Genomic DNA, 55844 nt, shown 5'->3' on the forward strand with positions numbered 1-55844 from the left:
GTGGCTTCCGGCTCCGGCTCGGGCGCTACCTCCAGCGCGGGGGGTGCGCTCGCTGCCGCTGCCGGCTTGGGCTCCGGGTGCGCGTCGCGTTGTACGGGCAGCTCCGCGGCCGGGCCACCGTCGCGCGGCGCGGGTACGAGGACGGGGGCAGGGCTGGCGACCGGGGGCTCGGCGAGCTGCTCCGGGATGGGGGCGGCGTCCGGCTCGGGCTGCGGCTCGTTGGCTGCGGCGGCCGGTTCCGCCACGGGCGCCTCCGGTGCCGCTGCCGCGGCGAGCTCGGGTTCCGGCACCGGAGTCCCGGCGGGCTCGGGCTCGGCTTCCGGCGCGGCAACGGGCTCGGGTGCTTCGGCGGAGGCCGGTTCCGGTACTGGTTCGGCGGCCGGTTCTTCGGCCGGCGCCGGAGCCAGGCGGGGCGTCGTCGGGAGGGAGCCTTCTACCGGTACGAACTCGTTGGCGGGCTGCGGCTGCTGCGGTTCCGGGGCGACGGGCTCCGGCTCGGCGGCGGCGGCGGCGACAGGCTCCGCCGGTACGCTCACCTGCTCGTCCGCGTGCACCGCCTCGGCCTGCGGTTCCGGAGCCACAGCCTCCGGGACGACCGTTTCTGCAGGGACCTCCTGGGGCGCCTGAGACTCCTGAGGCTGAGGCCACGGCATTGCGGCCTGCGACGGAATCACGCCGAGCTGCGGACCGGGCAGCGCGGCCGCCTCGTCGCTCGGGATGTCCAGATATTCGGGACCAGTGGTCGCCGGCGCCGGCTGTCGTACGGGCGCGGGGTTCTGCGGCGCTGCGCCGGCCGCCGGCCCGCGGTCGGCCAGTGAGCGTACGACACCGCCGGTCGCCTCGGGCATCGGCGGGCCGAGGTGCAGCGGACGGCGTGCGGGGGGCGGCGTCCGGTCCGCGACGGGCGCCGGCTGCGGAGCGCGTACGACGCTGAGGTCGACGGAACCGGAGTCACGGCCACCGGTCTCGTGCGCGCCCGGCTCGTCCGTCTGGAGTTGCGGCTGCACGGCCTGAGCCGGCTCGGAGGCCTGCGGCACGCTCTGCGTGTCCGGGACGAACGCGGGCTGCGGCCCGGAAGCCTCTGCCGCCTGCTGCGCCGGCTGCGTCTGCGGCAGCGGCTGTGCCTGCGGCATCTGCTGTATCGGCGGCGCCACCTGCTGCGCGTGCGCCTGGGGCTGCGGCGCCGGAACGACCTGAGGGTCGCTCCACGCGCCCTGCGCGCCCGGCATCAGCAGCAGGTCGTCGTCCTCGGCTGCGCTCTCGGAGGGTTCGTGGAAGGTGTACGCGTCCGGAGCGGGGATGCCCGGCTGCGCCACCATGCCTGCGTCCTCCGGCAGTCCCTCGCCCGGGACCCGGCCGGTGTCAGTCATGCGTACCCCTCGCCCATCGCTTGTGCTCCTTCGGCCCTTCGCCCGGGACGCCCGCTCGCGGCATGTTCGGCACCCGCTCAACAACAACGAGCGTCCCTGTCACGCGGCACGAAAGCCCCGTGGACACCATGCATTCTCGCGGCCGTTCGCCGCCAGGGCAGGAAGTCCCGCCACGGCCCGTTGTGGGCTGCGCCACGCTGCGCGCCCCCCGGCTGCGCCGTACCACATAGAGCTCCAAAACGGGCTCCGTTTCCGGACATTGACGAACGAAGTGCCGAACGCCCGGCTGCGGTACAACGATCGGCCAGCCTACCCCGCGCCGCGCAGCGGCATCATCATGGGGCGCAATCCAAGGTGCACATCCCGTTCCGCCGGTGCGCCAAGCCTCATCGAGAGGCTTCGCGCCGCTCCTGGACACCGGAGAGCAGGAAGACGACCGCGCGGTCGCGTTCCGACCAGGCCCCGGTGTCGAGTTCGACGGACTGGAGCAGCGCGCATTCGACCGCGTATCCGCCCTCGGCGAGCGCCCGGCCGATCGCCTCGGCCTCGTCGCGCGTGGACGCGTGCGTCACGATGCGCTCGGGCCTGCGGTCCGCGCAGGCGGAGACGACGGGCACTCCCCCGCCTCCGACGCGGACGACGTCGGGCTCGGGCAGGTCCTCCAGGACGTACGGTGCCCGCCCGTTCACGACGTGGAGCTGTACGCCGAAACGGCGGGCGGCGGCCGTCGTACGGTCGCACGCGGCTGGGTCGGCATCGACGGCGATGACCGCCGCCCCGAACCTGGCCGCCTCGACGGCGAGCGCCCCACTGCCCGAGCCGATGTCCCAGACCAGGTCGCCGGTGCGCGGCCCGAGGCGGGCCAGCTGGGCGGCCCGCAGCCCGGCGGACTCGCCCTCTCCGAGCGTCTGCCCGGGGCGCGCGCCCTGCCCGTCGACGTACTCCTCGGCGGGCAGCGCCCAGCCCCGTACGGCGGGCGGATAGCCGGGGTCGCGGCCGCCGATCCAGCCGCCGCCCGGGCCGGACGAGGGGGTGGGGCCTGCGCTGCCTCCGATGACTATGACGACGTTCGGGTCACGCCAGGCGTGGTCGGCGGCCTTGTCGGACGTCAGGACGGTGACCTGCTCGCGGGCCGTGCCCAGTTCCTCACAGATGACGAAAGTGCGGTGGACTCCTTCAAGGAGAAGGGCCAGCTCGGCGGGGCCGGCGCCCGGGGAGGTGAGCACGGCGACCTTGGTGTGCGCCCGGCACACATTGACGGCGCGGCGCAGCGTGCGGCGCTGGGCGACGACGATCTGGGCGTCGTCCCAGGGCATCCCGGCGCGGGCGAACGCGGTGGCCACCGAGGAGACGGCGGGCACCACTTCGACTTCCAGGCCGTGCTGGGGGGCCCGCAGGGTCCGTACGACTCCGAAGAAGCCGGGGTCTCCGTCGGCGAGGACGACGGCGGTGCCCCGGTGTCCCGCGATGCGGCGGGCGGCGAGGTCGACGCTGCCGAGGCGGATGCGCTCGGCGCCCGGCGGAACCTCGGGGAGCGCCAGGTGGTGCGCGGCGCCCGCGACGAGGGTGGCGGCCGCGAGGGCGGACCTGGCCGCGGCGGTGAGCGGCGATCCGTCCCAGCCGATCACCGTGACCCGGTCGGCCATCCTTGTCAGTCTCCTGGAGTTGTACTGGTGGCAGTGGTTACAGGGGCGCGAGCAGGGTGAGCGTATCTGGTACAGACCACGACGCCCCCCGCCGGGCGGTCAGTTCCAGTCGTTGTACGACCCGTAGCCGCCCGCGTCGGCCATCCGGTCCGCCACGCCTTCGAGATCCTCGGGCAGCAGGCTCCATACGATCAAATCGGTACGGATGTCGGTCCAGCCGCCGTCCGTGCCGTTCTCGGTCCGGGTACGCGCTATCCACGCGTTGCGCAGGACGCCCTCGCTGATGCAGCCGATCTTCTGCGCGACCTGCTGGGCAGCGGTGTTGTCGGCGGCGGTGCGCAGTTCCAGGCGCTCGAACCGCTGGTCGCGGAAGATCCACTGGGCGACGGCGAGCACCGCCTCGGTGGCGTAGCCCTCGCCGCGCGCCCACGGGGCCGTCACATAGGCGACTTCGGTGGCCCGGGTGCGCCAGTCGGTGTGCTGGAGGTGCACGGTCCCGACGAGCCGCTGGGTGAGGAATTCGGTGACGGCGAGCGCGATTCCACGCCCTTGAGTGCGCTCAGCAGGAGCGATCCTGCGGACCCAGCGCTCGGCGTCGAGCGTGGTGTACGGGTACGGCGCGGACGTCCAGGCGGTGACCATCTCGTCGCTCATCATCTCGGTGAGCGCCGGGATGTCCGATTCGTCGAAGGGGCGCAGCACCAGCCGGTCCGTGCTGATGGAGATGTCCGGGAAGGTGGTAGTCATGCGCAGCTCCATGCCGTGGACCGTCGTGAAGGACGTAAAGGCACAGCATGCAGCATCATCCCTGCCGTGTGCATGGCCGGGTGGCGGCGCTCCCGGCACGCGAAGGCCCCGCGCGGCCGGTGCGGGCCGGCGGGGCCTTCACTCACAAGGGCCGTACGGGCGTCAGGACTTGACGGCGCCGAAGGCCGGCACGATCGAGCCGGCGTACTTGTCCTCGATGAACTTCTTGACCTCGTCGGAGTTGAGGAGCTCGGCGAGCTTCTCCACCCGTGCGTCCTTCTCGTTGCCCTTCTTGACCGCGAGGAAGTTGGCGTACGGGTTGCCTTCGGCCTTCTCGATCGCCAGCGAGTCCTTCGCGGGCTTGAGGTCGGCCTCGATGGCGTAGTTGCCGTTGATGACGGCGGCGTCGACGTCGTTCAGGGCGCGGGGCAGCGTGGCGGCCTCCAGCTCCTTGAACTCAAGGCCCTTCTTGTCCTTGATGTCGCTGAGCTTGGCGTCCTGGCCCGCGCCGTCCTTCAGCGTGATGAGGCCGTTGTCCGCGAGCAGCTTGAGCGCGCGGCCCTCGTTGGTGGTGTCGTTGGGCACCGCGACCGTCTGGCCGGGCTTGATGTCCTTGATGTCCTTGGCCGTCTTGGAGTAGAGGGCCAGCGGCTCGAGGTGGACATCGGCGACGGGCACGATGGTCGTGCCCTTCTTCTTGTTGAAGTCGTCGAGGTACGGCTTGTGCTGGAAGAAGTTGGCGTCGACCTCGCCGCTCTGGGTGGCGGTGTTCGGCAGGACGTAGTCCGTGAACTCCTTCACCTCCAGCTTCAGGCCGGCCTTCGCCGCCAGGTTGTCCTTGACGTAGTTGAGTATGTCGGCGTGCGGCGTCGGGGACGCGGCGACGACGAGCGCCTTCGACGGGTCGGCCTTGCCGCCCGACTCGGTCTTGGCGCCCGGGTCGGAGGCGGTGCCGCAGGCGGTGAGGCCGAGGGCGAGGGCGGCGGAGGCGGCGGCAGCCGCGGTGATCTTGATGTTCTTACGCACGAAAAGTGCCTCTTTCTGGGTGTTGCGGTGGTGTCGCCCGGACAAGGAGTGCGGGCTTGCTTGGGACAGGAAGTTCAGGAGGCGGTACGTCCGCGACGCGACAGGAGCCGGATCGCGCCGTCGCCGATCAGCTGCACGATGGTCACGAGCGCGATCAGGATGACCACGGTGACCAGCATGAACTCGGTCTCGAAGCGCTGGTATCCGTACGTGACGGCCTTGCTGCCGAGCCCTTCGCCGCCGACCGCGCCCGCCATCGCCGAGTAGCCGACGAGCACGATCACGGTGGTGGTGATGCCCGAGATCAGGGACGGCAGGGACTGCGGCAGCAGCGCCTTGAAGACGACGGTCGGTACGCCGCCGCCCATCGCCTGGACCGCCTCGACGAGGCCGTGGTCGACCTCGCGGATCGCGGTCTCCACGAGCCGGGCGAAGAAGGGGATGGCACCGATGGCGAGCGGCACGATCATCGCGCTGGGGCCGATGAAGGTGCCGACGACCAAGGTGGTGAAGGGGATCAGGGCGATCAGCAGGATGATGAACGGCAGCGAGCGGCCGATGTTCACGATCACGCCGATGACCTTGTTGACCGCCACGTTCTGGAGCAGTCCGCCCTTGTCCGTGAGGACGAGCAGGATGCCGAGCGGCAGGCCGCCGATCACCGAGACGACGGTGGACCACAGCACCATGTAGAGGGTGTCGATGGTGCCCTGCGTCAGCAGCGGCTGCATCTCCGACCAGTTCACTTGGCACCTTCCTTCACCAGGGCGGGAGCGGCGGTCTGCACCGGTACGTCTGCGGGCTCGTCGGGTTCTTCCACGGCCTCGACCTGGAGCCCCTGCTCGCGCAGGAAGCCGATGGGGACGACGTTCTCCTCGTACCGGCCGGGCAGCTCGATGCGCATCCGGCCGATCTGCCTGCCACCGACGGTGTCCATCGCGGCGCCCAGGATCGAGATGTCGATGTTGTACGTACGGGAGAGCTGGGAAATCACCGGCTGCGTCGCGGCCTCACCGTGGAAGGTGACGTCGATGACCGTGCGGCCGGGCCCGGACGCCTGCCCGCCCACCGGGAACAGCTCGTGAGCCAGCTCGGACCCCGGCGTCGCCAGGAGCTCGCTCACGGTGCCGGACTCGATGATCCGGCCCTTCTTCATCAGCGCGGCCGAGTCGCAGACCGTCTTGACGACGTCCATCTCGTGCGTGATGAGCAGGACGGTCAGGCCGAGCTGCTGGTTGAGGTCGCGAAGGAGCTGGAGGATCGAGCGGGTCGTCTCCGGATCGAGAGCCGAGGTGGCCTCGTCCGAGAGCAGCACCTTGGGGTCGCCGGCCAGGGCGCGGGCGATGCCGACGCGCTGCTTCTGGCCGCCGGAGAGCTGGGCGGGGTAGGCCTTCGCCTTGTCGGCGAGGCCGACGAGGTCGAGCAGTTCGAGCGCCTTGCGGGAGCGTTCCTGGCCGGATACGCCGAGGATTTCCAGCGGCAGCTCGACGTTGTCCTTCACGGTGCGTGAGGAGAGGAGGTTGAAGTGCTGGAAGACCATGCCGATGCGGCTGCGCGCCTGGCGCAGCTCCTTGCCGGCGCGGCGGCCTCGGCCGGCGAGTGCGGTGAGGTCCTGTCCGTCGACGGTGACCGTGCCGGCGGTGGGGCGCTCCAGCAGGTTGACGCAGCGGATGAGGGAGGACTTCCCGGCGCCGCTCTGGCCGATGACTCCGTACACCTCGCCCTCGCGGACGTGCAGGTCGACGCCGTCCAGGGCGGTGACTTCGCGGCCACGCGATGGGTAGACCTTGGTGAGGCCCGTAGTGGTGATCACAGGGTTTCCGTCACTGTCGAGTGCGCGGCGAAGGTGTCCGCCGGGCACGGGGCATTCGTCTTGTGGACGTGGCACGGCTGGGTCGGTGGGTACCGGAGGCAACGCGTGCGCGGGGCAGGCGGGCCCGGTCCTCGGAGTACGTACGCACTCGGGTGGACGCGGGGCGCGGCTGTCGGGTCTCGCTTCGGGGCGCGAGGCTCAGGCAGGGGCCCTCAGAAGGCGCACATTCGACACATACAACGAGCACCGGGCGTCATCGTCGCCTCGGTCGCAAGGGTGCGGCTGCTCGTCGTGGTCATGGGACGAGTAAACCAGACGTGCGTACGCGTCGATCGACGCAGTCCGAATAGCGGACACTTCTGTCTCGCCAGCGGACCCCGGTCGGTCGCGGGTCAGGCGGTGACGACGATCTCCACGCCGCTGTCCGTGGCCTGCGCCGACACTGCCGAGAGGTCGTTCACGACGATGTCCGCGACCAGCTCGGACCGGTCGTGGGTTGTGGCCAACGCCACGGTCTTCATGCCTGCCGCGCGCCCGGCCTGGAGCCCGGCGGGAGCGTCCTCGAAGACCACGCAGCGGGCCGGGTCCACCCCGAGCCTGCGGGCCGCGAGCAAGTAGGGCTCCGGGTCGGGCTTGCCGCGCGTGATGTCGTCGGCCGCGATCATCGCCTTGGGACGGATGCCGGCCTCGGCCAGGCGCGCCTCGGCGAGCCTGCGGGTGGCGGAGGTGACGACGGCCCATCGGTCGGAGGGCAGACTCGCGAGCAGTTCGGCGGTTCCGGGCAGCAGTACGACTCCCCCGGGCCCGGTCACGTCCTCGACCTCGAGCTGTTCGATACGGGCCACCGCGCCCGGCACCACATCGGCCGGCAGCAGGTCCGCGGCGATCTTGGCGGCGGGGCGTCCGTGCAGCTCGACGGCCGCGAATTCCTCCGCCGATATGCCGTACTCCGCAGCCCAGCGGGTCCAGCAGCGGATCACCGACTCCATGGAGGAGACGAGTGTTCCGTCGTTGTCGAACAGGAGGGCTTCGGCGTCGATCTTCATGGTGACCGACCCTACGCCCACCCGTTGTCGCGGACGTAAACGGCCGTAATACGCTCGTCGTCATGCTTGACGCCCTGACGGTCACGGTCTCCGTGGCCGCGCTCGTACTCGCCGCGTGGTGCGGTTACGCCGCCTTCCGCGATCAGCCCACCAAGGACTGGCACTTCATCGGCATGGCCGTGGTGTCCCTGCTCGCGCTCGCCCAGCTGGTGGTCGGCATCGTGCAGCTGGCTCGCGGCGAGAAGCCGGACGAGGGCGCGGTGATCTTCGTTTCGTATCTCGTCGGCGCGCTCGCGGCGGTGCCCGCGGCCGGCTTCCTCTCGCTGGCTGAACGGACCCGCTGGGGCTCGGTGACGGTCGCGGCGGGTGCGGTCGTGCTGGCCGTGCTCGAAGTCCGGCTGCACGACATCTGGGGAGGCTGAGGATGAGTGAGTCCGTCACTCCCACTCCCACTCGCACTCGGCTGGTGAAGGGGCCGGGGCTGCTGCTGGTGTGGCTGTACGGCGTCATGTCGGTGGGCGCGGTTTCACGTTCGATCTACCAGATCGCGATGGAGTACGACCGGGCGCCGCTCGCGTACACGCTCTCCGCTGCGGCCGCTGCGGTCTACGCGTTCATTACGTACACCCTTGTGCGGGGCGGGGAAACGGCTCGGCGGGCGGCGCTGGTGTGCTGCGCGGCGGAGCTTGCGGGGGTGCTGGTGGTGGGGACGTGGACGGTGATCGAGCCGTCGGCGTTCCCGGACGCGACGGTGTGGTCGGCGTTCGGGATGGGCTACCTCTTCATCCCCGTGCTGCTGCCGGTCACGGGGATCGTGTGGCTGCGGAAGGCGCGGCGGGGCTAGGGCGGCGCCGGCGGGCCTTTTCCCCACCCCGCCCCTGCCCGCTGTGACAGCGCAGCGGACACATCCCACGCGGCGGACACATCTCCGCTGGGGCAGCGCCCCAGTTACGGGAAGGGGCGGGCAGGGGAAAAGCCCCGCAGGGCCCGGCGCACCCCCTACGCGCTCGCGGCGTACGCCTCCGCCGGCGTCTCCTTCTGGAGGGTCACCAGGGCGAAGCCGGGGGCGACCTGCTCCGTGGCGACCGGGGCGTATCCATGGCTGCGGTACAGCCGCAGATTGCGCTCGCTCCGGTGACCCGTGAACAGCTGGAAGCGCTTCGCCGCCGGCTCCCCCGCGAAGTACTCCTCGATCGCGTCGAGCAGCCGCCCCCCGAGCCCGTGCCGCTGCATCCGGGGGTGCACGATGAGCTTGGCGATCCTCGCGGTCCCCGCCTCGTCGACCGCCGCGCGCACCGACGCGACCACCTCGTCGCCCAGCCGTGCCACCAGCGTGTGGCTGCGCCCGAGTTCGGCCCGCAGATCGTCCAGGGTCTGGGTGAGCGGCTCGATGCTGTAGTCGCCGTACAGCTCGGCCTCGCTCTGATAGCACAGGTACTGCAACTTCAGGATCTGCTCGGCATCCTGCGCCGCTGCCGCTGAGATGGTCACGCTCATGCCCATGTGTGCATGCCTCCCGCTCGCCTGATACGACGGTTGCTTACCGCTCCTTTCCCCTTTGCCCAGGAGCTGCAACCTCCGCCGCCAGCATTCTGCGCAGGCATCCCAGGCAACGGGAACGCATGGGCCCCAAACTGCCTTGTGACATTCCCAACTCCCCTGCGATTTCCCGGTACGTCGGGTCCGTCGGCGACAGCATCGCGTCCAGCAGCCGTGGACACCTGCCCGGCAGCCTGCCCACCGCCGCGCGCAGCACCCGGCGACGCTCGGCTCTCAGCGCGGCGCGCTCCGGGCAGGCGGTGTCCGTCGTCGCGGCCGGCGGGACGGGGTACGGCAGCTCGCGGCGCGTCGCGCGCCGGGCCAGGCTCGCCTCGGTCCGTACGGCGTGCAGCAGCCAGCCCGCCGGATCGGGCGGCGGGCCCGACCCGTCGAGGAGCTCAAGGAGGCGCAGCCATACGGCCTGTTCGAGGTCACCGGCCTCGACTCCCCCGCCCGCCGCCTCCGCCACGGCTTCGGCGGCGAGCAGCGGGCGCAGCGTGCTGAACAGGGCGGAGGACGCGGTCGTGGGCGGGGCGGCAGGCACGGGGAGGGTCATGCCAGGCGGGACGTGACGTCGGTGGCCGGCGGTTGCCGCGCGGGCCGACAGTCACCCGTCCGTGGACAAAAGGGCCTCCCCGTACACCCCGCGCACCGTCAGCGGTCGCGCGCGAAGTCCGCCGCCGCCAGCAGGGCCGTGTCCGGGTTGTCGGAGAAGATGCCGTCGATCCCCTGCTCGAAGTACACCTTGAAGGCCCCGAAGGCGTCCCCGTACGCCGCCGGGTCGGTGCCGCGCCTGAAGTCCGCGGGCAGGAAGCTGTTCTCGTTGCGCATCGTGTACGGGTGGAGGATCAGGCCCTGCGCGTGCGCGTCCCGTACCAGCGTCGTCGGCTTGCCCAGCTTGCCCGCCGCGTCCTTGGGGATGATCAGGTCGACCCAGGGGCCGAGCCCCTGGGCGAAGCCCGCGATCCACTTCAGGCCCTCGGGCTTGACCAGGTCGGCGACGGTCCGCCGGTCACCCGCCTGGATGAAGTCCCAGGGCCGCGTGTCGGCGGCGTCCAGCAGAACGACGCGCGGCGCCGCGACGAGCTTGGCCATGCGCTGCATGCTGCTGGGCTCGAAGGACTGGAGGAAGTTCGGCGAGTTCTTCTTGTGACGGCCGTACTTGCGCAGCAGCTTGGCGAGGGGCTCTTCGAGGCCGAGGCCGAGGCCGCGGAAGTACGTGGGGTGCTTCGTCTCGATGTGGAGCCAGACGCGCCGGCCTCGGGCGCGGCCCTCCTGCTCGGCCCAGCGCAGTACCTCTTCGAAGGTGGGGATCGTCCAGCGGCCGTCGTACAGCGTGTTCTCCTGCCGCGTGCCCGGTATCCGCTCCTTGGCGCGCAGCGTCTTGAGCTCGGCGAGTGTGAAGTCCTCCGTGAACCAGCCGGTCAGCGACACTCCGTCGACGGACTTGGTCGTCTTGCGGGACGCGAACTCGGGGTGCGCCGCGACGTCCGTGGTCCCGGTGATGTCGTTCTCGTGGCGGCAGACGAGGTGCCCGTCCTTGGTGGGGACGAGGTCCTGCTCGATGACGTGTGCGCCCATGTCCAGGGCGAGTTGGTACGAGCCGATGGTGTGCTCGGGGCGGTAGCCGCTGGCCCCGCGGTGCGCCACGACGGTCGGTACGGGAAGGTCGCGGTACGAGCCGTGGCCCTTGCCGGCGGCCGCACTCGCCGTACCAGGCAGCCCGAGCGTAACGCCGCCCGCGCCGAGCACGGCCGCGCCGATAACGGTGCGCCGCCCCGGGTTTCTCTGTCCGCCCTGTGTCATGAACGCTCCTCTGTATGTCCCGCGTCTGTCCTGCTTCTGCCCCGCACCTGCCAAGAGGAGAGGGGCCCCGATCGTAGGCGTCTACGTCTTACGTGGACGAGGCCCTGGACGGAACGCAGTGGAAACACACGTCAACACTGCGTATCGAAGTGATGAACCCGATGTGCGATCAGGCGGACGCCGCGAGTATCGTCCTCACCTGCACAGACTTCATCCAGAACAGGCCGCCCAGCCCCACCCGGCCATGACACCGGAGGAACCGTTGTCCCGTCTCGCGCTCATCAAGGCAGTGCTCGGACCGATCCTGCGCCTGATGTTCCGCCCACAGGTGGAGGGCGCCCAGAACATTCCCGGGACCGGTCCGGTCATCCTGGCGGGCAACCATCTGACGTTCATCGACTCGATGATCATGCCGATCTGCTGTGACCGGCAGGTCTACTACATCGGCAAGGACGAGTACGTCACCGGCAAGGGGCTCAAGGGCCGGCTGATGGCCTGGTTCTTCACCAGCTGCGGCATGATCCCGGTGGACCGGGACGGCGGCCGCGGCGGTGTCGCGGCGCTGATGACGGGCCGCCGGGTGCTTGAGGAGGGCAAGATCTTCTCGATCTACCCGGAGGGCACCCGCTCCCCCGACGGCCGCCTGTACCGCGGCCGTACGGGCATCGCCCGCCTCACGCTGATGACGGGCGCGCCGGTGGTGCCGTTCGCGATGATCGGTACGGACAAGCTCCAGCCGGGCGGCGCGGGCCTGCCGCGCCCCGGCAAGGTGACGGTGCGCTTCGGTGAGCCGATGGAGTTCTCGCGCTACGAGGGCATGGACCGCGACCGCTACGTGCTGCGCGCGGTGACGGACTCGGTGATGGCCGAGGTCATGCGGCTGTCCGGCCAGGAGTACGTCGACATGTATGCGACCAAGGCGAAGGCTGCCTGAGGCGCCGCGGGCGGCCGGAGGCCGACACAGCCGTCCGAAGCTTGCGAGGCGCCCCCGGCGCCGAGCCCGCGAGAACGGCAGACAACACGCCGCGACCAAGGCGAAGGCTGCCTGAGGCGCCGAGCCCGCGTCCGACGCTTGCTCAGCACGACGAAGGGGCCGTGCCACCGATGGGTGGCGCGGCCCCTTTGTCGTACGTCGTCGCTCAGTCCACGTCCTCGACGATGCCCACCGCCAGCTTCTGGCCCTTCAGCATGAACCACGCCGCGACCGCCGTCGCGAACAGCACCACCGAGCCCACCCACGCCGCCGCCTGGAAGCCGTCGGTGAAAGCTTCCTGCGCCGCCAAGATCAGCGCGGCGGCCGGTTCGGGCGGGAGCGCCGCCGCCGACTCCACGGCTCCGCCGAGCGAGTCGTGCGCCGCGTCCGCCACATCGGCGGGGATGCCGGGCGGCACCGCGAAGCCGCGGTAGATGCCGGTCACGATCGAGCCGAGCAGTGCGATGCCGAGCGCCGCGCCCAGTTCGTACGCCGTCTCGGAGACGGCGGAAGCGGCTCCCGCCTGCTGCTTGGGGACGCTGGACAGGATGACGTCCGCCGTCACGGTGAAGGCCAGGCCCGCCCCGATGCCGCCGACGATCATGGCCGCGATCAGCAGGGGTACGCCGGTGTCCGCCGTGACGATGGTGCAGGTCAGGAGACCGAGCCCCAGCGCCACCAGGCCGCCGGTCACCGCGCTGCGGACCGAGACCCGGCGCGCCACGTAGCCGGCCGACAGACCGGCCGCCACCGCGCCGGCCGCCGCTGGCAGCTCGATGAGCCCCGATTCCAGGGGCGAACGTTCCTGGACGAGCTGGAGGAACTGCGAGAGGAAGAAGACCAGACCGGACAGGCCCAGGATGGTCAGCAGGTCGGCGAGGACCGCGCCGGAAAACCCTCGGTGGTGGAACAGCCGCATGTCCAGCAGCGGCGCGGGAAGCGTGAGCTGGCGCCGTACGAACCAGACGAGCGCGGCCACACCGGCCACCGCCGTGAGTCCGATGTCCCAGCGGAAGCCGTGCGCCGCCGCCTCCTTGACGGCGTACACGACACTCACGATGCCGACGAGCGAGAGCGCGACGCTGAGCAGGTCCCACGGGCCGGGCGCGGGGTCCTTCGACTCGGGCAGCAGCTTGATGCCGACGAGGACCAGGATCAGCATCACGGGCACGTTGATGAGGAAGACCGAGCCCCACCAGAAGTTCTCGAGGAGGAACCCGCCGACGACCGGGCCGACGGCCGCGCCGGCCGAGGCGGCGGCGCCCCAGACGCCGATGGCGAAGCTGCGTTCCTCGGCGTCGTGGAAGATGTTGCGGATCAGCGCGAGCGTGGACGGCATGAGCGTCGCGCCGGCGACGCCGAGCAGTGCGCGGGCGAGGATCATCATCTCGGGACTCGTGGCGTACGCGTTGAGTACGGATACCGCGCCGAACGCGACCGCGCCGGTCAACAACAGCTTTTTCCGGCCGATCCGGTCGCCGAGGCTGCCCATCGAGACGAGCAGACCGGCGATGACGAACGAGTAGACGTCGCCGATCCACAGCAGCTGGGTGCCGGAGGGCTGGAGGTCCTCGCTCAGGAAGGGTGTCGCCAGGCCGAGTACGGTCGCGTCGACGGCGACCAGCAGCACGGCGAGGACGAGGACGCCGAGAGCCAGCCAGCGGCCGGGATGGTGGACGGCGTTCCGCGCCATCTGGTGCCGGCCGCTGCTCGTCATTGCTCCACGTTCCGACGTGCTCCGCCGAGCAGCAACTCGACGATCATGTACTGGAAGTCCTTGGCCGCGACCCGGCCGTCCTGGACGGCCCACGCCCCGGTGCCGATGAGCCCGTACAGGGCCTCGGTCAGCCAGGCCGGGGTGAGGTCGATCCGGAATTCGCCCTGCTGCTGTCCGCGCCGGAAGTGCGCGGAGACGCGCGCGTCCAGACGGCCCCATCCCTCGTTGACGTGGGCGCCCTCGAACAGCTGGTTCTCGGTGACGAGGAAGGCGAGCAGACCGGCGGCGGGCTCGATCTCCGCGATCAGGCGCCGCAGCCCTTCCTCGGCAGGTCCTTCGTCGAGCCGGGCGGCGTCGAGCGCCGCCTCGAACTCGCGGATTCCGAGTACTTCGAGCGCCTTCACGAGGGCTTCCCGCCCGGCGAAGTGGCGGTGCAGAGTGGCCCGGCCGATGCCGGCCGACTTGGCGACCTCGTCCATGGTCGCGGTCGCCTTGCGGGAGAGGAGGGCGGCCGCGGTGCGGAGCACCTGCTCGCGATCGACAGTCATGAGACAACACTAACCCGAATGAGACATTCACGTCTCGAAAACGAGGACGGGCTCGGCTTGCACCCCTGTCGGAGTCCGTGAGCGTCGCAAGGCTCTCACGCGGTCAGCTCCAGGGCAGCTCCGAGCGGTGCTTCCAGTACGTCGCGGGCTCCTCCGGCAGCTCCGCGAGGCGGGCCAGCTGCCCGTCGTCGAGGTCCACCACCGCGGCGTGCAGGTTCGACGCCAGCTGAACCGCGGTGGCGGCGCCCGACAGGGCGACGCCCGCCCACGGCAGCCGCAGGATCACCGCCAGTGCGACGGCGTCGCAGGCGAAGCCGGTCTCCTCGGCCACGGCTCGCAGCGCGGGCGGGGCGGCCCGACCGGCCAGCCTGCCGTTGGCCAGCGCCTCCTTCACGATCACGGTGAGGCCCGCGTCGTGGGCCTCGGCCAGCGCCGGCGCCGCCGAGGTCTCCAGCAGGTTGTACGTGGCCTGCACCGTACGGAACAGCGGCTCACCGTCCACAGTGACGGCGAGCGCCGCCCGGACGGCCTCGGCCTGCGCGGGGCCGCTCGTGGAGATGCCGACGGTGACGCCTTCGGCGGCCAGTTCCGCCAGGCGGGCGTGGAGCGCCGGGTCGGTGAGCGCCGGGCTGTCCGGCGTGACGGAGTGGATCTGGTAGAGGTCGAGGCGCTCGCCCAGCAGGGTGGCCGTCTCCGCGCGCTGCCGCTCGAAGACCTCCACGCCGTGGTCCTTGACCTCGTGGACCTCGGCGTCGGTGCGCCAGTCGGCGGTGTACGTGTAGCCCCACTTGCTGCCGATCACCACGTCCTGGACGTCGGGCCTGGCGCGCAGCCACTGGGCGAGGAACTCCTCGGCGCGGCCGTAGGACCGCGCGACGTCGAAATACCGGACGCCCTGCGCGTAGGCGGCGTCCAGCAGTTCGTGGGCGCGCTCGCGCAGGGCGTCGGGGGTGCGGCCGCCGGGCAGATCACGGTCCCGGCCGGGCGTGATGTACCCCGGACGGCCGACGGCCGCGAGGCCGAGTCCGAAGTGGGCGGTGGCAGTGGTCGCCGTCGCCAGACGGGCAAAGGGCATCGTGGCCTCCCCGCGAGTTCGGTCGAGTACGGTCCCTCACTACCGTACTCAGCCGGACCGCGCGGTTCAGTGCTTGGCGGTGGCCCAGGCGTGCTGGGTCGCCAGGTCGGCCTTCACCTCGGCGAGCTGGACCGCGACCGCGGAGGGCGCGGTTCCGCCGCGCCCGTCGCGGGAGGCGAGGGCGCCGGCGACGTTCAGCACCGTACGCACCTCGGGGGTGAGGTGCGGGGAGATCTTGGCGAACTGCTCGTCGGTGAGCTGGTCGAGCTCGATGCCCTGCTGCTCGCACTCCTTGACGCACTCACCGGCGACCTCGTGCGCGACCCGGAACGGCACACCCTGCCGTACCAGCCACTCCGCGATGTCGGTGGCGAGCGAGAACCCGGCCGGGGCCAGCTCCTCCATGCGCTCGCGGTTGACGGTGAGCGTGGCCATCATGCCGGTGAAGGCGGGCAGCAGGACTTCGAGCGTGTCGCAGGAGTCGAAGACCGGCTCCTTGTCCTCCTGGAGGTCGCGGTTGTACGCGAGCGGGAGCGCCTTCAGGGTCGCCATCAGGCCGGTGAGGTTGCCGATGAGGCGGCCGGACTTGCCGCGCGCGAGCTCCGCGATGTCCGGGTTCTTCTTCTGCGGCATGATCGAGGAGCCGGTGGAGAAGGCGTCGTGGAGGGTGACGAAGGAGAACTCCTTCGTGTTCCAGATGATGATCTCTTCCGCGATCCGGGACAGGTTGACGCCGATCATCGCGGTGATGAAGGCGAACTCCGCGACGAAGTCGCGCGACGCCGTGCCGTCGATGGAGTTGCCCGAGGAGCCTCGCTCGAAGCCGAGGTCGGCTGCGACCGCCTCCGGGTCGAGGCCGAGGGACGACCCCGCCAGGGCTCCCGATCCGTACGGCGACACGGCCGTACGCTCGTCCCACTGGCGCAGCCGCTCCGCGTCCCGGGACAGGGACTGGACGTGGGCCAGGACGTGGTGGGCGAAGAGGACCGGCTGGGCGTGCTGGAGGTGTGTACGGCCCGGCATGGCGACGTCCGGGTGCGCCTCGGCGAGGCCGACGAGCGCGTCCTGGAGCTCGGCGACGAGGCCGCCGATGACGCGGGCGTGGTCGCGCAGATACATCCGGAAGAGCGTGGCGACCTGGTCGTTGCGGGACCGGCCGGCGCGCAGCTTGCCGCCGAGGTCGGCGCCGAGGCGCTCCAGGAGACCGCGCTCCAGGGCGGTGTGGACGTCCTCGTCGGCGATGGTGCCGACGAACGAGCCGTCCGCGACATCGGCCTCCAGCTGGTCGAGACCGGCCTGCATGCGCCGCAGCTCGTCCTCGGTGAGCAGCCCCGCCTTGTGCAGCACGCGCGCGTGGGCGCGCGATCCGGCGATGTCGTACGGCGCCAGCCGCCAGTCGAAGTGGACGGACGCGGACAGCTTGGCCAGGGCCTCGGCCGGCCCGTCGGCGAAACGGCCGCCCCAGAGCCGGACGTCACCGTTGTTGCTGCTCACAGCTACTGCTCCTCAGAGGGTGGGGATGTGCGACCGCCTCCCCGCCACGGAGGACGGGAAGGCGGTGTCAAGGCTACTGACTAGGCAAGGTCACGTCGGGCTACGCCCGCAGATCACGCCGTGCTGCGATCTTCGACGACAGGCCGAAGATCTCGATGAAGCCCTGCGCCTTGGACTGGTCGAACGTGTCGCCCGAGTCGTACGTCGCCAGGTTGAAGTCGTACAGCGACTCGTCGGACTTCCGGCCCGTGACGACGGCGCGGCCGCCGTGCAGGGTCATCCGGATGTCGCCGGTGACGTGCTGGTTGGCCTCGTTGATGAAACCGTCCAGGGCGCGCTTGAGCGGGGAGAACCACAGGCCGTCGTAGACCATCTCGCCCCAGCGCTGCTCGACCTGCCGCTTGTAGCGGGCCAGCTCGCGCTCGACGGTGACGTTCTCCAGCTCCTGGTGGGCGGTGATCAGCGCGATCGCGCCCGGGGCCTCGTACACCTCACGGGACTTGATGCCCACGAGCCGGTCCTCGACCATGTCGATCCGGCCGATGCCCTGGGCTCCGGCGCGCTCGTTGAGCTGCTGGATGGCCTGCAGGACGGTGACGGGCTTGCCGTCGACGGCGACCGGGACGCCCTCCTTGAAGGAGATGACGACCTCGTCGGCCTCGCGCGGGAGCGCCGGGTTCGCGGTGTACTCGTAGATGTCCTCGATCGGGGCGTTCCAGATGTCCTCCAGGAAGCCCGTCTCGACGGCGCGCCCGAAGACGTTCTGGTCGATGGAGTACGGGGACTTCTTGGTGGTCGCGATCGGGAGGTTCTTCTCCTCGCAGAAGGCGATCGCCTTGTCCCGGGTCATCGCGTAGTCGCGGACCGGTGCGATGCACTTCAGGTGGGGGCCGAGCGCGGAGATGCCGGCCTCGAAGCGGACCTGGTCGTTGCCCTTGCCGGTGCAGCCGTGGGCGACGATCGAGGCGCCGTGCTTGTTGGCGGCGGCGACGAGGTGCTTGACGATGGTCGGCCGCGAGAGGGCGGAGACCAGCGGGTAGCGGTCCATGTAGAGCGCGTTGGCCTTGATCGCCGGGAGGCAGTACTCCTCGGCGAACTCGTCCTTGGCGTCCGCGACCTCGGCTTCGACCGCACCGCAGGCGAGCGCGCGCTTGCGGATGACGTCCAGGTCCTCGCCGCCCTGGCCGACGTCCACGGCAACGGCGATGACCTCGGCGCCCGTCTCCTCGGCGATCCAGCCGATGGCGACGGAGGTGTCCAAGCCGCCCGAGTAGGCGAGTACGACGCGCTCGGTCACGGGTTTCTCCTTACGATGCATGCGGTGATGGGTATAAGTATGCACTCCACCGTATGTTTCGTCAATGCGCCTCCCCCGCATGCGGAAGCCGCCGGTCACAGGGACCGGCGGCTCCGTCACGAGGGTCGCGGATCAGCCGTGGTGGCCGCCCCCGTGGCCCGCTCCGTGGTCGAACTTCAGCGCCTCGGGCGGCATCACGACGAACGGCCGCATCATGCCCATGTCCTCGTGTTCCAGCAGGTGGCAGTGGTACATGAAGCGCCCGTAGCTGCCGTCGAAACGGCCGATCACGCGCAGCATCTCCCCCGGCGGCACCCGGAAGACGTCCTTCCAGCCGCGCTCGTTCGGGGCGAGCGGCACCGGCCGCTCAGGGTCGTACTCCACTGGGCTCCGCGTCCCGCCGAGCAGCAGGTCGAAGCCGTCGACCCGGTACGCGTCGCGCCCCGCCAGCTGGAAATCGGCGAGGTGGATGTGCATCGGATGCACCGGTCCGCCCAGGTTGAGGAAGCTCCACTGCTCGTACGCGCCCTCGCCGATGGTGATGCCCAGACCGTCGTTGAAGGTGCGCGAGGTCCGCCGGTACGTGCGCAGTTTGCCGTCGGGGCCGCGCAGCTGGATCACACCGTCCGTCGGCACCTGTACGTCGACGTCCTTGACCTCCGCCATCTCCCAGATCTCCGGATGACCGCCGCCGCCGACGGTGGCCGGGTGCGTCAGGACGATGAGCCGGTGCCCGTGGTCGACCCGGTCGTGGGCGATCTGCCGGAACGATCCCGACAGCACCTCGGGGAGTACGAACCCGTCCGGCTCCGCCGTCTCCCGTACCCGGAACTCCATCACTTGCGGCCGGCGCACGTTGTTCAGCGGGTCCGGCACTCCGGGCGCCTGCCCGCGCCCCTTGTTGACCAGCCGGACCCGCCTGCCCGCCAGCGCCCGGAAGTCGACGAGCAGGTCCATCCGCTCGGCGGGCGCGATCGTCAGCTGCGGCAGCGCGGCGTCGAAGTCGACCGGCACCGGGCGGGGCAGCAGACCGCCGTCGCTGCCGATCTGCTGGATGGCGCCGGTCACCGGGTTGTTGTCCTCGTCGATCAGCATCAGGTCGTAGATGCGCGCGTTGGAGGCGTTGACCAGGCGGAAGCGGTACCAGGCGTCGTCGACGTCGAGGTGCGGCCAGATGGTGCCGTTGACCGTGGTGTACGGGCCCGTGAAGGGCAGTGTGACCGACTTGCCCGTCTCCGGGTGGCTGGGGTCGAGGACGACGGTCTTGTGCAGCAGCCGGCCGTTGAGCCGCCCGTCCTCGTCGGTGTCGATGTTGCGGTCGGCGACGATCAGCGGGATCTCCCGCGCGCCGCACGGCAGGTGCAGCGCGTCCTCCTCGTCGTCCCGGACCAGGTACGTGCCGACGAGCCCGGCGTAGACGTTCCACCGGGTGATGTTCATGGCGTGGTCGTGGTACCACCACTGGACGGCCGGGTGGTCGTTCGGATACTCCGACAGCTGTGCGTCGCCGTATCCGACGGCGTTGTCCGCCCAGCCGTCGTTGCCGCCGCCGGTCTGCGCGCCGTGCAGATGCGTGACCGACCAGGCGGGCAGCGCGGCCACGTCCTTGTTCGGCTCGACACCGCCGCGCCCCGGTTCGGTGGAGGCGGGCGGCTGGTCGGCGGGGCGGCGCGGCACCTCGACGACGGACACCGGGTACTCGCTGCCGCGCGGGATGCGGTTGGTCCAGGCGATACGGATGCGCTGCCCCCGGCGCACCTCGATGGTCGGCCCCGGCACCGTTCCGTCGTAGCCCCACATCAGGGTCGGCGGCAGCTGGCTGTGCATGCGGACCCAGGTGGGCTTCAGCGCGATCTCGATCTCCTGGCGGACGTCGGGCGCGTCCGGCCGCAGGACCGGCGGAACGGTCAGCGGGTCCACGTACGGTACGAGCTCGGTTTCACCGGTCGGACCGGTCGCGCCGGTCGCGCCCGTCCGTACCGCGTCGATGATCGCGTCGGTGATCCCCTCGATGATTTCGGTCAAGACGTCTACCCCCGTGATGTCCGGCCAAGGGGCCGGTGTGCGTGGTGTGTTGTGCCTTGCGCATACGAAGACACGGGAGCGGGCCGCGTGGTTCAGCGGTTCGCCCGGACTGTCCGGTTCCGGGTGGTGCGACGGTGAGCGGGCCCCCGAATGCCCCTCGCCGACGGGCGTCCGCTCGTTCGTACGCCGAAGGTGGAAGAGGAAGCAGCCGCCGGGAGCCGTAAGGAGCCGTGGACACCTATGACGCGACCGAAGATCCTCGTGGTCGGCGCGGGTTTCGCCGGGGTCGAATGCCTTCAGCGGCTGGAACGGAAGCTGACTCCCGGTGAAGCCGAGCTGGTGCTCGTGTCACCGTCCGACTACCAGCTCTACCTGCCGCTGCTGCCGCACGTGGCCGCCGGAGTCCTCACCCCGCAGTCCGTCGCGGTGTCACTGCGCCGCCGGCTGCGCCGCACCCGGATCTGCCCCGGCGGCGCGATCGGCATCGACGGCAAGGCCAAGGTGTGTGTCATCAGGAAGATCACGGGCGAGGTGATCGCCGAGCCGTACGACCAGCTCGTCCTGGCGGCCGGAAGTACCACCCGTACGTTCGACATCCCCGGCCTGCGGGAGCACGGACGCGGTATGAAGTCCCTCGCCGAGGCGGCCCGGCTGCGCGACCACGTCATCGCCCAGCTCGACATCGCCGCCGCCACGACGGACGACGCCGAGCGCGCGGCAAGGCTGCAGTTCGTGGTCGTCGGCGGAGGCTACGCCGGTACCGAGACCGCCGCCTGCCTCCAGCGCCTCACCTCCGCCGCGGTCGGGCGCTACCCGCATCTGGACCGCGCGCAGATCAAGTGGCATCTGCTGGACGTGGCCCCGCGGCTGCTGCCCGAACTCGGCGAGAAGCTGGGCGAGAAGGCCATGGCGACCCTGCGCTACCGGGGGATCGAGTTCTCCCTGGGCACCTCGGTCGCCTCGGCCGACGCGACCTCGGTCAAGCTCACCGACGGCCGTACGCTGCCGTCGCACACCCTGATCTGGACCGCCGGAGTCGCCGCGAGCCCCCTGGTCGCCACGCTGGGAGCGGAGACGGTACGCGGTCGTCTCGCGGCCACGCCGCAGCTGACGGTCCCCGGCTTCGACGGCCTGTTCGCGGCGGGCGACGCGGCGGCGGTCCCCGACCTCGCGAAGGGCGGTGGCGACACGCTGTGCCCGCCGACCGCGCAGCACGCCCAGCGCCAGGGCAAGGCGCTCGCCGACAACATCGTCGCCCGGCTGCGCGGCATGCCGCTGAAGCCGTACCTCCACAAGGACCTCGGTCTGGTCGTGGATCTCGGCGGCCGGGACGCGGTTTCCAAGCCCCTGGGCGTGGAGCTGCACGGCCTCAGCGCCCAGGCCGTGGCCCGCGGCTACCACCTGCTCGCCCTGCCCACCATGACCGCCAGGACCCGGGTCATGACCAACTGGGCGCTCAACGCGGTCGCGGGCGACGACTTCGTCCGTACGGACTTCCAGGCGCGGCGGCCGGGCACCCTCCAGGACTTCGAGAACACCTCCGTGTACCTGACCCCGGATCAAGTCCGTGAGCACAGCAGGCCGCTGGCGACCAAGCCGTAGGGCCCGGCCCCCGGTCTGGAGGCGCCGCGCATAATCGTCGGCATGGGAAAACTTTATGAACGAATAGACGGCAGGATCCGTACCTTCATCGAGGATCAGCCCGTCTTCTTCACCGCCACGGCGCCACTGGCCCCCGGCGGACACGTCAATGTGTCCCCCAAGGGCCGGGCCGGGACCCTCGTCGTCCTGGACGAGATGAGCCTGGCGTACCTGGACTTCGGCGGCAGCACCGCCGAGACCGTCGCGCACATCCGGGAGAACGGACGCGTCACCCTGATGTGGTGCGCCTTCACCGGGCCGCCCAAGGTGCTGCGGGTGCACGGGCAGGGCGAGGCAGTGTTCCGCGACGATCCGCGCTGGGCGGATCTCATCACGCGGTTCAAGGACGTCGACGGCCCGAGCGCCCGCGCCATCGTCCTGGTCCAGGCGCAGCGGATCAGCGACAGTTGCGGTTTCGCCGTCCCGTACATGGAGTACCAGGAGGAACGGACGCAGCACGCCGAGTACTTCGCCCGCAAGACGGACGAGGAGTTCGCGGCGTACTGCGAGAAGAAGGACTACATCGGCGTGAGCCTGGACGGCCTGCCCGCACTCCCACTGCCACTGCCGCTGCGCACCGATTGAGCCGGACGCGCGACTGATGGGCCGTCAGCGACGTTCGGCCCGCGCCTGACGCGCGACGCCGTGCGCGGCTAGCGGTCGTTCTGAGCCAGGCGCAGGAGGTGGTCGGCCAGCGCCTGGCCGCCCGCCGGGTCGCGGCTGATCAGGAGCAGCGTGTCGTCGCCCGCGATCGTGCCGAGGATGGCGTTCAGCTCGGCCTGGTCGATGGCCGAGGCCAGGAACTGGGCGGCCCCCGGCGGCGTACGCAGAACGACGAGGTTGGCCGAGGCCTCGGCGGAGATCAGCAGTTCGCCGGAGAGGCGCCGCATGCGCTCCTCCTTGGCGGACTCGCCGAGCGGCGCGTGCGGGGTGCGGAAGCCGCCCTCGCTCGGTACGGCGTAGATCAGCTCGCCACCCGTGTTGCGGATCTTCACCGCGCCCAGCTCGTCGAGGTCGCGGGAGAGCGTCGCCTGGGTGACGCTCAGCCCGTCGTCGGCGAGGAGCTTGGCGAGCTGGCTCTGCGAACGCACCGGCTGCCGGTTCAGGATGTCCACGATCCGGCGGTGCCTGGCAGTGCGGGTCTGCGGCACCGCCTGGCCGCCGTGCTCGTTGTCCTGCGCCTGCGCCTCGGTCATCGGTGTCATTCTCCGGATCGTCGGTCCCCGTGTGCGGTGTCGAGAACGCCGGGCAGGGCCCGGAGGAACGCTTCCACCTCTTCGTCTCCGACAACGAACGCCGGCATGAGCCGTACGACATCGGGAGCGGGCGCGTTCACCAGGAGACCGGCGTCCTGAGCCGCCTGCTGCACCTGGGGAGCAAGGGACTCGGTGAGCACGATACCCAGGAGCAGACCCGCACCACGGACGTGGGAGACCAGCGGGTGCCCGAGTGACTCGATTCCGTCGCGCAGCTTCTCCCCGATCCGCTTGACGTGGTCGAGCAGCCCGTCGGCCGCGATGGTGTCCAGTACGGCCAGTCCGGCGGCGCACGCGACGGGGTTCCCGCCGAACGTCGTGCCGTGCTGCCCGGGCTTGAGGAGGTCGGCGGCGTCGCCGAACACGACGGTCGCGCCCAGCGGCAGTCCGCCGCCGAGGCCCTTGGCCAGCGTGACGATGTCGGGCTCGACGGCGTCGTGTCCCTGGTACTCGAACCAGCGGCCGGTGCGCCCGATGCCGGTCTGGACCTCGTCGAGGACGAGCAGGGTGCCGGTGGCCCGGGTGATCTCGCGGGCCGCCCGCAGGTAGTCCTCGGGCGGGACGACGACGCCGAGTTCGCCCTGGATCGGCTCGATGATCAGCAGCGCGGTGTCGGTGGTCACGGCGGCGCGCAGCGCGTCGACGTCGCCGAACGGGACGTGCGTGACATCGCCCGGCAGCGGAAGGAAGGGGGTTCGCTTGCTCTCCTGGCCGGTGAGGGCCAGGGCACCCATGGTGCGGCCGTGGAAGCCGCCCTCGGTGGCGACCATGTGCGTACGGCCCGTCAGGCGCCCGATCTTGAAGGCGGCTTCGTTGGCCTCGGCGCCGGAGTTGGAGAAGAAGACGCGGCCGGGGCGGCCGGAGATCTGGATCAGCCGCTCGGCGAGTGCGACGGGCGGCTCGGCGATGAAGAGGTTCGAGACATGGCCGAGGGAGCCGATCTGGCGGGTCACGGCTTCGACGATCGCCGGGTGGGCGTGACCGAGGGCGTTCACGGCGATGCCTCCGACGAAATCGGCGTATTCCTTGCCGTCGGCGTCCCAGACCTTCGCGCCCCGGCCGCGTACGAGCGACAGCCCGGGCGTGCCGTAGTTGTCCGTCATGGCGCCCTGCCAGCGCTGCGTCAGCTCCTGGTTCGCGGTCACTTCGCTGCTCCCCCCTCGTGCTCGTCGGGCACGACCATCGTGCCGATGCCCTCGTCGGTGAAGATCTCCAGCAGGATCGAGTGCTGCACGCGGCCGTCGATCACGCGGGCGGTGTTGACCCCGTTGCGTACGGCGTGCAGGCAGCCCTCCATCTTGGGGACCATGCCGCTGGAGAGCTCGGGCAGCAGCTTCTCCAGCTCCTTGGCAGTGAGCCGGCTGATCACTTCGTCGCTGTTCGGCCAGTCCTCGTAAAGACCCTCGACGTCGGTCAGCACCATCAGCGTCTCCGCGCCGAGCGCGGCGGCGAGCGCGGCTGCGGCCGTATCGGCGTTGACGTTGAACACGTGGTGGTCGTCGGCGCTGCGGGCGATGGACGAGACGACCGGGATACGGCCGTCGTCGAGCAGGGCCTGGATGGCGCCGGTGTCGATGGCGGTGATCTCGCCGACCCGCCCGATGTCGACGGACTCGCCGTCGATCTGCGGGTAGTGCTGGGTGGCGGTGATGGTGTGGGCGTCCTCGCCGGTCATGCCGACGGCGAACGGCCCGTGCTGGTTGAGCAGCCCGACGAGCTCGCGCTGCACCTGGCCGGCCAGGACCATGCGTACGACGTCCATGGCCTCCGGGGTGGTGACCCGCAGCCCCGCCTTGAACTCGCTCACCAGCCCGTGCCGGTCGAGCTGCGCGCTGATCTGCGGGCCGCCGCCGTGCACGACGACCGGCTTGAGACCGGCGTGCCGCAGGAAGACGACGTCCTGCGCGAAAGCGGCTTTCAGGTCGTCGTCGATCATGGCGTTGCCGCCGAATTTGATGACGACGGTCCGGCCGTGGTGGCGGGTGAGCCAGGGCAGCGCCTCGACGAGGATCTGCGCCTTGGGCAGTGCGGTGTGCTTGCGAGTGCTCATGAGCTGTACGCGCTGTTCTCGTGGACGTAGTCGGCGGTGAGGTCGTTGGCCCAGATGACGGCCGACTCGCTGCCGGCGGCGAGATCGGCTGTGATCTTGACCTCCCGGTAGCGCATGTCGACCAGGTCGCGGTCGTCGCCGACGCTGCCGTTCTTGCAGACCCAGACGCCGTTGATGGCGACGTTGAGCTCGTCGGGCTCGAAGGTGGCCCGCGTCGTGCCGATCGCGGACAGCACCCGTCCCCAGTTCGGGTCCTCGCCGTGGATGGCGCACTTGAGGAGGTTGTTACGGGCGATGGAGCGGCCCACCTCGACGGCGTCGTCCTCGGTCGCCGCGTTGACGACCTCGATCCGGATGTCCTTGCTGGCCCCCTCGGCGTCGCCGATGAGCTGGCGCGCGAGGTCGTCGCAGACGGTGCGTACGGCCGCCGCGAACTCGTCGTGTCCGGGCGTCACTTCGGACGCGCCGGAGGCGAGCAGCAGCACCGTGTCGTTGGTCGACATGCAGCCGTCGGAGTCGACGCGGTCGAAGGTGAGGCGGGTGGCGTCGCGCAGCGCCTGGTCGAGTACGCCGGCTTCGACGTCGGCGTCGGTGGTCAGCACGACGAGCATGGTGGCCAGACCGGGTGCGAGCATGCCCGCGCCCTTGGCCATGCCGCCGACGGTCCAGCCCTCGCCGCCCGCGACGGCCGTCTTGTGGACGGTGTCGGTGGTCTTGATGGCGATGGCGGCCTTTTCGCCGCCGTGCGCGGAGAGCTCGGTGGCGGCCCTCTCGATGCCCGGCAGGAGCTTGTCCATGGGGAGCGTGATGCCGATGAGGCCGGTGGAGGCGATGGCGATCTCGCCGGCGCTGTGGCCCTCCAGCGCCTGCGCGGCCTTCTCTGCCGTCGCGTGCGCGTCCTGGAAGCCCTTCGGCCCCGTACAGGCGTTGGCGCCGCCGGAGTTGAGGACGACGGCGGAGATCCGGCCGCCCTTGACGACCTGCTCGGACCACAGGACCGGCGCGGCCTTCACACGGTTGGAGGTGAAGACGCCCGCGGCGGCCAGGCGGGGCCCGTTGTTGACCACGAGGGCCAGGTCGGGATTGCCGCTGTCCTTGATCCCCGCTGCGATGCCCGCCGCGGTGAATCCCTTCGCTGCCGTGACGCTCACTGCATCTCCTCGTTCGCCCCGCCGCGGTAGCGGCTGATGTCACTGTCGCCCGCGCAGCGCAGCGGCGCGGCTTTCGTCATTGCCTGCAGCCCGGCGGCTGCGCGTGCGTCGCTCACGGAGCCACTCCTGTCGTGGAAAGACCTGTGTCCTCGGGGAGTCCGAGGGCGATGTTCATGCTCTGCACCGCGCCGCCGGCGGTGCCCTTGGTGAGGTTGTCGATGGCGCTGATCACGATGACGCGGCCGGCGGCCTCGTCGTACGCGACCTGGATCTGGACGGCGTTGGACCCGTACACGGAGGCGGTGGCGGGCCACTGCCCCTCCGGGAGGAGGTGCACGAAGGGCTCGTCGGCGTACGCCTTCTCATAGGCGTCCCGTACGCCCGCCGCGCTCACGCCGGGCTTCGCCTTGGCACTGCACGTGGCGAGGATGCCGCGGGACATGGGCGCCAGCGTGGGCGTGAAGGAGACGGTGACGCGCTCCCCGGCGGCGGCGCTGAGGTTCTGGATCATCTCCGGGGTGTGACGGTGGCCGCCTCCGACGCCGTACGGCGACATGGAGCCCATGACCTCGCTGCCGAGCAGATGCGGCTTGAGCGCCTTGCCCGCGCCGGAGGTGCCGGTGGCGGCGACGATCACGGCGTCGGGCTCGGCGAGCTGCGCGACGTACGCCGGGAAGAGCGCGAGCGACACTGCGGTGGGGTAGCAGCCGGGGACGGCGATCCGCTTGGAGCCTTCGAGCGCGGCGCGGGCGCCGGGCAGCTCGGGGAGGCCGTACGGCCAGGTTCCGGCGTGCGGCGAACCGTAGAACTGGTCCCAGTCGGCCGCGTTCTGGAGCCGGAAGTCGGCGCCCATGTCCACCACGAGCACATGGTCACCGAGCTGCTCGGCGACGGCGGCGGACTGGCCGTGGGGAAGCGCGAGGAACACGACATCGTGCCCGGCGAGCACCTCGGCGGTGGTCGGCTCCAGCACGCGCCCGGCCAGCGGAAGCAGATGCGGCTGGAGGGAGCCCAGGCGCTGCCCCGCGTTGGAATGGCCGGTCAGGGCCCCTATCTCCACGCCGGGGTGGGCGAGGAGCAGTCGGAGCAGTTCCCCGCCCGCATACCCACTCGCTCCTGCCACTGCTGCACGTACCGCCATCGAATTCCTCCTCGTCGATGGCATGACTATACGCAGTACCGCAGTTTTATGCAATCAACCGGGCGATGATCCACGCCAGTCACTGTGACGTGGCCCTGCGCTCGTGCGGCGCTGCTGCGAACCGCTTGCTGAAGAGGGTGCGGAACTTCTCGTTCCGCGGCGGCGTCCGCGGGCCCGGGCGACGACAAAAGGCAAGGAGTGCACCCACCCCTTGCCACTCTCAACCTATAGCGCACCGGGGGGCTTGCGGCAAGGCCTGGGTGCTGCCGCAGAATGATCGGCCAAGGCCAGGACCTGCGGAAATGGCAGATGCACGCAGTGTGCGCGGAGCGGCCGGCCGAAATCCGATCTCATTGAATGGGCGTTCTGATGATTGACGTGATCGTGGTCGGCGGCGGACCGACCGGCTTGATGCTGGCCGGCGAGTTGCGGCTGGCCGGAGTGCACGTGGTCGTGCTGGAGAAGTTGACCGAGCCGACCGAGCAGTCCCGCGGGCAGGGCCTGCACGCGCGCAGCGTCGAGGTGATGGACCAGCGCGGGCTCCTTGACCGGTTCCTCGCGGTCAGTGAGAAGTTCCAGGTCGGCGGGCTCTTCGGTGGCATCGTCAAGCCGTGGCCCGACCGGTTGGACACGGCCCACCCGTACGGCGTCGCCACCCCGCAGCCGGTCACCGAGCGGCTGCTCAACGAGCGTGCCATCGAACTCGGTACCGAGATCCGGCGCGGCTGCGAAGTGGCGACGGTGAGCCAGGACGACGACGGGGTGACCGTCGAGCTGACGGACGGCACGCGGCTGCGCTCGCGCTACCTCGTCGGGTGCGACGGCGGCCGCAGCGCGGTGCGCAAGCAGCTCGGTGTCGACTTTCCCGGCGAGCCCGCCAAGGTCGAGACGCTGCTGGGTGAGATGGAGGTGACCGAGGATCCGGCGACGATTGCCGCCGTCGTCAAGGAAGTACAGAAGACCCAACTGCGGTTCGGCGTCGCCCCCAACGAGGACGGGGTGTGCCGCATCGTCGTACCCGCCGACGGAGTGGCCGAGGACCGTACGACCGAGCCGACCCTCGACGAGTTCAAGCAGCAGCTGCGGGCCCACGCGGGCACCGACTTCGGCGTGCACTCGCCGCGCTGGCTGTCCCGGTTCGGCGACGCCACCCGGCAGGCCGAGCGCTACCGGGTGGGCCGGGTGCTGCTGGCCGGCGACGCGGCGCACATCCACCCGCCGACCGGCGGGCAGGGGCTCAACCTCGGCGTGCAGGACGCGTTCAACCTCGGCTGGAAGCTGGCCGCCGCGGTCAACGGCTGGGCTCCGGAGGGGCTGCTGGACAGTTACCACGCCGAACGGCACCCGGTGGGCGCCCGCGTGCTGGACAACACCCGCGCGCAGATCACGCTGCTGGGAACCGATCCGGGTGCGACCGCGCTGCGGGAGCTGTTCTCGACGCTGATGGACTTCGAGGAGGTGAACCGGTACGTGACCGAGATGATCACCGCGGTCGGGGTCCGCTACGACTTCGGCGAGGGCCATGAACTGCTCGGCCGGCGCATGCGGGACGTGGGACTGAAGCGAGGCCGCCTCTACGAGCTGATGCACGGCGGCCGCGGGCTGCTGCTCGACCGGACCGGCCGGCTCTCGGTCGGGGGCTGGGCGGATCGGGTCGACCACGTCGTCGACGTCAGCGAGGAACTGGACGTGCCCGCGGTGCTGCTGCGGCCGGACGGCCACGTGGCGTGGGTCGGTGAAGACCAGCAGGATCTGCTCAGCCGGCTGCCCAAGTGGTTCGGTGCTGCTGTCGGCTGAGCGTTCAGTTGCGGCTCGGAAGACGGGACCTGTCTCCGGCTGGATCGCCAGGTCGCACCACCGCCCCCCGAGGCCTGGGTGGGCGGGCCACTGCGGCGTGGCAGCGGGCCTGCCGCGCCGCAGTGGCCCCCCGGTCAGGCGGGGAGGGTGTCGACGGTCGGGGCGACGGCGGCGAACAGGTCGGCGATCGTGGTCAGGGCGGCGGCCTGGAGGGTGGCGGCGCTCAGGACGGTTCCGTCCGGGGCGCTGAGGGCACGGGTGGCGGTGGCCTCGGCGACGACGGCGGGCCGGTAGCCGAGGTTGAAGGCGCCCTGCGCGGTGTAGTTGACGCACATGTGCGTCATGAAGCCGGCCAGCACGAGATCCTTGCCGCTCTCCGGGGCGGCACCCAGGTCGCGCAGCGTCTTCGCCAGGTGGGTCGCGTGGAAGGAGTTGGGGAACTGCTTGACCACGACCGGTTCGCCGTCCACCGGGGCGACTTCGTCGCAGATGGCGCCGATGCGGGCGCGGATGTCGTACGGGGTGTTCTCGCCGCCGTCATTGATGATGTGGACGACCGGAATGCCCGCTGCACGGGCGCGAGCCAGCAGGCGGGCGCCCGCCGCGAGGGCCTCCTCGGCGCCGTCCAGGGCCATGACGCCGGTGCGGTAGGTGTTCTGGAAGTCGATCATGATCAGGACGGACTCGCTCAGCCGGGGCGGCTGGTTGTCCAGGCCGATCACGTCGCGCAGGGTCGTGGACGGGACGGTCGTGCTCATGAGGCACCTTTCATACTGAGTTCGCAGGGAATGGGAAGGAATCGGTGGGGAAATCGGGCATGGCGAGGCCGCATGGGTACGCAGGGTCCGCATGCCTGCCGGACCGGCGAATGGAGAGTGGGGAAGGGAGCAGGGAGCAGGGAGAAGGTCAGGCGGCCTGGGTGCGGAAGCGGCGGCGGTACGCGGCTGGGGTGGTGGCGAGTTGCCGCTTGAACGCCCGGTGCAAGGTCTCGACCGAGCCGAGCCCGCCAGCGGCCGCGACCTGGCCGAGCGGGCAGTCGGTGGTTTCCAGCAGGCGCCGGGCCACCTCCACCCGGGCGGCTTCGACGTAGGCGCCGGGGCTTGCGCCCGTCTCCTGTTTGAAGACGCGGGCGAAGTGCCGTTCGCTCAGGCTCATCCGGGCCGCCAGCGCCTCCGCCGACAAGTCGGCGTCGAGGTGATCGGCGATCCACAGCCGCAGTTCGTCGATGTCACGGCGGGAGGTCGCGGGTCGGCTGAGCGGCACGGAGAACTGGCTCTGACCGCCCTGGCGTTTGAGGTACATCACCAGCTGCCGCGCCACCGCCAGGGCCACGTCCTCACCCTGGTCCTCCGCCACCAGGGCCAGGGAGAGATCCAGGCAGGCACTGATCCCGGCCCCGGTCCACAGCCGGCCACGGTCGGCGCGGACGAAGATGGGGTCCGGGTCGACCGTGACGGCCGGGTGGTCGGCGGCGAGCTGGGCGGCCGTCGACCAATGGGTGGTCGCCCGCTTTCCGTCCAGCAGGCCGGCCGCCGCCAGCAGGTGCGCGCCCACACACACCGACGCCACCCGCTTGGCGTGCGGGGCGGTCGCTCTCACCCAGTCCACGATCTCGGTGTCGGTACGGGCCAGGGGGCCGTCGTCGGTCAGCTCGACCGCGCCGGGCACCAGCAGGGTGTCCACCTGACCGCCCACCTCGTCGAAGGCCAGATCGGTGAGCAGCCGCACCCCGGCCGACGTCCGGACCGCACCGGCAACCGGCCCGGCCAGGCGGACCTGATAGCCGGCCCGGCCGGCGGTCTCCCGGTTGGCCAGCGCGAAGACCTCGGCCGGGCCGGTGACATCGAGGAGATCGACTTCGGGGAAGACCGCGATGACGACCCGGTGCGAGAGGGGCATGAGTCAATCCTCACCGCCGGCCCTCATGACCGCAATGACGATTCCCTGTCACATCCGGACACACGGCCGGGCTGAACCATTCGCGTTGCCGGGCAGGACGGGGACGTTCCGCTACTGCCGTCGCCCGCCGGCCCGATCACTGTCCGCCGAGGAGTTCCAAGACCATCCGGACGGCTTCGACGACGGGCTGGCCGACCGCCCCGGCCGTCGCGGCGATGCCCGTGATGGCCATCAGTGCGCGATGGCGCTCCTGCGGTTCCGCTCCGGCGTCGGCGGTGAGGGCCGGGAGGGAGTCGTCGATGGACTGCGCCGCCATGGGAGACACGTTGCCCCGCAGTTCCCGCAGTAGCTGGAGCAGCTCCTGCAGGGCCTCCTCCAGGGCGGGTGAGGTCCCATGGGTGCCGACGGGCCCCGACTGGTGGTTGACCATGCCGGTGTTGCCCGTACCTCCGTGCATGTTGACGTTGTTGCCGTAGTAGTAGCTGTCGCCGCTCACGCGTTTGCCATCCCCACGTTGCCGGTTCCGCCGTACATGTTGACGTTGTCGCCGAAGTAGTAGTTGCTGGGACTGCTGATCGTCAGCATCTCCACACGCACCTGGAACTCCGTCTCCGGGTTCTCGATCGCGTTGACGATGTAGTGGACGAGCTGCCTCAGTTGCTCGGGATTCGTGCCGGTGACCACCGCGGTCGACGGGCCGGACGTCTCGACCGCCAGCACGAAGTGGGACTGTGCGACCAGCACGATGAGCATGTCCACGAGCGAGTAGGCCAAGAGCCCCATGCAGACGAACCAGACGAACCCCACGAGCCCGTCCCACTCGCCGCCGCTGCTGCCCATGGACGCGAAGCTGCCGAGCAGGGTGAGCACGGCCGTCACCGACAGCGTGAGCGCCACCCTCTTCAGAAAGCGCAGCACGGCTTCCTTGCGTCGGGGATGGAGCGTGAACGTGTAGACCCGGGCGATGTTCTGCAGTGGGTACGCGGCCCCGCCCACCCAGAGCAATCGCTTGCTGACGCGTAAGTCGATACCGGTCGGGGTCCCCGTCGGAGGGCCGGCGGGAGGGCCCGGCGGAGCGGAAGGGGGGTTCCCCGACGGCTGCGCTGTTCCTGTCGTTTGCATGCTTCCCCCTGGGGTGAAACCTGATCGCCGAGTGAAGAACATTAAGCACCTGGCACGGCTCCGGTACAAGTCGGAATTCGACCCCAAGAGGGCTGCCAGGAGGCCGAGTTGCCGGACAGTGGGGGTTAGGTCGGAGCGAACGCGCGGGCCAGGGCAGAAATGGGCCGCGCCGATCGGGCAGCGGCGATAGTTTGACCGCATGGATGAGCTGGATGCGCTCGACGGAGTGGAGATCATCCCCTTCGCCGACGCCGAGGCGTTCGAGAGCTGGCTGGCCGGGCACTGCACGCGCCACGAGGGCGTGTGGATCAAGATGGCCAAGAAGAAGTCCGGCATTCCGACCGTCACCGACGACGAGGTGGTCGACATCGGGCTGTGCTACGGCTGGATCTCCGGCCAACGGCGGTCCTACGACGATCAGTACTACCTGCAGAAGTACGTGCCGCGTCGGCCCCGGAGCCTGTGGTCGCGGGTGAATGTCGACAAGGTCGAGATGCTGACGGCCGCAGGACGGATGCGCGAACCCGGGCTGGCCGAGGTGCGCAGGGCGCAGGAGGACGGCCGGTGGGCGGCGGCGTACGAGTCGCAGAGGACCGCGACGGTGCCGACGGACCTCGCGGCGGCGCTGGATGCGAATCCCGAGGCCGGGAAGGCCTTCGAGGCGCTGGACAAGACCGGCCGCTACCTGGTGATCCTGCCGTTGCTTCAGGCGCGCGCACCGGAGACCAGGCGGGTCCGGCTTGAAAGAGCGCTGCACATGCTGGTGAGTGGCGAAAGCCCCGGGTAGGCCGGTCGGTGGCAGCTGCTCGGTGCCGGCTGGTCGGGGCCCCGCGCATGAGTACCTCGACGGATGGTGCGGCGCCGGCGCGGTCGGCACGATGGCTCCATGAGTGAGAACGAACGCGGTTCGCAAGTCCCCGCACGGCCCGCCCGCGACCACCGGACCGCAGAAAGGGTTATGAAGGCGATCCTCGTCGTCGCGGCCGTGGTGGCCGCGATCGTGGTCCCTTTCTATGCCTTCGTCATCGGCGTCTTCGTCATGGCCGGTTGACGGGGGCACGTACTTCGCCATGAGGGGTGCGGGCGCTCGGTTAGCCTGAGGACACAATGAACCATTTGACGACGTCACAGGGCGAGTACGATCTCGTTCGCTTCCCCGAGGACCCCCGCGACAGGCTGCGCGCCTGGGACGCAGCCGACGAGTACCTGCTGCGGCATCTCGAGGGGACGGTCGACGCTCCTCCCGCGGACATGTCCGGCACCGTCGTCGTGGTCGGCGACCGCTGGGGCGCCCTGGCCACCGCCCTGGCCGGCTGCCGCCCCACGCAGATCACCGACTCGTACCTCACCCAGCAGGCGACCCGGGTGAACCTGGAGCGCAACGCGGCCGATGCCTCGGCGGTACGGCTCCTCTCCACCCAGGAGCCCCCGCCGCAGCGGATCGACGTACTGCTGATCCGCGTGCCCAAGAGCCTCGCGCTGCTCGAGGACCAGCTGCACCGGCTCGCCCCGCACGTCCACGCGGGCACCGTCGTCGTCGGCACGGGGATGGTCAAGGAGATCCACACCTCGACGCTCAGGCTGTTCGAGCGGATCCTCGGTACGACGCGCACGTCGCTGGCGGTGCGCAAGGCGCGGCTCATTTTCTGTACGCCGGACCCGGGTCTCGCCCGTGGCAGCGACCCGTGGCCGTACAGCTACACGCTGCCCTCCGACGTGGGCGCGGTGTCCGGGATCACCGTCACCAACCACGCGGGCATCTTCTGCGCGGAGCGCCTCGACATCGGCACGCGCTTCTTCCTGCGCCACCTCCCGCAGCGCCGCGGACCCGAGCGTGTCGTGGACCTCGGCTGCGGCAACGGTGTGGTGGGTACGGCGGCCGCGCTCGCCAATCCCGAGGCCGAGGTCCTGTTCACCGACGAGTCGTTCCAGGCGGTGGCGTCGGCGGAGACCACGTTCCGGGCGAACGGCGGGGCGGACCGGAAGGCGGAGTTCCTGGTGGGCGACGGTCTGTCCGGGGTGCCGGAGGGGACGGTGGATCTCGTACTGAACAATCCGCCGTTCCACAGCCACCAGGCGACCACGGACGCGACGGCCCGGCGCATGTTCACCGGGGCGCGGGACGCGCTGCGCGCGGGCGGGGAGCTGTGGGTCATCGGCAACCGGCATCTCGGTTATCACGTGATGCTGCGCCGGATCTTCGGGAACAGCGAACTGGTCGCGAGCGACCCGAAGTTCGTGGTCCTGCGAGCGGTCAGGCGATAGCCCGGCGGGGGTGGGTGCGCCGGCGTCGCCCGGTGTCCGATGTCCTGCGGGGCTCCCCCTACCCCCCGCCCAGCAGCCCCTCGCACGCGCCCCTCAGCCGACGTACGCCCTCGGTGATCTCCGTCGGCCCCGCCACGCCCGCGAAGCTCAGCCGGATGTGTCCGGCGGACGGCTCGGCGCTGAAGTACGGGCGGCCCGGCGCGATCGCGACGCCCGCTCGCAGCGCGGACGAGACCACGGCGTTCTCGTCCGCGCCATCCGGCAGCCGCAGCCACAGGTGGTAGCCGCCCGCCGGGATGTGCGGCAGGGCCAGTTCAGGGAGGTCCAGACGCAGAGCGGCGGCCAGGGTGTCGCGACGTACCCTCAACTCCCCCGCGACCGTACGCAGATGGCGCGGCCAGGCCGGCGAGCCGACGAGCTCCAGGGCGGCTTCCTGGAGCGGCCGGGGCACGAAGAAGCTCTCGACCACCTGGATGGCCCGCAACCGCTCCAGCACCGGGCCGCGCGCCGCCAGGGCGCACACCCGGAAACTGGGCGAGGTCGCCTTGGTGAGCGAACAGACGTGGACGACGACGCCGTCGTGGTCGTCGGTGGCGAGCGGCCGGGGCAGCGGCCCCGCGTCGTCGTGGACGAGGCGCCGCACGAAGTCGTCCTCGATGACGAACGCCCCGGCCTCGCGGGCGATGCGCAGCACCTCCGGGCGGCGCTCGGCCGAGAGCACCGCGCCGGTCGGGTTCTGGAAGAGCGGCTGGCAGACGAAGACGCGGGCACCGGTGGCCTTGAATGCCGCGGCGAGGAGTTCGGGGCGTACACCGTCCGAATCCACCGGCACCGGCACCGGCCGCAACCCCGCCGCGCGCGCGATCGCCAGCATGCCGGGGTACGTCGGCGACTCGACCAGCACCGGTGCGCCGGGCGCGGCGAGCGCGCGCAAGGCGGTCGTCAGCGCGCTCTGGCCCCCCGCGGCGATGAGGACTTCGGCAGCCGTGACGGCGCCGCCGATCCCCCGGGCGAACCATTCGCGGAGCTCCGGGACGCCGTCGGTGGGCGGCCGCCCCCAGGCACCTGGACGCCGGCCCGCCCGGGCGAGGGCGGCCGCCATGGCCCGCTCGGGCTGGAGGGAGGCGTGGAGGTAGCCGCTGTTGAACTCGATGACGCCGGGCGGCGGGGCGGCGAGCGTGACCAGCACCCCGGACGCGTCGACCGAGCGCGGTACGAGTTCGGTGGCTCCGTCGGCGCTGAGCGCGACCTCCTGCCAGGAGGTGTCGCCGGGCGCCGCCGTGTCCGTACGGGGCTGCGTACGGAAAGCGCCGGCGCCGGGCCGGGTGACGACCAGGCCCTCGGCGGCGAGTTGCGCGAGGGCGCGCGCGACCGTCACCGGGCTCACCCGGTAGCGCTCCACCAGTACCCGGCTCGACGGGAGCTTTCCACCGGGTGAGTAGTGGTTGAGTTCGCGCTTAATGCATTCGGCCAGCTCGGCCACACTGCTACGCTCGTACATGACAGCACAGAATAGCGCTACTCACCCCAGCACGGTAGCGGTCAGCGGCAGCAGCTCCGGTATCGCGCCCCGCACGCCCGGCAGCGGAACCCTCCTGGCCGCCCTAGGCGTCACCGCCTTCTCGCTCACCTTCCCGGCCACCGCCTGGGGCCTCGAAGGCTTCGGCCCCTGGTCGCTCGTAGCCGTACGCAGCGTTCTGGCCGCTCTCGTCGCCGGCGCCGCCCTGCTCGTCCTGCGGATACCCGTACCGGCCCGCCGCCACTGGGCCGGGCTCGCCGTGGTCGGCGGCGGTGTGGTCCTCGGTTTCCCGATGCTGACCACGCTCGCCCTCCAGACCTCCACCACCTCGCACGCCGCCGTGGTGGTCGGCCTGCTGCCGCTGACCACCGCCGCCCTCTCGGCGCTGCGGACCGGCGCACGGCCGTCGCGCGCGTTCTGGCTGGCGGCCCTGGCCGGCGCCGCCGTGGTCATCGCGTTCACCGTGCAGCAGAGCGGCGGCGCGGTGTCCACCGGCGATCTGTACCTGTTCGGCGCGCTGCTGGTGTGCGCCGCTGGCTACACCGAGGGCGGCAGGCTGGCGCGCGAAATGCCCGGCTGGCAGGTCATCGGCTGGGCGCTGGTCCTGTGTCTGCCGCTCGCCGTCCCGGCGGCGGCCGTGGCGCTCAGCTTCGAGCCGGTGCACCTCACGGCGCACAGCGTCACCGGACTCCTGTGGGTCGCGATCGGCTCGCAGTTCCTGGGCCTGGTCGTCTGGTACCGCGGCATGGCCGAGATCGGGGTCTCCAAGGCCAGCCAGCTCCAGCTCGCCCAGCCGCTGCTGACCCTGGTCTGGTCGGTCGCCCTGCTCGGTGAGCACCTCTCCCCCGCGGCCCCACTGGCGGCCGTCGGCGTACTCGTGTGCATCGCGGTCACCCAGCGGGCACGGACCTGAACGGCGCAGCGGCGAAGCGCCGACTGCCGCCCACGGTCATAGACTGGCCCTACCTAGAGAGCCGGCCTCGAGAAGGGCACTCCCGATGCAAGCGAGCGTGGGCGACCAGCTGCTGGTGCACGGCAGGACCGTGGGTCACGAGGACAAGGTCGCGAAGATCGTCGAGGTGCTGGGTTCCGAGGGCACCCCGCCGTACCGTGTCCGTTTCGACGACGGGCACGAGGCGCTGGTCGCGCCGGGCCCCGACTCCGTCGTACGGCACACGGAGCACGGCGGAACAGCGTAATAACGGCAAACCGGACCGTCAGTGGGGCGTCCGTACCCGCGACGGGTAGTGGTCGGCCACCACTCGGTCCATCGCCCCGATGCGATCGGCCCCGACCTCCTTCGCCGAGAAGAAGACATGGCCCCGGGCCTCCGGGTGGTCCTTGGCGAGGGTCAGATGGCGGGAGAGTTCGGCCGGGTCCTGCCAGGCCGCCGGCTGGGCCGGGTCTCCCGCCTTGTAGAGCGCCTCACCGGCGTACAGGTCGACGCCGGTGCCGCGTACGGTCTGGGCCCACCAGGGCAGCAGCGTGGCGTAGTCGGCGGCCGCGAAGCCGATGTTCCAGTAGATCTGCGGCACGATGTAGTCGATCCAGCCCTCCTTCACCCACTTGCGGGTGTCGGCGTGCAGATCGTCGTACGTCTGCACCCCGGCCCGGGTCTGTGAGCCCAGCGGGTCGGTCGAGGCGTTGCGCCAGACCCCGAAGGGGCTGATCCCGAAGCGGACCTTCTTGTCCTTCTTCTTGACCGCCTTGATCCGCTCGGCCGTCTCGCTCACCAGCCGGTCGGTGTTGTCGCGCCGCCAGGCGGCCCGGTCCGGGAATCCGGTGCCGTAGCGCGCGTACGCCTCGTCGTCGTCGAAGACCTGCCCCGCCACCGGGTACGGGTAGAAGTAGTCGTCCCAGTGCACGGCGTCGATGTCGTAGCGCTCCACGGCGTCCAGCATCGCGTCCTGCACGAAGCGCCTGACCTCCGGCAGCCCCGGGTTGTAGTAGAGCTTCCCGCCGTACGGCAGCACCCACTCCGGATGCACGCGCGCCGGATGCGTCGCCACCAGCCGTGACGGGTCCGTGTGATTCGCCACTCGGTACGGATTGAACCACGCGTGCAGCTCCAGATCCCGCCGGTGCGCCTCCTCCACCGCCGTCCCCAGCGGGTCCCAGCCCGGGTCCTGGCCCTGTACGCCGGTGAGGTACTGGGACCACGGCTCGTACGGCGAGGGCCACAGGGCGTCGGCGGTCGGCCGCACCTGGAACACCACCGCGTTCAGCCTGCGCCGTACCGCCGTGTCCAGATGGGCCAGCAGCTCGGCCTTCTGCTGGTCGGCGGTCAGGCCGGCCCTGGACGGCCAGTCGCGGTTGGCGACGGTCGCCAGCCACATCCCGCGCAGCTCGCGCTTCGGGTCCTTGCGCCGGGCGGGGGCGGCGACCGCCGCGTCCCCGGTGACCGCCAGTACGGACAGCGCTCCGGCCGCCGCCGCCAACAACCCTCTTCGACCGATCTGACCCATATGTCGCCCCTTACTAGGTGCATACGTCCCGTCGTATCCGCAGAGCATGCCCGCCCCGCCCCCTCACGCACACGTAGGTCCGGAGTAACGTCGGGGGCTGAGGCGGGCACCCGGCACGGCCGGGGCCTGCCGAACTGTTGATCAGCGAAAGGCACGATGTGACGGACTCCATGGCGGATGTGCAGCGCGTCGGAGTAGTGGGCTGCGGCCAGATGGGCGCGGGCATTGCCGAGGTGTGTGCCCGCAGCGGCCTCGAGGTGAAGGTCGCCGAGACCACGGGCGAGGCCCTGGAGATCGGCCGCACCCGGCTCTACAACTCCCTCTCGAAGGCCGCCGAGCGCGGCAAGATCACCGAGGAGGAGCGCGACGAGACGCTCTCGCGTCTCAGCTTCACGACCGACCTCGGCGAGTTCGCGGACCGCGACCTCGTGATCGAGGCCGTCGTCGAGAACGAGTCGATCAAGACGGAGATCTTCCAGGTCCTCGACCAGGTCGTGACCCGCCCGGACGCGATTCTCGCCTCCAACACCTCCTCGATCCCGCTGGTGAAGCTGGCCGTCGCGACCTCCCGCCCGGACCAGGTCATCGGCATCCACTTCTTCAACCCGGCCCCGGTGCAGAAGCTCGTCGAGCTGATCCCGGCGCTGACCACCTCCGAGGAGACCGTCAAGCGCGCCGAGGCCGTGGTGCAGAACGTGCTCGGCAAGCACGCGATCCGCGCCCAGGACCGCTCGGGCTTCGTGGTCAACGCACTCCTGATCCCGTACCTCCTCTCGGCGATCCGGATGTTCGAGTCGGGCATCGCCAGCCGCGAGGACATCGACAACGGCATGGAGATGGGCTGCGCCCACCCGATGGGCCCGCTCAAGCTCGCGGACCTCATCGGCCTGGACACGGTCGCCTCGGTCGCCGACTCGATGTACGACGAGTTCAAGGAGCCGCTGTACGCCGCTCCTCCGCTGCTCCAGCGGATGGTGGACGCGGGCAGGCTGGGACGTAAGACGGGCTCCGGTTTCTACCCGTACGCCTGAGCCTTGTCGATCCGCGATCCGCGATTCGCACGGAGTGTGCGGGGCGTACACGCATATGCCCCGCACACACGCTCCCGCCATGGGCACAGGACGAGTTGGATCTGTGTCACATACACAAGGCCGCCGGACGGCCCTGTTGAAAAAGGAGCGGACCGTGAGTATCGACACCGACCAGACCCTGGTCGTCGAGGAATTCGCCGAGTTACGTCGCTGCCTCGACGTGGGGCTCACCAGGATCGACGGACATCTGGCGCTGCTGGCCCACCGGGGCGACCAGGCCGGCAACGACCTGGCCGACCTGGCCGCGCGTGTGACGGCCCTGGAGCACACCCGATGGCCTCTGCCCACCATCTCGGCGCTCACCGCGGCCGGAGCGCTCGCGGTGACCCTCTGGCAGGCCGTAGGCCACTAGCCGAGGCGCAGGTGGTGCAGCATCAGCAGCCCGGCCGCCATGTTGGCGGCCGGGACCTCACCGCGGGCCACCATGTCGGGGACCAGTTTGAGCGGGACCCACTCGCGCCGTGAGGACTCGAAGTCGTCCTCGGGATGGCCGGTGTACGTCGCCTCCTCTGCCCAGTAGAGGTGGTGCCGGGCGTCGGTGAGGCCGTTGGACGGCTCGACGGTGAGGAGATGGCGCAGCGGCCCGGGCCGCCAGCCGGTCTCCTCCTCCATCTCGCGCGCCGCGGCACTCTCGACGTCCTCGCCGTCCTCGACGACTCCGGCGGCAAGCTCCCAGCCCCAGCTGTCGGTGATGAAGCGGTGCCTCCAGAGCATCAGTACCTCGTTGGCCTCGTTGACCACCGTCGCCACGGCCACCGGCCGCAGTCGTATGACGAAGTGGTCGAGGTGCCGGCCGTCGGGGAGTTCGACGTCCGCGAGGTTGATCCGGAACCAACGGTTCTTGTACACAGTCTGTTCGCTTAAGTTCGTCCACTGCATTGTTCTGCCACCTTCCGACAAGTAGATGGCAACATCGCAGCAGGAGGACGGTCAGAGCGGAACGCGCAAAGCCCCGTCGATCAGTTCGGCCGCCTCTTCCGCGCCGGCGCATCCGCTGCCGACCAGATGCTCACGGACCGCCCGCAGGCGGTCGCGCATCCGCTGCGACTCCATCCCCTGGGCCCGCTGCGCCATCTCCGTGGCGATCTCCACGGCCCGGTCGGCCTTGCCCTGCCGCAGCTCGATGTGGGTGAGCATGGCGAGCCGGTGCACCCGGCCCCGGTCGTGGGCGGGCGATCCGACCGCCGCGTCCGCGTGCTCCCGCGCCGCCGGCAGATCGCCGAGGCTCAGCAGAGCCTCGGCCACCTGGACGTTCACCAGGCCCGGCTGGACGTAGCCCGTCTCGTCCGGTTCGCTGCCCGGTCTGATGGACTCCGCCTCGGACTCCGCACGCCGGATGCAGGACAACGCACCCTTGCTGTCGCCGAGATGGGCGTACGCCTTGGCCTGCATCGCGTGCAGATCGGCGGCCAGTGCCGGGGTGATCTGGCTGCCCGCCGTGCGCAGCGCCGCCTCCGCGAAGGCCACCGCCTGCCGGTATTCGGCCATGAACAGCGACTGGTTGACGAGCAGCGCGATGATGTACGCGCCGAGCCCCCGGTCCCCGCTGGCCTTCGCGAGTCGCAGGGCCTGGTGGAAGTACCGCTGGGCGAGCCCCTGCGCGTCCGAGTCGTACGCACAGATGCCGGCCACCGCCACCAGGCCGCCGGTGGCGCGGTGCAGGTGGCGGCCCATGGCGTTGGAGTAACTGCCGCGCAGCAGCGGGGCGGTCTCGGCGTTGAGGAAGCCCACGACGCGCGCCCGGGTCGCGATGCCGCCGGCCTTGCGGTACATCAGCTCGTAGTGGGCTCTCGCCGCGCGAAGCATCTGTATGTCGGCGACGCTGACGCGCGTCTGTCCCTTGCGCGAGACGTCAGCGTCCTCCGGCGGGTTCTCCCACTCCCATACGGGCATCACCGCCGGTGTCCCGGTCACCGCGGGAGCGCCGAGGACGTGCGGCCGCTGCTGCTCGTCGGAGCGCCACAGCGCGGTGGCGCGCTCCACGAAGCCGGTCAGCGGGGAGCCGTGCGGCATGGCCGCTTCGCCCGGCATGCCGAACCCGATGTCGTCCAGCGTTATCGGCCGGTGCAGCCGGGCCGCGAGGACCTCGCAGATCAGGTCGGGCACTTGGCCGCGCGGACGCTGGCCCTTCAACCACCGTGCGACGGCGGTGTGTTCGTACCTCAGCGCCAGACCTCTCGCGCTGCCCGCCTGGTTCACATGGGCGGCGAGGCCGGCGTTGGAGATGCCCGCCTCGTCGAGCAGGGCGTCGAGCAGAGTGTTCGGCTGCATGGGCCTCTCCGGTGGCTCGGTCAAGACAGCGTAGTGGAGGTGCTTTCACACGGGGTGTGAACCGAATGCCCGCGTTCGTGCCCCGCGCGCTCTCCCCACCGCACCCCCCGTCCGATTGACTTCACTTCGCCTCGTAAGGAGGCGGCCGGGCCGCCGGCTCCCCCTCGTACAGTGCGGCGGCCCGATCGTGCACCGTCCGCCCTGCCTGTCTGCCCGACACTCCGCGGCAGGGCGGACGGAGCCGTTCCACCGGGTCCGGAGCGACGGCCGGTCACCGATTGGAGGATTCCGCGCACGAGCGGCGCAGCCCCTGATCCCCGGGCTGCGCCGGCACGCGTCTGCGGTCGTTGCGCAGGACGAGCAGCGCGACGTCGTCGGTGAGCCGCCCGCCCGTGTGCCGCAGCAGCGCCGTGTGAACGCGCTGCACCACCACGGCCGGTGAGACCGGCGAACCCAGGGCGGCGGCCTCCGTGAGGGCGCGCCTCAGGCAGAAGAACTCCCCGGCGGCGTTCCTGGCGTCCTCGGCCCCGTCGGTGTGCAGGACGAGCGCCTCGCCGGGAAGCAGGCGCGTACAGCGGCGGGCGGACAGGCCGTCGGGCAGCGGGAAGAGGCCGAGCGGCGGCAGCACGTCCCCGCCCGCGAGCGGTTCGGCGGTCCGGCGCAGCCGGTAGGGCCACGGGTGGCCGCAGTTGAGCGCCAACACCTCGCCGTCCTCATGGATTTCCAGCAGGAGTACGGTGACGAATTCCTCGGCCAGCGGATTGTCCGGGTCGGTGCCGCTCACCGACGGGTGCTCGGACCGCGACCGCTCGCGCAGGTGCCGTTGCAGCGCCCGCTCCAGCTTCCGCGTGACGCCGGCGAGTTCGGCCTCGTCGTGCGCCGCCTCCCGGAAGCTGCCGAGCAGCGCGGCCACCGCCCCGATGGCGGCGAGACCGTGCCCCCGTACGTCGCCGATGACGACCCGCACCCCGTGCACGGTGGCCACCGCCTCGTACAGATCGCCGCCGACCGTCGCCCCGCGGCTCGCGGACAACTGCCCGGCTGCGAGGGCGAGCCCGTCGATCCGGGGCGGCAGGGGCCGCAGCAGCACCTGTTGCGCGGCGCGCGCGATCTCGCGGGTCCGGCGCAACTCCCGCACGGGTCCGAGCCGGACGCTCGTCAGCAGATAGGCGACCAGCGCGAGGAAGGCCGCGCACGTCACGAAGCGGGGCGCCATCCCGTCGTGGGAGTCGAACGGGCAGGCCAGTTCCCAGACGGTCGCGGCCACGAGCCAGACGGCGGGGAGCCCGAAGACAAGGGCACGTCGCGCGTACGGAGCGCACGCACGGCGGATGCCGCGCCAGGTTGTTGTACGGATCATCCCGACGGCCCCCTAGGCCCTGGATCTGTACGACGCCTGCCTGTACGACGTCGGCCCTCGTCGGCCGGAATGATTGTGTCGACCGTCCGTACCCGTTTGCGTACCTCACCCCCATTTCTCACCCAAATGAGTGAGGGGCGCGCCCGTGACTCCGGACGCGCCCCTCAGCACTACTGCCGCACCAGGTGTTATGCCCCGCGCAGCACCGCGCCCGTGCGCTCGCCGGCGAGCGCGACGGCGGCGTCGCGGGCGGCCGTGGCCTCCTCGACGGTCAGCGTGCGGTCGGTGGCGCGGAAGCGTAGCGCGTACGCGAGCGACTTCTTGCCCTCGCCGAGCTGCTCACCCGTGAACACGTCGAACAGCCGCAGGGATTCGAGGAGTGCGCCGGCGCCTTCGCGCAGCGCCGCCTCGACGTCCACCGAAGCGACCTCGGTGGAGACCACGAGCGCGACGTCCTGGGTCGCCACCGGGAAGGTGGAGATCCGCGGCGCCTGGAGGGCTCCGGCGCCGGCCCGCTCCAGGCGGTCCAGGTCGAGCTCCATCGCGCTGGTGCGCGCGGGGAGGTTCAGCGCCTTGACGACGCGCGGGTGCAGTTCGCCGGCGAAGCCGATGAGCTGCTCCGCACCGTCGGTCACGACGACCAGCTCGGCGCAGCGGCCCGGGTGCCACGGTCCGTACTGGCCCTGCCGGACGATCAGTTCGGCACCCGCCTCGGCGGCGAGCGTACGTGCGGCCTGGACCGCGTCGGCCCAGTCGGCCGGACGGCCCGTTCCCCACCAGCCCGCCTGCTCCCGCGCCCCGGCGAGTACGACCGCGGCGTGCCGCGGCTGCGCGGGCAGCGCGGCGTTGACCGTGGCGATCTCCTCGTCCGTGGGACGGCGGTCGACCGGGAGCCGCACCGCGACGCCCGCTCCCTCTGTCGCCCGGAAGACCAGGCCCGTCTCGAAGAGCGCGAGGTCGTGGCTGCCGCGGCTGTCGTTGCGGCGCAGCGCGCCGAGGAGGCCCGGCAGCAGCGCCGTGCGCAGTGCGGGCTCCTCCTCGGAGAGCGGGTTGACCAGCTTGACCACGCGGCGGCAGGTGTCCTCGGCCGGGATGTTCAGCTGGTCGAAGACCTGCTCGGCGATGAACGGGTAGTTCAGCGCCTCGACGTAACCCGAGCCGGCCAGCGCGCGACCGATGCGGCGGTGCAGCCGCTGCCGGTCGGTGAGCCCGCGGCCCGAGGGGGGCGTCGGCAGGGTGGAGGGCAGGTTCTCGTAACCCTCGAGCCGGATGACCTCTTCGGCCAGGTCGTTCGGGAAGGCGAGGTCGGGGCGCCAGGACGGCACGGTCACGACCAGTTCGTCCTGCCCGTACACGTCGCAGCCGACCTGCTGGAGGCGGCGTACGACGGTCTCGCGGCCGTAGTCCACACCCGCGACGCGGTCGGGGTGGTTCGCCGGCATGGAGACCGTGCGCGGCGCGGTGGGCGCGATGACCTCGGTGACGCCGGCCTCGGCGGTGCCGCCCGCGAGCAGCACCAGGAGATCGACGGTCCGCTGGGCCGCCGCGGAGGTGGCCTGCGGGTCGGTGCCGCGCTCGAAGCGCTTGGACGCCTCGGACGCGAGCTTGTGCCGGCGCGCCGTACGGGCGATGGAGAGCGCGTCGAAGTGCGCGGCCTCGATGACGACCTCGGTGGTGCCGCGGACGGCGCCGGTCTCCGGGTCGGTCTGCGAGTCGGCGATCTCGGTGTTGGCGCCGCCCATGACACCCGCGAGACCGATCGGGCCGCGGTTGTCGGTGATCACGAGGTCCTCGGCGTCGAGCACCCGCTTGGTGCCGTCGAGGGTCGTGAACTTCTCGCCCTGCTCGGCGCGGCGCACACCGATCGGCCCGTCGATGCGGGACCGGTCGTACGCGTGCAGCGGCTGTCCGAGCTCCAGCATGACGTAGTTGGTGACATCCACCGCCAGCGAGATCGGGCGCATCCCGGCCTTCTGGAGCCTGCGGCTCAGCCAGATCGGGGAGCGTGCCTCGGGCTCCAGGCCGACGACCGTACGAGCCGTGAAGCGGTCGCAGCCCTGCGGGTCGGAGACCTGCACCAGGTAGCCGTACGAGTTGGGCGCGGGCACGTCGAGCAGCGCCGGGTCGCGCAGCGGCAGCCCGTACGCGGTGGCGAGCTCACGTGCCACGCCGCGCATCGACAGGCAGTAGCCGCGGTCGGGCGTGACGGCGATGTCGAGGACCTCGTCGACGAGCTCGAGGAGCTCGATGGCGTCGGTGCCGACCTCGTACTCGGGCGGCAGCACGATAATGCCGCTGCTGCCGTCGTCGCCCATGCCCAGCTCGTCGCCGGAGCAGATCATACCGTGCGAGGTCTTGCCGTACGTCTGGCGCGCGGCGATCGCGAAGTCGCCGGGCAGGACGGCGCCGGGCAGGACCACGACGACCTTGTCGCCGACGGCGAAGTTGCGGGCGCCGCAGACGATCTCCTGCGGCTCACCGGTGCCGTTGGCCATGCCGACGTCGACGGTGCAGAAGCGGATCGGCTTCTTGAACTCCGTCAGTTCCTCGATGGTGAGGACCTTGCCGACGACCAGGGGGCCCTTGAGGCCGGCGCCGAGCTGCTCGACGCTCTCGACCTCCAGGCCCGCGGAGACGAGCTTGGCCTGTACGTCACGGCCGGTCTCGGTGGCGGGGAGATCGACGTACTCCCGCAGCCAGGAAAGCGGGACCCGCATCAGATCTCCATCCCGAAGGGCCGAGTGAACCGGACGTCACCCTCGACCATGTCTCGCATGTCTTCTACGTTGTGGCGGAACATGAGCATCCGCTCGATGCCGAACCCGAAGGCGAATCCGCTGTACTTCGCGGGGTCGACGCCGCAGGCGGTGAGCACCTTCGGGTTGACCATGCCGCAGCCGCCCAGCTCGATCCAGCCCTCGCTGCCGCAGGTGCGGCAGGGACGGTCCGGGTTGCCGACGGACTCGCCGCGGCACACGTAGCAGACCATGTCCATCTCGGCGGACGGCTCGGTGAACGGGAAGTAGTTCGGGCGCAGCCGGGTCTTCATGCCCTCGCCGAAGAGCGCCTGGACCATGTGGTCCAGGGTGCCCTTGAGGTCGGCCATGGTGAGGCCCTCGTCGACGGCGAGCAGCTCGATCTGGTGGAAGACCGGGGTGTGCGTGGCGTCGAGCTCGTCGGTGCGGTAGACGCGGCCGGGGCACACGACGTACACGGGCGGCTCTCGGTCGAGCAGCGCGCGGGCCTGGACGGGCGAGGTGTGGGTGCGCAGCACGACACCGGACTCGTCGGTCTTGGAGCCGCTGGCGCCCTGGACGAAGAAGGTGTCCTGCATCTGGCGCGCCGGATGGTCGGGCACGAAGTTCAGGGCGTCGAAGTTGAACCACTCCGCCTCGACCTCGGGGCCTTCGGCGACCTCGTAGCCCATGCCCACGAAGACGTCGGCGACGCGCTCCATCAGCGTGGTCAGCGGGTGCCTGGCGCCGGGCTGTACGCGGTCGTACGGCAGCGTGACGTCCACCGCCTCCTCGACCAGCACTCGCTCGTCACGCTCGGCCTCCAGGGCGGCGAGACGGGCGGCGAGGGCCTTGTTCACCGCGCCGCGCGCCATGCCGACGCGCTTGCCGGCCTCGGCCTTGGCGGCCGGCGGCAGGGCGCCGATCTCACGGTTGGCGAGCGAGAGCGGCGAGGTGGGGCCGGTGTGCGCGGTCTTCGCGTGGGTGAGCGCGTCGAGATCCGCCGCGGCGTCGAAGGCGGCGAGCGCCTCGTCCCGCATGCGCTCGATCTCTTCCGGTTTCAGCGCCTCGACCTCGACAGGGTCGTACGACTTATTGGGTGCGGACATCTCTTCCCGTACTTCCGATTGGCTGGTGGCGTGGCCCCCGCTCGACGACTGAGGACGCAAAGGTGCCAAAGGTCGAGTCTAAAGGCCGCGAGGGGTGAAGAAGCCCGTGGGCTGCTCAGGCCAGGTAGGCCGGAGCGCCGACGGGCAGAATAAATCGGAACTCGGCGCCGCCGCCGGGTCCGCGGCCGACGGTGATCGAGCCGCCGTGCGCCTCGACGATGCCCTTGACGATGTACAGGCCGAGACCGGTGCCGCCGCGCTTGCTGCCCCGCCAGAAACGGGTGAAGACGCGCCCCATCGACTCCTCGGGAATGCCGGTGCCTTCGTCGCTCACGGTCACGGCTGTTCCCTTCGCTGTGTGGTCGGCGGTCTTCATGGGGGCTGCGCTCACCTCGATGGTGACCGTTCCTTCCCCGTGCCGCACCGCATTTTCCAGCAGATTGCCGAGCACCTGGTCGATCTTGTCCGGGTCTGCCCAGAGATCGGGCAGCGGCTGCTGGATACGGACCAGGAAGCGGTCGGCGGGCTGGCCGTTGGAGATGTGCGCCTGGATGTGGCGTCCGACGGCCGTCGGGACGTCGACGGGCTGCCTGCGCACCTCGAGGCGCCCGGAGTCGATGCGGGAGATGTCGAGCAGCTCGGCGATCAGCCGGGTGATCCGGCTCGCGTCGGCGTCGACGGTCTCCAGCATCAGCTTCTTCTGGTCGTCCGTGAACCGCTCCCACTTGGCGAGCAGCGTCGCCGTGAATCCCTTGACCGAGGTCAGCGGGGAGCGCAGCTCGTGGGCGACGGTGGCTATGAGCTCGGCGTGGCTGCGCTCGGTGCGGCGCCTGGCATCGGTGCCGCGGATGGAGACGACGACCCGCCGCACGGGCCCGGTGGGCTCGTGGCGTACGTACCGTGCGGAGACCAGGACTTCGCGGCCGCCGGGCAGCAGCAGGTTGCGTTCGGGCTGCCCGCCCCGGATGGCGAGTCCGCCGTACGGATCGGTCAGGCTCCACCAGCGCCGGCCTTCGAGGTCTTCGAGGGGCAGCGCGATCTCCAGCGGCCTGCCGAGGGCGGCGTCCCTGGGGATGGCTGTGATCCGCGCCGCGGCGGCGTTGAAGCAGATGACGCGGCCGCTCTCGTCGGCGACGGCGAGGCCGTCGGGGAGGTCGTCGGGATCGAACCCGTGCCCGTCCTCCGCGTACGGACGCAGTAAGGCTTCGCTCGCCCGCGACGGACCGCTGGTGCCGACAGACATCCCCGTATCCCACCTCTTCCGAAGAGCGGAGGGGGTACCTCCCTGCTCGAGCAGAGCCGAGAGCTTGGGGGAGGGCCCCCGAGCCCGCCACCCTACTAGCTGGAGGTGACGCTGCGGCACCCTCCGGAAGCACGCTGCGCACGCGCGGAGGCGTAGAGGCACACGGCGGCGGCGGTGGCGAGGTTGAGGCTTTCGGCCCTGCCGTGGATCGGAACGCGCACCACGGCGTCCGCGAGTGCGCGGGTCTCCGCCGGCAGGCCCCAGGCCTCGTTGCCGAAGACCCAGGCCGAGGGCCCGCCCATGGTGCCCGCGTCGAGCTCGTCGTCGAGGTCGTCGTCGCCCGCGCCGTCGGCCGCCAGGATGCGTACGCCCGCGCTCTTCAGCCCGCTGACGGCCTGCTCGACGGGAACGCCGACGGCGACCGGCAGGTGGAAGAGCGAGCCGACCGAGGCGCGGACGGACTTGGGGTTGTAGAGGTCGACGGACGCGTCGGTGAGGACGACCGCGTCGGCCCCTGCGGCGTCCGCGCAGCGCAGCACCGTACCGGCGTTCCCGGGGTCGCGGACATGCGCCAGGACGGCGACGAGGCGGGGCCTGGCCGCCAGGATCTCCTCGAAGGGCGAGTCCAGGAAGTGGCAGACGCCGACGATGCCCTGCGGGGTGACGGTCTGCGAGACCTCCGCGAGCACCTCGTCGGGCGCCAGGTGCACGCGGGCGCCGGTGGCGCGGGCGGCATCGACGATGTCGGCGTACCGCTCGGCCGCCTCGACGGTGGCGAAGAGCTCGATCAGGGTCGCCTCGCCGCTGCCCCCGCGGTGCTCGACGGCCTCGCGCACGGCCTGCGGCCCCTCGGCGATGAACCTGCGCTCCTTGCCGCGGAAGCTGCGCTTGGCCAGCCGCTTGGCGGCGGTGACGCGCGGGGATCGCGGGGAGATCAGCTCAGGGGTGCCCATGGTCGGCGGCTCACTTCTCTGCATACGAAGTACGAGGGTGGTCGTGCTCACAACGCACCGGGCCCGCAGGCGGCGAACGCCTGCGGGCCCGGTGGACGAAGAGGGTGCTGCCTGAGATCAGGCGGCGGTCTTCGGGGCGTTGACGTCGCTCGGGAGCGCCTTCTGGGCGACCTCGACGAGCGCGGCGAACGCGTTGGCGTCGTTGACCGCGAGCTCGGCCAGGATCTTGCGGTCCACCTCGATGTTGGCGGCCTTCAGACCCTGGATGAGGCGGTTGTACGTCATACCGTTCTGGCGGGCAGCGGCGTTGATGCGCTGGATCCACAGCTGACGGAAGTCACCCTTGCGCTTCTTGCGGTCGTTGTAGTTGTAGACCAGGGAGTGGGTGACCTGCTCCTTGGCCTTGCGGTACAGGCGCGAACGCTGACCGCGGTAGCCCTTGGCCGCCTCGAGGATTGCCCGGCGCTTCTTGTGGGCGTTGACTGCCCGCTTGACGCGTGCCACTTGTTAACTCCTTGTAGCGGGGCCGCGGTTGAACTCACACGGCCCGGAAACGAATTGGTCTCGGTCGTTTTGACGGCGGGCTCCGGTCACCCGGAGCCGCGACGTCACTTACCGAGAAGCTTCTTGATCTTCGGGGCGTCCGCCGGGGACACCACGACAGCGCCGGTCAGCGAGCGGGTCTTCTTGGAGGACTTGTGCTCCAGGAGGTGGCGCTTGCCGGCCTTCTCGCGCATGATCTTGCCGGAGCCGGTGACCTTGAAGCGCTTGCTGGCACCGCTGTGCGTCTTGTTCTTCGGCATAGCGCCGTTCTCTCCTCGTCAGTGGCGCTCCCCCGGTGCGTACACCGGAAAGCGGGAGCGTCAGATCGTTGGTATGTGGCTTCCTGGCCGAACCTGGGGCCGCCTGGATGGCAGCCCCCGGATCACGCTTCGGAAGGGGTCTCGGTCTGTGCCTCGGCCGGGGCCTCGGCGACCTCGTCCGTCGACTCGGCCTGCTCGGCGTCGTCGGTGGCGTAGCCCTGGCGTTCGGCCTTGCGGGCCGCCTGGGCCTCGCGCGCCTCGGCCATGGCCTCGGTCTTCTTCTTGTGCGGGCCGAGAACCATGATCATGTTCCGGCCGTCCTGCTTGGGATTCGACTCGATGAAGCCAAGGTCCTCGACGTCCGAAGCCAGACGCTGAAGCAGTCGGAAGCCGAGCTCGGGGCGGGACTGCTCACGACCACGGAACATGATCGTGATCTTGACCTTGTCGCCCTGCTTGAGGAACCTGACGACATGACCCTTCTTGGTGTCATAGTCGTGCGGGTCGATCTTCGGCCGGAGCTTCATTTCCTTGATGACCGTGTGCGCCTGGTTCTTGCGCGCCTCACGGGCCTTCATGGCCGACTCGTACTTGAACTTCCCGTAGTCCATGAGCTTGCACACGGGCGGACGGGCGGTCGCCGCGACCTCGACCAGGTCGAGGTCGTACTCCTGCGCAAGCTCCAGGGCCTTCGCAAGAGGCACAATGCCGACCTGCTCGCCGCTGGGTCCGACGAGTCGCACCTCGGGAACGCGAATCCGGTCGTTAATGCGGGGCTCAGCGCTGATGGATCCTCCTCAGTAGCACCACACGACTGTCTGGCAGACAGCCGCGTAACGTCTGTTTCGTGAGACCAACCTCAGGGAGCCATGAAAAATGCCCCGGACGGGAACACAGGCGGGGCTCCTGGATGTACCGGAGCACCACCGCGCATCAACCGCGGGGCGCATCATCGAGCGGTGCTCCATCGTCCGTACGGAACGATGGGGACCGCCTGACCGGTGACCCGCCGTCCGTGAGGACAGCCAGGTGGGAGATCGGAGCCTCCACTTGTGGGCCGGGCACACAGGTGTCCGGCCGGTCGTTACACAAGGTTAGCAGCTCTCCCGGGGCGGGGCGAACCCGTGGGGAAAGCCTTGCTCGCCGGGGCATATCGTGTGCGTCATGAGTGACGCGACCTCCCCCAATGCATCCCCCGACGAAGCCCCCGACTTCGACGCCATGACGCGCGACATCGCGGAAGTACCGGCCGTCGAGGTGATCGTGACGGTGGCGGTCAACCTGATGAGCGCCGCCGCCGTGAAGCTCGGCCTGACCGAGGACGGCGACGCCCACAAGGATCTCGACGAGGCCCGCAAGCTGGTGCACGCGCTGGCCGGTCTGCTGGACGCGAGTACGACCGAGATCAGCTCCTTCCACGCGGCGCCGCTGCGGGACGGGCTGAAGTCCCTGCAGCTGGCGTTCCGCGAGGCTTCGGCCGTGCCGGACGAGGTGGGACAGGGGCCGGGCGAGAAGTACACCGGCCCGGTTTACGGCTGATCCGGCGGCTTGTTCCGCTGTCCCCGTACGAACAAGGGCTCGCCGGGAGGCGCGGCGCCGGCCGGCAGCAGTGCCAGGTCCAGGCCGCGCACCAGGCGGGCCCTCAGCGTTTCGTCGGCGGCCAGCGCCCCGGCGACGCGGCGGGCCGCCTCCGCCGGTTCGGCGCCGGGAGCGAGGACCAGAGCGAGGGTGCCGTCGGCGCTGCCCGGGCCGAGGTGCGCGCGCAGCACCGCCGGCTCAGCGGCGACAGCGGCCCGTACGGCCTCGGTGACTGCCGGGTCGTCGAGCGGCACCGCGCTGGTGCGGCCCTCGGCGGCTGCGAGCAGCGCCGACCCCGTGAGCTGGTACGGGACGGGACCGGCGAGGTCGAGGACCAGCGTGTCGGCCCGCTCGTGGGCGAGAGCCTGGAGCGCCTGGTGCAGGGGTACGGCGACGGGGCGCGCCTCGGGGTTCCAGCGGGCGAGGGCCTCGATGGAGGTGAAGGCGGGCAGGGCGCGGCGCTCGCCCGCCTGGAGGGTCGGCACGGCCATGTCGCTGGTCTTCTCGCGGCGCAATCCGCTCTTCTCGTCGGTCTCGACTTCGCCGAGTACGGCGACGACGGGGACCAGGAGCCGGGCGCCGGCCAGCGCTTCGAGCACCTGCGGCTCGGCCGCCGGGTCCTCGGCCCAGGCGGCGAGGGCCGCCGTCAGCCGTGGGTCGGCGGTGCCGTCGTCTTCGGAGAAACCGGGGTCCGGGATGTTCTTGAGCGCCACGCCACGAGACTAGCCGCCGGGCGGCGGGCGTTTCCGCACGGGTCCTGCGGGCACCGCCCTTGCTGTGGATGTGTCCTACGCCGTGGCCGGTCCCGGAGGCGACTGCTGCGCCGCGTACGGGGAGCGGCGGCACTTTCCCGCCGCGAGCATCGTCAAGGTCGGCATCCTCACGGCGCTGCTGCTGCGTGCACAGGACGAGGGGCGGGCGCCGGGTGCGACGGAGCGGGGGTACGCCGAGGCCATGATCCGGCGCAGCGACAACGCGGCCGCGTCGGCGCTGTGGGCGACGATCGGCGGCGCCGCCGGACTGGACGCGGCCCTGGCGCGGCTCGGGCTCACGGAGACGGCGGCGGACCGGGCGTGGGGGCGTACGCGGACCACGGCCAGGGACCAGGTGGTGCTGCTGGGGGCGGTGTTCGGGGGCGCGAGTGGGAACGGGAGCGGAAGCGGCGTACTGGACGAGGATTCCCGTACGTACATCGGGACCTTGATGGGACAGGTCGTCGCGGGCCAGGCCTGGGGCGTGTCGGCTGCCGGCTCCGGCGCGGCGCTCAAGAACGGGTGGATGCCGCGGGACGCCACCGGGCTGTGGGCGGTGCACAGCATCGGGCGGGTGCGGGCGGCGGACGGGGGCGGGCGACTGATCGCGGTGCTGTCGGAGGGGCACGCCACGTTGGAGGCGGGGATCGCGGTGGTGGAGGAGGCGGCGCGGGCGGCGGTCGGGGGAAGGGGCCGGGGCGTGTGAGTGGCCGGTGTGCGTGTGTGGCCGGCATGGCGGCCGGCGACCGTTGTGCCGTGGTCCGGGTGGCGCCCTGGCAGCGGCCCTCAGCGGAAGTTGCGGGGGCCTGTGGTCTGGCCGGCGCGCCACAGGGCGACCGCGCCGGCCAGCAGCAGTGCGCCGACGCCGCCGGTCACGGGGGCGAGCCAGCCGGCCGGTTCGTCGTCCTCGCGCAGGGGGGCGGGGCCGGCGCCGAAGTACTTCTTGCCGTGCGGGGCCGAGGCGGGGCGGAGGCCGGCGGGGCGGAGCTTGCCGCCCGCTTCGATGGCGGCGGCCGGGTCGACGAAGCCGTAACCACGGTCGTCGTCGCGTCCGCCCTCGGGTGCGTCCCGGGCGGTGTCCGCGAGGAGCTTCTTGACCTGGGCGGGGGTCAGGTCGGGGTGCGCCGAGCGTACGAGGGCGGCGGCGCCGGAGACGAAGGCGGAGGCGGCGCTGGTGCCCCAGCCCTCGTAGTACCGGCGGTCGGGGTCGGCGATGATCACGTCGACGCCGGGGGCGCTGACGGTCGCGTACCAGCGGCTCGTGGAGAAGGAGGCGTGGGTGCCGGCGCTGTCGACGGCGGCCACGGCGATGACGCCGGGGTAGGCGGCGGGGTACGAGATGTGGTCGCCGTCCTCACCGCTGTTGCCTGCGGAGGCGACCACGACGGCGCCCTTGGCGAGGGCGTACTGGACGGCGGCGTCCTCGGCGGGCTCCGGGTGGGCGGACTTGCTGTCGTCGCCGAGGGAGAGGTTGATGACGTCGGCGCCGTGGTCGGCGGCCCAGCGGATGCCTTGGGCGAGGGCGTTGCCCCGGGTGCTGCGGGCCCGCTTGCGGGCGGGGTCACCGCCTTCGAGGATCACGCGGACCGGGAGGATCTTGGCCTCGGGCGCGATGCCGACGACGCCGTCGGCGCGGCCGGGGCCGTTTCCGTGGCCCGCGATGATCCCGGCCATGGCGGTGCCGTGGCGGGCCCAGGCGCGGTCGCCCTTCCCCGCGCCGAAACCTATGAGGTCCTTGCCTGCCAGTACTCGGCCTTCGAGGTCGGGGTGGCTGCCGTCCACACCCGTGTCGAGGACGGCGACGGTGATGCCCTCGCCCTTGGTCGTACGCCAGGCCTCGTCGGTGTGCAGCGCGTCGAGCGCCCACTGCTGGGCCCGGAGGCTGTCGGCTTGCGCGGGCGGCGCGGACAGCAGGGCGAGACCGGTGGCCACGAGGAGGGCGACGAGGGCGCGGGGGCCTGTGCGGCGGGGGGTTCGGGGTGCGGCGGTGGTAGCGCCGGGTGCGGATCGGGACGCGGCACCGGATGCGCGCCCAGCGGCGGTGGCTGCGCGGTCCGGTGCGGGGCTGTCGGCGCCGGGTGCGCGGTCGGAAGCGGGGCCAGGCACGCGGCGGCGTTCGGCGCCGGAGGCCGGGTGGGGCTCGGCGCCGGAGGCGGGCCCGGGAACACGGCGGGGCTCGGCACCGGCCGGTGCGGCGCCGAGTGCGCGGTCCCGTGCGGTGCCGGGCGCGCGGCCGGGAACGGCGTTGGAGGCGTGGTTCACCGGGGCGGCTCCGTGGCCGGGAGGGCGGTCTTGCGGAGGCCGCGTTCGACGCGGTCGGCGATGCCCTTCGCCTCGTGACCGAGACCCGCCTGGGCCGGAGCGTTCGTCGCGCCGGCGACGGTGGCACGGCCGACGGGCTGCGGGTCGGCGACGGTGCGGCCGTCGGCGAAGCCGGAGACGGCGTACACGACCACAGGTACGTCGGTGAGCACGCGCACCGTCCAGCTCGCGCGCTGCCGGTCGCCGAAGCCCGCCGCTACGGTGCCCTTGGCGGGGTAGGTGCGGGGCATGAGGTCGGCGCGGTCGGCGAGGCCCTCGTTGGTGAAGCGGGCACGCAAAGTCCTCATGGCCGGTGCGTCGGCCTCCGCGAACATCATGCCGACGGTGGTGACGCTGCTGGTCGTGGCGTCGGTGTAGGTGGCGCGCAGGAGGCGCAGGCAGCCGACCGGTTCGAGCGCCTTGAGCAGCAGTGGGTCGAGGGCTTTCGCGCAGCCGCCGTCGGGGGCGACTGCGACGCGCGTCCAGACGCGGTCGGCGCCGCCGGGGCCCGCGCCGTCGCCTTCGATCGTCGGCGGGAAGAGCTTGTCGACGGGGACGCTGTGCCACAGGCCGCGTGCTTCGGCGTAACCGGTGACGGCCGCGGCCTCGGCGTCCGCGCCGCCGGTGAGCCAGCTCCCCGTAACGGCACCGCCGATCAGCCCGAGGCCGAGTACGAGACAGGTCGCGGCGGCCACGACGCGGGCCGGGCGGCGGGTGCGGACGGGCCGCAGCCGGGTGGTGGTCTCGGCCGGCGTCTCCGGCATGGCCCAGTGCCGCGGCGCGGCGAAGTGGGCGGGCCGGGGCGCGCCGGGCTGCGGGCCCAGGTCGACGGCACCCACGTTCCTGCGCCGGGGGACGCCGCCGGGCGGCGGCGGTACGGGCGGAGCGACCGGGGGCGGCGGAGCCTGCGGCGGCAGGGCTCCCGGTACGGCGGGCACGGGCCGCAGCCGCGCGGTGGTCTCGGCCGGCGCCACGTCACCCCCACCCGCCGCAGCGGAAGACCGGGATCGGGACTGCGATGCCCCCTCACCGGCAGGGCCCCCGGCCCCGCCCGGACCACTCGCGGCACGCGCGGCGCCGGAGTAAGCGTCAGCGGGCGCGCCCGCATCGCCCACGCGCGCGGCGCCGGGCGATGCGGGCGCCGGTGCCGGAGCGGCGGGCGGCCCGCCGTGGGTAGCTGCGGCGGGCAGCGGCAGCCGAGTGGAGTACCGCTGCGCCGT

55 protein-coding genes (1 of these 55 only partly in view) are annotated in these 55844 nt (G+C 71.2%); 15 read left to right on the forward strand and 40 right to left on the reverse strand.

Annotated elements, in window-relative coordinates; all coding sequences use genetic code 11:
* The 7 genes from cobT to AC1P0E_RS05075 form a co-directional block, all read right to left on the reverse strand.
* Positions 1–1370: the 5' end (the start) of a nicotinate-nucleotide--dimethylbenzimidazole phosphoribosyltransferase gene (cobT, locus tag AC1P0E_RS05045; RefSeq protein ID WP_482740933.1), read on the reverse strand. 2050 nt of this gene lie to the left of the window's left edge; 1370 of the gene's 3420 nt are visible here — the first part of the coding sequence; its start codon is at positions 1368–1370; its stop codon lies off the left edge, out of view.
* Between the two features lie 386 nt (positions 1371–1756).
* Positions 1757–3016, reverse strand: coding sequence for a precorrin-6y C5,15-methyltransferase (decarboxylating) subunit CbiE (gene cbiE / locus AC1P0E_RS05050; protein ID WP_482740934.1), 1260 nt, complete (start codon positions 3014–3016; stop codon positions 1757–1759).
* A 99-nt stretch (positions 3017–3115) separates the two neighbouring features.
* Positions 3116–3763 carry a GNAT family N-acetyltransferase gene (locus AC1P0E_RS05055; RefSeq protein ID WP_482740935.1) on the reverse strand — a complete coding sequence of 216 codons (648 nt, stop codon included), beginning with the start codon at positions 3761–3763 and terminating at the stop codon, positions 3116–3118.
* Positions 3764–3925: 162 nt separating this feature from the next.
* A complete protein-coding gene (locus tag AC1P0E_RS05060; RefSeq protein WP_482740936.1) occupies positions 3926–4789 on the reverse strand; it encodes a MetQ/NlpA family ABC transporter substrate-binding protein in 864 nt (287 codons plus the stop codon).
* 74 nt (positions 4790–4863) lie between these two features.
* Entirely contained in the window at positions 4864–5535 is a 672-nt protein-coding gene (locus AC1P0E_RS05065) for a methionine ABC transporter permease (RefSeq protein ID WP_482740937.1), read from the reverse strand.
* Positions 5532–6602 carry a methionine ABC transporter ATP-binding protein gene (locus tag AC1P0E_RS05070; protein ID WP_482740938.1) on the reverse strand — a complete coding sequence of 357 codons (1071 nt, stop codon included), beginning with the start codon at positions 6600–6602 and terminating at the stop codon, positions 5532–5534. Before AC1P0E_RS05070 ends, AC1P0E_RS05065 begins: the two co-directional genes overlap by 4 nt.
* A 392-nt stretch (positions 6603–6994) precedes the next feature.
* Entirely contained in the window at positions 6995–7648 is a 654-nt protein-coding gene (locus AC1P0E_RS05075) for an HAD family hydrolase (RefSeq protein ID WP_482740939.1), read from the reverse strand.
* A gap of 62 nt (positions 7649–7710) precedes the next feature.
* Between AC1P0E_RS05075 and AC1P0E_RS05080 the strand changes: the two genes are divergently transcribed.
* Both AC1P0E_RS05080 and AC1P0E_RS05085 read left to right on the forward strand, forming a co-directional pair.
* The gene (locus AC1P0E_RS05080; protein ID WP_482740940.1) at positions 7711–8070 is read left to right on the forward strand and encodes a hypothetical protein; all 360 of its coding nucleotides are present in this window, start codon (positions 7711–7713) and stop codon (positions 8068–8070) included.
* Between the two features lie 2 nt (positions 8071–8072).
* A complete protein-coding gene (locus AC1P0E_RS05085; protein ID WP_482740941.1) occupies positions 8073–8492 on the forward strand; it encodes a hypothetical protein in 420 nt (139 codons plus the stop codon).
* 155 nt (positions 8493–8647) lie between these two features.
* On the opposite strand, the gene AC1P0E_RS05090 is transcribed toward AC1P0E_RS05085, so the two are convergent.
* The 3 genes from AC1P0E_RS05090 to AC1P0E_RS05100 all read right to left on the reverse strand — a co-directional run bounded on the left by AC1P0E_RS05090 (position 8648) and on the right by AC1P0E_RS05100 (position 10993).
* On the reverse strand, positions 8648–9151 hold the full coding sequence (locus AC1P0E_RS05090; RefSeq protein WP_482740942.1) for a GNAT family N-acetyltransferase: 504 nt from the start codon (positions 9149–9151) through the stop codon (positions 8648–8650).
* 37 nt (positions 9152–9188) lie between these two features.
* Complete coding sequence (locus AC1P0E_RS05095; RefSeq protein ID WP_482740943.1) at positions 9189–9743, reverse strand: sigma-70 family RNA polymerase sigma factor; 555 nt, start codon at positions 9741–9743, stop codon at positions 9189–9191.
* A gap of 98 nt (positions 9744–9841) precedes the next feature.
* Complete coding sequence (locus AC1P0E_RS05100; RefSeq protein WP_482740944.1) at positions 9842–10993, reverse strand: glycerophosphodiester phosphodiesterase; 1152 nt, start codon at positions 10991–10993, stop codon at positions 9842–9844.
* A 262-nt stretch (positions 10994–11255) separates the two neighbouring features.
* On the opposite strand from AC1P0E_RS05100, the gene AC1P0E_RS05105 reads away from it, so the two are divergent.
* Positions 11256–11927, forward strand: coding sequence for a lysophospholipid acyltransferase family protein (locus AC1P0E_RS05105; RefSeq protein ID WP_069929641.1), 672 nt, complete (start codon positions 11256–11258; stop codon positions 11925–11927).
* 205 nt (positions 11928–12132) lie between these two features.
* Here the strand turns inward: AC1P0E_RS05105 and AC1P0E_RS05110 are convergent, their stop codons facing one another.
* The 6 genes from AC1P0E_RS05110 to phsA all read right to left on the reverse strand — a co-directional run bounded on the left by AC1P0E_RS05110 (position 12133) and on the right by phsA (position 20089).
* On the reverse strand, positions 12133–13683 hold the full coding sequence (locus tag AC1P0E_RS05110; RefSeq protein WP_482740945.1) for an MFS transporter: 1551 nt from the start codon (positions 13681–13683) through the stop codon (positions 12133–12135).
* Positions 13680–14231 carry a TetR/AcrR family transcriptional regulator gene (locus tag AC1P0E_RS05115; RefSeq protein WP_482740946.1) on the reverse strand — a complete coding sequence of 184 codons (552 nt, stop codon included), beginning with the start codon at positions 14229–14231 and terminating at the stop codon, positions 13680–13682. The genes AC1P0E_RS05110 and AC1P0E_RS05115 overlap by 4 nt, the downstream gene beginning before the upstream one ends.
* 103 nt (positions 14232–14334) lie before the next feature.
* Positions 14335–15306: an aldo/keto reductase gene (locus AC1P0E_RS05120; RefSeq protein ID WP_482740947.1), complete on the reverse strand. Its 972-nt coding sequence runs from the start codon at positions 15304–15306 to the stop codon at positions 14335–14337.
* Between the two features lie 66 nt (positions 15307–15372).
* The gene (argH, locus tag AC1P0E_RS05125; protein WP_482740948.1) at positions 15373–16800 is read right to left on the reverse strand and encodes an argininosuccinate lyase; all 1428 of its coding nucleotides are present in this window, start codon (positions 16798–16800) and stop codon (positions 15373–15375) included.
* Positions 16801–16900: 100 nt separating this feature from the next.
* Positions 16901–18097, reverse strand: coding sequence for an argininosuccinate synthase (locus tag AC1P0E_RS05130; protein ID WP_482740949.1), 1197 nt, complete (start codon positions 18095–18097; stop codon positions 16901–16903).
* A gap of 132 nt (positions 18098–18229) precedes the next feature.
* On the reverse strand, positions 18230–20089 hold the full coding sequence (phsA, locus tag AC1P0E_RS05135; RefSeq protein WP_482745654.1) for an O-aminophenol oxidase PhsA: 1860 nt from the start codon (positions 20087–20089) through the stop codon (positions 18230–18232).
* A 273-nt stretch (positions 20090–20362) separates the two neighbouring features.
* Between phsA and AC1P0E_RS05140 the strand changes: the two genes are divergently transcribed.
* Together AC1P0E_RS05140 and AC1P0E_RS05145 are read left to right on the forward strand one after the other, a co-directional pair.
* On the forward strand, positions 20363–21724 hold the full coding sequence (locus AC1P0E_RS05140; RefSeq protein WP_482740950.1) for an NAD(P)/FAD-dependent oxidoreductase: 1362 nt from the start codon (positions 20363–20365) through the stop codon (positions 21722–21724).
* A 42-nt stretch (positions 21725–21766) separates the two neighbouring features.
* A complete protein-coding gene (locus AC1P0E_RS05145; protein ID WP_482740951.1) occupies positions 21767–22348 on the forward strand; it encodes a pyridoxamine 5'-phosphate oxidase family protein in 582 nt (193 codons plus the stop codon).
* A 68-nt stretch (positions 22349–22416) separates the two neighbouring features.
* Here AC1P0E_RS05145 and AC1P0E_RS05150 read toward each other — a convergent pair whose 3' ends face one another.
* From AC1P0E_RS05150 to argC, 5 genes are all read right to left on the reverse strand, one after another.
* The gene (locus tag AC1P0E_RS05150; RefSeq protein ID WP_069929634.1) at positions 22417–22959 is read right to left on the reverse strand and encodes an arginine repressor; all 543 of its coding nucleotides are present in this window, start codon (positions 22957–22959) and stop codon (positions 22417–22419) included.
* Positions 22960–22964: 5 nt separating this feature from the next.
* On the reverse strand, positions 22965–24122 hold the full coding sequence (locus AC1P0E_RS05155) for an acetylornithine transaminase (RefSeq protein WP_482745655.1): 1158 nt from the start codon (positions 24120–24122) through the stop codon (positions 22965–22967).
* Positions 24123–24160: 38 nt separating this feature from the next.
* Positions 24161–25069, reverse strand: coding sequence for an acetylglutamate kinase (gene argB / locus AC1P0E_RS05160; RefSeq protein WP_482740952.1), 909 nt, complete (start codon positions 25067–25069; stop codon positions 24161–24163).
* Complete coding sequence (argJ, locus tag AC1P0E_RS05165) at positions 25066–26220, reverse strand: bifunctional glutamate N-acetyltransferase/amino-acid acetyltransferase ArgJ (protein ID WP_482740953.1); 1155 nt, start codon at positions 26218–26220, stop codon at positions 25066–25068. Before argJ ends, argB begins: the two co-directional genes overlap by 4 nt.
* A gap of 112 nt (positions 26221–26332) precedes the next feature.
* Positions 26333–27361 carry an N-acetyl-gamma-glutamyl-phosphate reductase gene (gene argC, locus AC1P0E_RS05170; RefSeq protein ID WP_482740954.1) on the reverse strand — a complete coding sequence of 343 codons (1029 nt, stop codon included), beginning with the start codon at positions 27359–27361 and terminating at the stop codon, positions 26333–26335.
* A 369-nt stretch (positions 27362–27730) separates the two neighbouring features.
* Here argC and rox point away from each other — a divergent pair, with 369 nt between their 5' ends.
* A complete protein-coding gene (gene rox, locus AC1P0E_RS05175) occupies positions 27731–29158 on the forward strand; it encodes a rifampin monooxygenase (protein WP_482740955.1) in 1428 nt (475 codons plus the stop codon).
* 134 nt (positions 29159–29292) lie between these two features.
* Here the strand turns inward: rox and AC1P0E_RS05180 are convergent, their stop codons facing one another.
* The 4 genes from AC1P0E_RS05180 to AC1P0E_RS05195 form a co-directional block, all read right to left on the reverse strand.
* On the reverse strand, positions 29293–29916 hold the full coding sequence (locus AC1P0E_RS05180) for an isochorismatase family protein (protein ID WP_482740956.1): 624 nt from the start codon (positions 29914–29916) through the stop codon (positions 29293–29295).
* Positions 29917–30064: 148 nt separating this feature from the next.
* A complete protein-coding gene (locus AC1P0E_RS05185; RefSeq protein WP_482740957.1) occupies positions 30065–31057 on the reverse strand; it encodes a GlxA family transcriptional regulator in 993 nt (330 codons plus the stop codon).
* A 136-nt stretch (positions 31058–31193) separates the two neighbouring features.
* A complete protein-coding gene (locus AC1P0E_RS05190) occupies positions 31194–31553 on the reverse strand; it encodes a hypothetical protein (RefSeq protein ID WP_482740958.1) in 360 nt (119 codons plus the stop codon).
* The gene (locus AC1P0E_RS05195; protein ID WP_482740959.1) at positions 31550–32053 is read right to left on the reverse strand and encodes a DUF6232 family protein; all 504 of its coding nucleotides are present in this window, start codon (positions 32051–32053) and stop codon (positions 31550–31552) included. The genes AC1P0E_RS05190 and AC1P0E_RS05195 overlap by 4 nt, the downstream gene beginning before the upstream one ends.
* A gap of 325 nt (positions 32054–32378) precedes the next feature.
* On the opposite strand from AC1P0E_RS05195, the gene AC1P0E_RS05200 reads away from it, so the two are divergent.
* The 3 genes from AC1P0E_RS05200 (at position 32379) to AC1P0E_RS05210 (ending at position 34444) form a co-directional block, all read left to right on the forward strand.
* On the forward strand, positions 32379–32966 hold the full coding sequence (locus tag AC1P0E_RS05200) for a YdeI/OmpD-associated family protein (protein ID WP_482740960.1): 588 nt from the start codon (positions 32379–32381) through the stop codon (positions 32964–32966).
* 99 nt (positions 32967–33065) lie between these two features.
* Positions 33066–33230 (forward strand): hypothetical protein, encoded by a 165-nt coding sequence (locus tag AC1P0E_RS05205; RefSeq protein WP_482740961.1) that lies wholly within the window; start codon positions 33066–33068, stop codon positions 33228–33230.
* Between the two features lie 56 nt (positions 33231–33286).
* Positions 33287–34444: a methyltransferase gene (locus AC1P0E_RS05210; RefSeq protein WP_482740962.1), complete on the forward strand. Its 1158-nt coding sequence runs from the start codon at positions 33287–33289 to the stop codon at positions 34442–34444.
* 58 nt (positions 34445–34502) lie between these two features.
* Here the strand turns inward: AC1P0E_RS05210 and AC1P0E_RS05215 are convergent, their stop codons facing one another.
* Positions 34503–35945 carry an aminotransferase-like domain-containing protein gene (locus tag AC1P0E_RS05215; protein ID WP_482740963.1) on the reverse strand — a complete coding sequence of 481 codons (1443 nt, stop codon included), beginning with the start codon at positions 35943–35945 and terminating at the stop codon, positions 34503–34505.
* Here AC1P0E_RS05215 and AC1P0E_RS05220 point away from each other — a divergent pair.
* Together AC1P0E_RS05220 and AC1P0E_RS05225 are read left to right on the forward strand one after the other, a co-directional pair.
* The gene (locus AC1P0E_RS05220; RefSeq protein ID WP_482740964.1) at positions 35944–36876 is read left to right on the forward strand and encodes a DMT family transporter; all 933 of its coding nucleotides are present in this window, start codon (positions 35944–35946) and stop codon (positions 36874–36876) included. The two genes, AC1P0E_RS05215 and AC1P0E_RS05220, sit on opposite strands and share 2 nt — an antisense overlap.
* Before the next feature lie 85 nt (positions 36877–36961).
* On the forward strand, positions 36962–37162 hold the full coding sequence (locus AC1P0E_RS05225; protein WP_482740965.1) for a DUF1918 domain-containing protein: 201 nt from the start codon (positions 36962–36964) through the stop codon (positions 37160–37162).
* A gap of 18 nt (positions 37163–37180) precedes the next feature.
* Here AC1P0E_RS05225 and AC1P0E_RS05230 read toward each other — a convergent pair whose 3' ends face one another.
* Entirely contained in the window at positions 37181–38428 is a 1248-nt protein-coding gene (locus AC1P0E_RS05230) for a glycoside hydrolase family 10-like protein (protein ID WP_482740966.1), read from the reverse strand.
* Positions 38429–38598: 170 nt separating this feature from the next.
* Between AC1P0E_RS05230 and AC1P0E_RS05235 the strand changes: the two genes are divergently transcribed.
* Together AC1P0E_RS05235 and AC1P0E_RS05240 are read left to right on the forward strand one after the other, a co-directional pair.
* The gene (locus AC1P0E_RS05235; RefSeq protein WP_482740967.1) at positions 38599–39459 is read left to right on the forward strand and encodes a 3-hydroxybutyryl-CoA dehydrogenase; all 861 of its coding nucleotides are present in this window, start codon (positions 38599–38601) and stop codon (positions 39457–39459) included.
* Positions 39460–39613: 154 nt separating this feature from the next.
* A complete protein-coding gene (locus AC1P0E_RS05240) occupies positions 39614–39871 on the forward strand; it encodes a hypothetical protein (protein WP_482740968.1) in 258 nt (85 codons plus the stop codon).
* On the opposite strand, the gene AC1P0E_RS05245 is transcribed toward AC1P0E_RS05240, so the two are convergent.
* The 10 genes from AC1P0E_RS05245 to infC all read right to left on the reverse strand — a co-directional run bounded on the left by AC1P0E_RS05245 (position 39868) and on the right by infC (position 50781).
* A complete protein-coding gene (locus AC1P0E_RS05245) occupies positions 39868–40398 on the reverse strand; it encodes an NUDIX hydrolase (protein ID WP_482740969.1) in 531 nt (176 codons plus the stop codon). The two genes, AC1P0E_RS05240 and AC1P0E_RS05245, sit on opposite strands and share 4 nt — an antisense overlap.
* A 51-nt stretch (positions 40399–40449) precedes the next feature.
* Positions 40450–41790: a tetratricopeptide repeat protein gene (locus tag AC1P0E_RS05250; protein WP_482740970.1), complete on the reverse strand. Its 1341-nt coding sequence runs from the start codon at positions 41788–41790 to the stop codon at positions 40450–40452.
* A 271-nt stretch (positions 41791–42061) separates the two neighbouring features.
* The gene (locus AC1P0E_RS05255) at positions 42062–43150 is read right to left on the reverse strand and encodes a PP2C family protein-serine/threonine phosphatase (RefSeq protein ID WP_482740971.1); all 1089 of its coding nucleotides are present in this window, start codon (positions 43148–43150) and stop codon (positions 42062–42064) included.
* 188 nt (positions 43151–43338) lie between these two features.
* A complete protein-coding gene (gene pheT, locus AC1P0E_RS05260; protein ID WP_482740972.1) occupies positions 43339–45867 on the reverse strand; it encodes a phenylalanine--tRNA ligase subunit beta in 2529 nt (842 codons plus the stop codon).
* Complete coding sequence (pheS, locus tag AC1P0E_RS05265) at positions 45867–46994, reverse strand: phenylalanine--tRNA ligase subunit alpha (RefSeq protein ID WP_482740973.1); 1128 nt, start codon at positions 46992–46994, stop codon at positions 45867–45869. Before pheS ends, pheT begins: the two co-directional genes overlap by 1 nt.
* 115 nt (positions 46995–47109) lie before the next feature.
* Positions 47110–48237 carry a sensor histidine kinase gene (locus AC1P0E_RS05270; protein WP_482740974.1) on the reverse strand — a complete coding sequence of 376 codons (1128 nt, stop codon included), beginning with the start codon at positions 48235–48237 and terminating at the stop codon, positions 47110–47112.
* Between the two features lie 95 nt (positions 48238–48332).
* Positions 48333–49190: a TrmH family RNA methyltransferase gene (locus AC1P0E_RS05275; protein ID WP_482745656.1), complete on the reverse strand. Its 858-nt coding sequence runs from the start codon at positions 49188–49190 to the stop codon at positions 48333–48335.
* A gap of 117 nt (positions 49191–49307) precedes the next feature.
* On the reverse strand, positions 49308–49694 hold the full coding sequence (gene rplT, locus AC1P0E_RS05280) for a 50S ribosomal protein L20 (RefSeq protein ID WP_028815427.1): 387 nt from the start codon (positions 49692–49694) through the stop codon (positions 49308–49310).
* A 104-nt stretch (positions 49695–49798) separates the two neighbouring features.
* The gene (rpmI, locus tag AC1P0E_RS05285; protein ID WP_215132429.1) at positions 49799–49993 is read right to left on the reverse strand and encodes a 50S ribosomal protein L35; all 195 of its coding nucleotides are present in this window, start codon (positions 49991–49993) and stop codon (positions 49799–49801) included.
* 122 nt (positions 49994–50115) lie between these two features.
* Positions 50116–50781: a translation initiation factor IF-3 gene (infC, locus tag AC1P0E_RS05290; RefSeq protein ID WP_308296014.1), complete on the reverse strand. Its 666-nt coding sequence runs from the start codon at positions 50779–50781 to the stop codon at positions 50116–50118.
* 376 nt (positions 50782–51157) lie between these two features.
* Between infC and AC1P0E_RS05295 the strand changes: the two genes are divergently transcribed.
* The gene (locus AC1P0E_RS05295) at positions 51158–51532 is read left to right on the forward strand and encodes a DUF1844 domain-containing protein (RefSeq protein WP_482740975.1); all 375 of its coding nucleotides are present in this window, start codon (positions 51158–51160) and stop codon (positions 51530–51532) included.
* Here AC1P0E_RS05295 and AC1P0E_RS05300 read toward each other — a convergent pair.
* On the reverse strand, positions 51523–52284 hold the full coding sequence (locus AC1P0E_RS05300) for an SseB family protein (protein ID WP_482740976.1): 762 nt from the start codon (positions 52282–52284) through the stop codon (positions 51523–51525). The genes AC1P0E_RS05295 and AC1P0E_RS05300 overlap by 10 nt on opposite strands.
* A gap of 70 nt (positions 52285–52354) precedes the next feature.
* Here AC1P0E_RS05300 and AC1P0E_RS05305 point away from each other — a divergent pair, with 70 nt between their 5' ends.
* Positions 52355–53029, forward strand: a complete 675-nt coding sequence (locus tag AC1P0E_RS05305) for a serine hydrolase (protein WP_482740977.1) — start codon at positions 52355–52357, stop codon at positions 53027–53029.
* Positions 53030–53109: 80 nt separating this feature from the next.
* On the opposite strand, the gene mycP is transcribed toward AC1P0E_RS05305, so the two are convergent.
* Positions 53110–54255 carry a type VII secretion-associated serine protease mycosin gene (gene mycP, locus AC1P0E_RS05310; RefSeq protein ID WP_482745657.1) on the reverse strand — a complete coding sequence of 382 codons (1146 nt, stop codon included), beginning with the start codon at positions 54253–54255 and terminating at the stop codon, positions 53110–53112.
* 326 nt (positions 54256–54581) lie between these two features.
* Positions 54582–55598, reverse strand: coding sequence for a hypothetical protein (locus AC1P0E_RS05315; protein ID WP_482740978.1), 1017 nt, complete (start codon positions 55596–55598; stop codon positions 54582–54584).
* Positions 55599–55844 lie beyond the last annotated feature (246 nt).

This window comes from Streptomyces sp. TRD_SC_5, assembly GCF_056836825.1.

Coding starts and splice junctions, on each gene's coding strand:
- AC1P0E_RS05180 (WP_482740956.1), bottom strand. CDS start 29,916: ATGAGCACGACCGTCCCGTCCACGACCCTGCGCGACGTGATCGGCCTG.
- argC (WP_482740954.1), bottom strand. CDS start 27,361: ATGGCGGTACGTGCAGCAGTGGCAGGAGCGAGTGGGTATGCGGGCGGG.
- AC1P0E_RS05120 (WP_482740947.1), bottom strand. CDS start 15,306: ATGCCCTTTGCCCGTCTGGCGACGGCGACCACTGCCACCGCCCACTTC.
- AC1P0E_RS05200 (WP_482740960.1), top strand. CDS start 32,379: ATGGATGAGCTGGATGCGCTCGACGGAGTGGAGATCATCCCCTTCGCC.
- AC1P0E_RS05225 (WP_482740965.1), top strand. CDS start 36,962: ATGCAAGCGAGCGTGGGCGACCAGCTGCTGGTGCACGGCAGGACCGTG.
- AC1P0E_RS05140 (WP_482740950.1), top strand. CDS start 20,363: ATGACGCGACCGAAGATCCTCGTGGTCGGCGCGGGTTTCGCCGGGGTC.
- AC1P0E_RS05245 (WP_482740969.1), bottom strand. CDS start 40,398: ATGCAGTGGACGAACTTAAGCGAACAGACTGTGTACAAGAACCGTTGG.
- AC1P0E_RS05235 (WP_482740967.1), top strand. CDS start 38,599: ATGGCGGATGTGCAGCGCGTCGGAGTAGTGGGCTGCGGCCAGATGGGC.
- AC1P0E_RS05150 (WP_069929634.1), bottom strand. CDS start 22,959: ATGACCGAGGCGCAGGCGCAGGACAACGAGCACGGCGGCCAGGCGGTG.
- AC1P0E_RS05205 (WP_482740961.1), top strand. CDS start 33,066: ATGAGTGAGAACGAACGCGGTTCGCAAGTCCCCGCACGGCCCGCCCGC.
- cbiE (WP_482740934.1), bottom strand. CDS start 3,016: ATGGCCGACCGGGTCACGGTGATCGGCTGGGACGGATCGCCGCTCACC.
- AC1P0E_RS05090 (WP_482740942.1), bottom strand. CDS start 9,151: ATGGGCATGAGCGTGACCATCTCAGCGGCAGCGGCGCAGGATGCCGAG.
- pheS (WP_482740973.1), bottom strand. CDS start 46,994: ATGTCCGCACCCAATAAGTCGTACGACCCTGTCGAGGTCGAGGCGCTG.
- AC1P0E_RS05080 (WP_482740940.1), top strand. CDS start 7,711: ATGCTTGACGCCCTGACGGTCACGGTCTCCGTGGCCGCGCTCGTACTC.
- AC1P0E_RS05230 (WP_482740966.1), bottom strand. CDS start 38,428: ATGGGTCAGATCGGTCGAAGAGGGTTGTTGGCGGCGGCGGCCGGAGCG.
- AC1P0E_RS05250 (WP_482740970.1), bottom strand. CDS start 41,790: ATGCAGCCGAACACTCTGCTCGACGCCCTGCTCGACGAGGCGGGCATC.
- AC1P0E_RS05095 (WP_482740943.1), bottom strand. CDS start 9,743: ATGACCCTCCCCGTGCCTGCCGCCCCGCCCACGACCGCGTCCTCCGCC.
- AC1P0E_RS05275 (WP_482745656.1), bottom strand. CDS start 49,190: ATGGGCACCCCTGAGCTGATCTCCCCGCGATCCCCGCGCGTCACCGCC.
- AC1P0E_RS05100 (WP_482740944.1), bottom strand. CDS start 10,993: ATGACACAGGGCGGACAGAGAAACCCGGGGCGGCGCACCGTTATCGGC.
- AC1P0E_RS05115 (WP_482740946.1), bottom strand. CDS start 14,231: ATGACTGTCGATCGCGAGCAGGTGCTCCGCACCGCGGCCGCCCTCCTC.
- AC1P0E_RS05185 (WP_482740957.1), bottom strand. CDS start 31,057: ATGCCCCTCTCGCACCGGGTCGTCATCGCGGTCTTCCCCGAAGTCGAT.
- AC1P0E_RS05145 (WP_482740951.1), top strand. CDS start 21,767: ATGGGAAAACTTTATGAACGAATAGACGGCAGGATCCGTACCTTCATC.
- AC1P0E_RS05055 (WP_482740935.1), bottom strand. CDS start 3,763: ATGACTACCACCTTCCCGGACATCTCCATCAGCACGGACCGGCTGGTG.
- AC1P0E_RS05085 (WP_482740941.1), top strand. CDS start 8,073: ATGAGTGAGTCCGTCACTCCCACTCCCACTCGCACTCGGCTGGTGAAG.
- AC1P0E_RS05295 (WP_482740975.1), top strand. CDS start 51,158: ATGAGTGACGCGACCTCCCCCAATGCATCCCCCGACGAAGCCCCCGAC.
- argB (WP_482740952.1), bottom strand. CDS start 25,069: ATGAGCACTCGCAAGCACACCGCACTGCCCAAGGCGCAGATCCTCGTC.
- pheT (WP_482740972.1), bottom strand. CDS start 45,867: ATGCGGGTCCCGCTTTCCTGGCTGCGGGAGTACGTCGATCTCCCCGCC.
- AC1P0E_RS05255 (WP_482740971.1), bottom strand. CDS start 43,150: ATGATCCGTACAACAACCTGGCGCGGCATCCGCCGTGCGTGCGCTCCG.
- AC1P0E_RS05270 (WP_482740974.1), bottom strand. CDS start 48,237: ATGTCTGTCGGCACCAGCGGTCCGTCGCGGGCGAGCGAAGCCTTACTG.
- AC1P0E_RS05210 (WP_482740962.1), top strand. CDS start 33,287: ATGAACCATTTGACGACGTCACAGGGCGAGTACGATCTCGTTCGCTTC.
- AC1P0E_RS05220 (WP_482740964.1), top strand. CDS start 35,944: ATGACAGCACAGAATAGCGCTACTCACCCCAGCACGGTAGCGGTCAGC.
- AC1P0E_RS05215 (WP_482740963.1), bottom strand. CDS start 35,945: ATGTACGAGCGTAGCAGTGTGGCCGAGCTGGCCGAATGCATTAAGCGC.
- rpmI (WP_215132429.1), bottom strand. CDS start 49,993: ATGCCGAAGAACAAGACGCACAGCGGTGCCAGCAAGCGCTTCAAGGTC.
- AC1P0E_RS05075 (WP_482740939.1), bottom strand. CDS start 7,648: ATGAAGATCGACGCCGAAGCCCTCCTGTTCGACAACGACGGAACACTC.
- AC1P0E_RS05110 (WP_482740945.1), bottom strand. CDS start 13,683: ATGACGAGCAGCGGCCGGCACCAGATGGCGCGGAACGCCGTCCACCAT.
- AC1P0E_RS05155 (WP_482745655.1), bottom strand. CDS start 24,122: ATGACGGACAACTACGGCACGCCCGGGCTGTCGCTCGTACGCGGCCGG.
- rox (WP_482740955.1), top strand. CDS start 27,731: ATGATTGACGTGATCGTGGTCGGCGGCGGACCGACCGGCTTGATGCTG.